The sequence below is a fragment of the Rossellomorea vietnamensis genome (assembly GCF_008180615.1).
Taxonomy (GTDB): Bacteria; Bacillota; Bacilli; order Bacillales; family Bacillaceae_B; genus Rossellomorea; species Rossellomorea vietnamensis_D.
Genome location: NZ_VTEH01000005.1, coordinates 1 through 57,671, shown reverse-complemented (window position 1 = coordinate 57,671; position 57,671 = coordinate 1). Strand labels below are relative to the sequence as shown.

At 43.9% G+C, this 57,671-nt stretch carries 56 protein-coding genes (1 of these 56 running past the window's edge); 18 read left to right on the top strand and 38 right to left on the bottom strand.

Annotation, left to right across the window (positions count from 1 at the left end):
* From pdhA to FZC79_RS08895, 20 genes are all read right to left on the bottom strand, one after another.
* Positions 1-1,009 carry the 5' portion of a pyruvate dehydrogenase (acetyl-transferring) E1 component subunit alpha gene (pdhA, locus tag FZC79_RS08990; protein WP_148946478.1) on the bottom strand. Its footprint begins 56 nt before the window's first position, so only the first 1,009 of its 1,065 coding nucleotides appear in the window; its start codon is at positions 1,007-1,009; its stop codon lies beyond the left edge, outside the window.
* A gap of 31 nt (positions 1,010-1,040) precedes the next feature.
* Positions 1,041-2,147: a Leu/Phe/Val dehydrogenase gene (locus FZC79_RS08985; RefSeq protein WP_148946477.1), complete on the bottom strand. Its 1,107-nt coding sequence runs from the start codon at positions 2,145-2,147 to the stop codon at positions 1,041-1,043.
* Between the two features lie 63 nt (positions 2,148-2,210).
* The gene (locus FZC79_RS08980; protein WP_148946476.1) at positions 2,211-2,603 is read right to left on the bottom strand and encodes a thioesterase family protein; all 393 of its coding nucleotides are present in this window, start codon (positions 2,601-2,603) and stop codon (positions 2,211-2,213) included.
* Positions 2,604-3,317: 714 nt separating this feature from the next.
* The gene (locus FZC79_RS08975) at positions 3,318-4,112 is read right to left on the bottom strand and encodes an ABC transporter ATP-binding protein (protein ID WP_148946475.1); all 795 of its coding nucleotides are present in this window, start codon (positions 4,110-4,112) and stop codon (positions 3,318-3,320) included.
* Positions 4,096-5,118 carry an ABC transporter permease gene (locus tag FZC79_RS08970; protein WP_148946474.1) on the bottom strand — a complete coding sequence of 341 codons (1,023 nt, stop codon included), beginning with the start codon at positions 5,116-5,118 and terminating at the stop codon, positions 4,096-4,098. Before FZC79_RS08970 ends, FZC79_RS08975 begins: the two co-directional genes overlap by 17 nt.
* Before the next feature lie 16 nt (positions 5,119-5,134).
* Positions 5,135-6,130, bottom strand: a complete 996-nt coding sequence (locus FZC79_RS08965) for an ABC transporter substrate-binding protein (protein ID WP_148946473.1) — start codon at positions 6,128-6,130, stop codon at positions 5,135-5,137.
* 1,013 nt (positions 6,131-7,143) lie between these two features.
* The gene (locus FZC79_RS08960; protein WP_148946472.1) at positions 7,144-8,094 is read right to left on the bottom strand and encodes an NAD(P)H-dependent flavin oxidoreductase; all 951 of its coding nucleotides are present in this window, start codon (positions 8,092-8,094) and stop codon (positions 7,144-7,146) included.
* 16 nt (positions 8,095-8,110) lie between these two features.
* Positions 8,111-8,986, bottom strand: a complete 876-nt coding sequence (gene paaX / locus FZC79_RS08955; RefSeq protein WP_148946471.1) for a phenylacetic acid degradation operon negative regulatory protein PaaX — start codon at positions 8,984-8,986, stop codon at positions 8,111-8,113.
* 271 nt (positions 8,987-9,257) lie between these two features.
* Positions 9,258-10,460 carry an acetyl-CoA C-acyltransferase gene (locus FZC79_RS08950; protein ID WP_148946470.1) on the bottom strand — a complete coding sequence of 401 codons (1,203 nt, stop codon included), beginning with the start codon at positions 10,458-10,460 and terminating at the stop codon, positions 9,258-9,260.
* Between the two features lie 13 nt (positions 10,461-10,473).
* Positions 10,474-11,325, bottom strand: coding sequence for a 3-hydroxyacyl-CoA dehydrogenase (locus FZC79_RS08945; RefSeq protein ID WP_148946469.1), 852 nt, complete (start codon positions 11,323-11,325; stop codon positions 10,474-10,476).
* 108 nt (positions 11,326-11,433) lie between these two features.
* Positions 11,434-12,948: an aldehyde dehydrogenase family protein gene (locus tag FZC79_RS08940; RefSeq protein WP_148946468.1), complete on the bottom strand. Its 1,515-nt coding sequence runs from the start codon at positions 12,946-12,948 to the stop codon at positions 11,434-11,436.
* 18 nt (positions 12,949-12,966) lie between these two features.
* Positions 12,967-13,740: an enoyl-CoA hydratase-related protein gene (locus tag FZC79_RS08935; protein ID WP_148946467.1), complete on the bottom strand. Its 774-nt coding sequence runs from the start codon at positions 13,738-13,740 to the stop codon at positions 12,967-12,969.
* A 13-nt stretch (positions 13,741-13,753) separates the two neighbouring features.
* Positions 13,754-14,533 (bottom strand): enoyl-CoA hydratase/isomerase family protein, encoded by a 780-nt coding sequence (locus tag FZC79_RS08930; protein WP_148946466.1) that lies wholly within the window; start codon positions 14,531-14,533, stop codon positions 13,754-13,756.
* The gene (locus FZC79_RS08925; protein WP_113930332.1) at positions 14,526-14,834 is read right to left on the bottom strand and encodes an EthD family reductase; all 309 of its coding nucleotides are present in this window, start codon (positions 14,832-14,834) and stop codon (positions 14,526-14,528) included. Before FZC79_RS08925 ends, FZC79_RS08930 begins: the two co-directional genes overlap by 8 nt.
* Positions 14,835-15,317: 483 nt before the next feature.
* On the bottom strand, positions 15,318-15,815 hold the full coding sequence (paaD, locus tag FZC79_RS08920) for a 1,2-phenylacetyl-CoA epoxidase subunit PaaD (protein WP_148946465.1): 498 nt from the start codon (positions 15,813-15,815) through the stop codon (positions 15,318-15,320).
* Between the two features lie 6 nt (positions 15,816-15,821).
* Complete coding sequence (paaC, locus tag FZC79_RS08915; RefSeq protein WP_148946464.1) at positions 15,822-16,637, bottom strand: 1,2-phenylacetyl-CoA epoxidase subunit PaaC; 816 nt, start codon at positions 16,635-16,637, stop codon at positions 15,822-15,824.
* Positions 16,634-16,990, bottom strand: coding sequence for a 1,2-phenylacetyl-CoA epoxidase subunit PaaB (paaB, locus tag FZC79_RS08910; RefSeq protein ID WP_148946463.1), 357 nt, complete (start codon positions 16,988-16,990; stop codon positions 16,634-16,636). Before paaB ends, paaC begins: the two co-directional genes overlap by 4 nt.
* 12 nt (positions 16,991-17,002) lie before the next feature.
* Entirely contained in the window at positions 17,003-17,971 is a 969-nt protein-coding gene (gene paaA, locus FZC79_RS08905; RefSeq protein WP_148946462.1) for a 1,2-phenylacetyl-CoA epoxidase subunit PaaA, read from the bottom strand.
* 75 nt (positions 17,972-18,046) lie between these two features.
* Positions 18,047-19,372 (bottom strand): phenylacetate--CoA ligase family protein, encoded by a 1,326-nt coding sequence (locus FZC79_RS08900; RefSeq protein WP_148946461.1) that lies wholly within the window; start codon positions 19,370-19,372, stop codon positions 18,047-18,049.
* Between the two features lie 725 nt (positions 19,373-20,097).
* A complete protein-coding gene (locus FZC79_RS08895; RefSeq protein ID WP_148946460.1) occupies positions 20,098-21,864 on the bottom strand; it encodes an SgrR family transcriptional regulator in 1,767 nt (588 codons plus the stop codon).
* A gap of 108 nt (positions 21,865-21,972) precedes the next feature.
* Here FZC79_RS08895 and FZC79_RS08890 point away from each other — a divergent pair, with 108 nt between their 5' ends.
* The gene (locus FZC79_RS08890; protein ID WP_148946611.1) at positions 21,973-23,193 is read left to right on the top strand and encodes an MDR family MFS transporter; all 1,221 of its coding nucleotides are present in this window, start codon (positions 21,973-21,975) and stop codon (positions 23,191-23,193) included.
* Between the two features lie 110 nt (positions 23,194-23,303).
* On the opposite strand, the gene FZC79_RS08885 is transcribed toward FZC79_RS08890, so the two are convergent.
* Positions 23,304-23,495 carry a hypothetical protein gene (locus FZC79_RS08885; protein ID WP_148941623.1) on the bottom strand — a complete coding sequence of 64 codons (192 nt, stop codon included), beginning with the start codon at positions 23,493-23,495 and terminating at the stop codon, positions 23,304-23,306.
* A 159-nt stretch (positions 23,496-23,654) separates the two neighbouring features.
* Between FZC79_RS08885 and FZC79_RS08880 the strand changes: the two genes are divergently transcribed.
* Positions 23,655-24,698 carry a hypothetical protein gene (locus tag FZC79_RS08880; protein ID WP_148946459.1) on the top strand — a complete coding sequence of 348 codons (1,044 nt, stop codon included), beginning with the start codon at positions 23,655-23,657 and terminating at the stop codon, positions 24,696-24,698.
* Between the two features lie 268 nt (positions 24,699-24,966).
* Here FZC79_RS08880 and FZC79_RS08875 read toward each other — a convergent pair whose 3' ends face one another.
* A complete protein-coding gene (locus FZC79_RS08875; RefSeq protein WP_286365362.1) occupies positions 24,967-27,174 on the bottom strand; it encodes a DNA topoisomerase III in 2,208 nt (735 codons plus the stop codon).
* A gap of 161 nt (positions 27,175-27,335) precedes the next feature.
* On the opposite strand from FZC79_RS08875, the gene FZC79_RS08870 reads away from it, so the two are divergent.
* From FZC79_RS08870 to FZC79_RS08850, 5 genes are all read left to right on the top strand, one after another.
* On the top strand, positions 27,336-28,124 hold the full coding sequence (locus tag FZC79_RS08870) for an ABC transporter ATP-binding protein (RefSeq protein WP_148946457.1): 789 nt from the start codon (positions 27,336-27,338) through the stop codon (positions 28,122-28,124).
* On the top strand, positions 28,108-28,863 hold the full coding sequence (locus FZC79_RS08865; protein WP_148946456.1) for an ABC transporter permease: 756 nt from the start codon (positions 28,108-28,110) through the stop codon (positions 28,861-28,863). Before FZC79_RS08870 ends, FZC79_RS08865 begins: the two co-directional genes overlap by 17 nt.
* Before the next feature lie 42 nt (positions 28,864-28,905).
* Positions 28,906-29,907: an aliphatic sulfonate ABC transporter substrate-binding protein gene (locus tag FZC79_RS08860; protein WP_148946455.1), complete on the top strand. Its 1,002-nt coding sequence runs from the start codon at positions 28,906-28,908 to the stop codon at positions 29,905-29,907.
* A 54-nt stretch (positions 29,908-29,961) separates the two neighbouring features.
* Positions 29,962-30,552 carry an SCO family protein gene (locus tag FZC79_RS08855; protein WP_148946454.1) on the top strand — a complete coding sequence of 197 codons (591 nt, stop codon included), beginning with the start codon at positions 29,962-29,964 and terminating at the stop codon, positions 30,550-30,552.
* Between the two features lie 78 nt (positions 30,553-30,630).
* Positions 30,631-31,647, top strand: coding sequence for a YeiH family protein (locus tag FZC79_RS08850; RefSeq protein ID WP_148946453.1), 1,017 nt, complete (start codon positions 30,631-30,633; stop codon positions 31,645-31,647).
* 649 nt (positions 31,648-32,296) lie between these two features.
* Here FZC79_RS08850 and FZC79_RS08845 read toward each other — a convergent pair.
* The 3 genes from FZC79_RS08845 to FZC79_RS08835 form a co-directional block, all read right to left on the bottom strand.
* Complete coding sequence (locus tag FZC79_RS08845; RefSeq protein WP_148946452.1) at positions 32,297-32,539, bottom strand: hypothetical protein; 243 nt, start codon at positions 32,537-32,539, stop codon at positions 32,297-32,299.
* A gap of 117 nt (positions 32,540-32,656) precedes the next feature.
* Positions 32,657-32,848, bottom strand: coding sequence for a hypothetical protein (locus FZC79_RS08840; RefSeq protein WP_148946451.1), 192 nt, complete (start codon positions 32,846-32,848; stop codon positions 32,657-32,659).
* Positions 32,849-32,952: 104 nt separating this feature from the next.
* Complete coding sequence (locus FZC79_RS08835) at positions 32,953-33,480, bottom strand: superoxide dismutase family protein (RefSeq protein ID WP_148946450.1); 528 nt, start codon at positions 33,478-33,480, stop codon at positions 32,953-32,955.
* Between the two features lie 130 nt (positions 33,481-33,610).
* On the opposite strand from FZC79_RS08835, the gene FZC79_RS23060 reads away from it, so the two are divergent.
* The 4 genes from FZC79_RS23060 to FZC79_RS08820 all read left to right on the top strand — a co-directional run bounded on the left by FZC79_RS23060 (position 33,611) and on the right by FZC79_RS08820 (position 35,378).
* On the top strand, positions 33,611-33,784 hold the full coding sequence (locus FZC79_RS23060; RefSeq protein ID WP_187442707.1) for a hypothetical protein: 174 nt from the start codon (positions 33,611-33,613) through the stop codon (positions 33,782-33,784).
* Position 33,785: 1 nt separating this feature from the next.
* Complete coding sequence (locus FZC79_RS08830) at positions 33,786-33,980, top strand: YwbE family protein (RefSeq protein WP_148946449.1); 195 nt, start codon at positions 33,786-33,788, stop codon at positions 33,978-33,980.
* A gap of 134 nt (positions 33,981-34,114) precedes the next feature.
* Positions 34,115-34,537 carry a pyridoxamine 5'-phosphate oxidase family protein gene (locus tag FZC79_RS08825; protein WP_148946448.1) on the top strand — a complete coding sequence of 141 codons (423 nt, stop codon included), beginning with the start codon at positions 34,115-34,117 and terminating at the stop codon, positions 34,535-34,537.
* A gap of 337 nt (positions 34,538-34,874) precedes the next feature.
* The gene (locus FZC79_RS08820; protein WP_148946447.1) at positions 34,875-35,378 is read left to right on the top strand and encodes a GNAT family N-acetyltransferase; all 504 of its coding nucleotides are present in this window, start codon (positions 34,875-34,877) and stop codon (positions 35,376-35,378) included.
* A 38-nt stretch (positions 35,379-35,416) separates the two neighbouring features.
* Here FZC79_RS08820 and FZC79_RS08815 read toward each other — a convergent pair whose 3' ends face one another.
* A complete protein-coding gene (locus FZC79_RS08815) occupies positions 35,417-36,136 on the bottom strand; it encodes a YebC/PmpR family DNA-binding transcriptional regulator (RefSeq protein WP_148946446.1) in 720 nt (239 codons plus the stop codon).
* 294 nt (positions 36,137-36,430) lie between these two features.
* Between FZC79_RS08815 and FZC79_RS08810 the strand changes: the two genes are divergently transcribed.
* The gene (locus FZC79_RS08810; RefSeq protein ID WP_148946445.1) at positions 36,431-37,390 is read left to right on the top strand and encodes a S8 family peptidase; all 960 of its coding nucleotides are present in this window, start codon (positions 36,431-36,433) and stop codon (positions 37,388-37,390) included.
* Between the two features lie 98 nt (positions 37,391-37,488).
* Here FZC79_RS08810 and FZC79_RS08805 read toward each other — a convergent pair whose 3' ends face one another.
* Entirely contained in the window at positions 37,489-37,734 is a 246-nt protein-coding gene (locus FZC79_RS08805; protein ID WP_113930316.1) for a YkuS family protein, read from the bottom strand.
* Positions 37,735-37,793: 59 nt separating this feature from the next.
* Positions 37,794-37,952: a hypothetical protein gene (locus FZC79_RS23055; RefSeq protein ID WP_187442706.1), complete on the bottom strand. Its 159-nt coding sequence runs from the start codon at positions 37,950-37,952 to the stop codon at positions 37,794-37,796.
* 177 nt (positions 37,953-38,129) lie between these two features.
* Between FZC79_RS23055 and FZC79_RS08800 the strand changes: the two genes are divergently transcribed.
* A complete protein-coding gene (locus tag FZC79_RS08800; protein ID WP_148946444.1) occupies positions 38,130-38,564 on the top strand; it encodes a ferritin-like domain-containing protein in 435 nt (144 codons plus the stop codon).
* Positions 38,565-38,666: 102 nt separating this feature from the next.
* Here the strand turns inward: FZC79_RS08800 and FZC79_RS08795 are convergent, their stop codons facing one another.
* Positions 38,667-40,943, bottom strand: coding sequence for an ATP-dependent DNA helicase (locus FZC79_RS08795; RefSeq protein ID WP_252183290.1), 2,277 nt, complete (start codon positions 40,941-40,943; stop codon positions 38,667-38,669).
* A gap of 131 nt (positions 40,944-41,074) precedes the next feature.
* The gene (locus FZC79_RS08790; RefSeq protein WP_435873936.1) at positions 41,075-42,268 is read right to left on the bottom strand and encodes a class I SAM-dependent rRNA methyltransferase; all 1,194 of its coding nucleotides are present in this window, start codon (positions 42,266-42,268) and stop codon (positions 41,075-41,077) included.
* A gap of 245 nt (positions 42,269-42,513) precedes the next feature.
* On the opposite strand from FZC79_RS08790, the gene FZC79_RS08785 reads away from it, so the two are divergent.
* Together FZC79_RS08785 and FZC79_RS08780 are read left to right on the top strand one after the other, a co-directional pair.
* A complete protein-coding gene (locus FZC79_RS08785) occupies positions 42,514-43,131 on the top strand; it encodes a YczE/YyaS/YitT family protein (RefSeq protein WP_148946442.1) in 618 nt (205 codons plus the stop codon).
* A 123-nt stretch (positions 43,132-43,254) separates the two neighbouring features.
* Positions 43,255-44,118 (top strand): DMT family transporter, encoded by an 864-nt coding sequence (locus FZC79_RS08780; protein ID WP_148946441.1) that lies wholly within the window; start codon positions 43,255-43,257, stop codon positions 44,116-44,118.
* A gap of 286 nt (positions 44,119-44,404) precedes the next feature.
* On the opposite strand, the gene FZC79_RS08775 is transcribed toward FZC79_RS08780, so the two are convergent.
* The 5 genes from FZC79_RS08775 to FZC79_RS08755 all read right to left on the bottom strand — a co-directional run bounded on the left by FZC79_RS08775 (position 44,405) and on the right by FZC79_RS08755 (position 51,931).
* Positions 44,405-45,739 (bottom strand): ATP-binding protein, encoded by a 1,335-nt coding sequence (locus FZC79_RS08775; RefSeq protein WP_148946440.1) that lies wholly within the window; start codon positions 45,737-45,739, stop codon positions 44,405-44,407.
* Between the two features lie 844 nt (positions 45,740-46,583).
* On the bottom strand, positions 46,584-48,038 hold the full coding sequence (locus FZC79_RS08770) for an alanine/glycine:cation symporter family protein (RefSeq protein WP_252183289.1): 1,455 nt from the start codon (positions 48,036-48,038) through the stop codon (positions 46,584-46,586).
* Between the two features lie 225 nt (positions 48,039-48,263).
* The gene (locus FZC79_RS08765; protein ID WP_148946438.1) at positions 48,264-49,568 is read right to left on the bottom strand and encodes a globin-coupled sensor protein; all 1,305 of its coding nucleotides are present in this window, start codon (positions 49,566-49,568) and stop codon (positions 48,264-48,266) included.
* Between the two features lie 347 nt (positions 49,569-49,915).
* Positions 49,916-50,923 (bottom strand): YsnF/AvaK domain-containing protein, encoded by a 1,008-nt coding sequence (locus FZC79_RS08760; RefSeq protein ID WP_148946437.1) that lies wholly within the window; start codon positions 50,921-50,923, stop codon positions 49,916-49,918.
* A gap of 237 nt (positions 50,924-51,160) precedes the next feature.
* Positions 51,161-51,931 carry a general stress protein gene (locus FZC79_RS08755; RefSeq protein ID WP_148946436.1) on the bottom strand — a complete coding sequence of 257 codons (771 nt, stop codon included), beginning with the start codon at positions 51,929-51,931 and terminating at the stop codon, positions 51,161-51,163.
* A 191-nt stretch (positions 51,932-52,122) separates the two neighbouring features.
* Between FZC79_RS08755 and FZC79_RS08750 the strand changes: the two genes are divergently transcribed.
* Together FZC79_RS08750 and FZC79_RS08745 are read left to right on the top strand one after the other, a co-directional pair.
* On the top strand, positions 52,123-52,851 hold the full coding sequence (locus tag FZC79_RS08750) for a YqcI/YcgG family protein (RefSeq protein WP_148946435.1): 729 nt from the start codon (positions 52,123-52,125) through the stop codon (positions 52,849-52,851).
* A 338-nt stretch (positions 52,852-53,189) separates the two neighbouring features.
* Positions 53,190-53,654 carry a hypothetical protein gene (locus FZC79_RS08745; RefSeq protein WP_148946434.1) on the top strand — a complete coding sequence of 155 codons (465 nt, stop codon included), beginning with the start codon at positions 53,190-53,192 and terminating at the stop codon, positions 53,652-53,654.
* Positions 53,655-53,772: 118 nt separating this feature from the next.
* Here FZC79_RS08745 and FZC79_RS08740 read toward each other — a convergent pair whose 3' ends face one another.
* The 3 genes from FZC79_RS08740 to FZC79_RS08730 all read right to left on the bottom strand — a co-directional run bounded on the left by FZC79_RS08740 (position 53,773) and on the right by FZC79_RS08730 (position 55,705).
* Positions 53,773-54,339 (bottom strand): TetR/AcrR family transcriptional regulator, encoded by a 567-nt coding sequence (locus FZC79_RS08740; protein ID WP_148946433.1) that lies wholly within the window; start codon positions 54,337-54,339, stop codon positions 53,773-53,775.
* Positions 54,340-54,355: 16 nt separating this feature from the next.
* Entirely contained in the window at positions 54,356-55,072 is a 717-nt protein-coding gene (locus FZC79_RS08735; RefSeq protein WP_148946432.1) for an MBL fold metallo-hydrolase, read from the bottom strand.
* 87 nt (positions 55,073-55,159) lie between these two features.
* The gene (locus tag FZC79_RS08730) at positions 55,160-55,705 is read right to left on the bottom strand and encodes a GNAT family N-acetyltransferase (RefSeq protein ID WP_187442705.1); all 546 of its coding nucleotides are present in this window, start codon (positions 55,703-55,705) and stop codon (positions 55,160-55,162) included.
* A gap of 237 nt (positions 55,706-55,942) precedes the next feature.
* Here FZC79_RS08730 and FZC79_RS08725 point away from each other — a divergent pair, with 237 nt between their 5' ends.
* Positions 55,943-57,274 carry an MFS transporter gene (locus FZC79_RS08725; protein ID WP_148946430.1) on the top strand — a complete coding sequence of 444 codons (1,332 nt, stop codon included), beginning with the start codon at positions 55,943-55,945 and terminating at the stop codon, positions 57,272-57,274.
* Positions 57,275-57,671: the final 397 nt, after the last annotated feature.

Genomic DNA, 57,671 nt, shown 5'->3' with positions numbered 1-57,671 from the left:
ATGTCGGCTTTTCAAATACATAATCAAAGATGACAGCAGGATCCGCTTCCGGATAGCTCTCTAATTCTTCCACAGCTTGATTGACTTCAGCTGTACTTTCTTTTTGCAGGGAATCAGCCCACTCCTGGTCCCACCAGCCCTGTTGCTCCATGAATCTTTTAAGCCTGTCGAGCGGGTCGCCAAGTTTTCTTCGTTCATCGCTTTCCTCTTGGTTTCTATATTTCGTCGGATCGTCAGCCGTTGTATGTGCTCCATACCTCCAAGTCACCGCTTCGATCAGTGTCGGCCCTTCTCCATTTCTTGCCCGCTCTAATGCTTTTAACGTCTGGAAGTAAACCGCAAAGATATCATTTCCATCGATACGGACACCTGGGATATCATAAGCAAGAGCTTTTTGGGCGATCGTTTTGGTTTTCATCTGCTTTGCCATGGGTACAGAGATAGCATATCCGTTATTTTGGTTAAAAAAGACAACGGGCGCATTCAAGACGCTGGCAACATTCAGGCCTTCATGAAAATCACCTTCTGAAGTAGCGCCGTCTCCAAAGTAGACAATCGCAGCATTTTTAGTGCCTTTCCGCATTTCAGCATAAGCTGCTCCGGCTGCATGGGGAAGCTGGGTCGCAATCGGAATACCAGGCGGAAAGATTTTTTTCCCTTCCGGAGGGACGCATCCTTCATTTCTTCCTTTCCAGAACAGAAGGATATTTCTCAATGAATGCCCAAAAGTCATCGCCGCCCCGTGATCACGGTAGGAAGGAAACATCCAATCTTCATTCCCAAGGGCTATTGAACTTCCAACCTGTGAAGCTTCCTGTCCCTCAAAGGGGGCATAAGTTCCAATACGTCCCTGCCTCTGCAAGCTGATGGATTTTTTGTCAAATGTCCTGATCCTCACCATATGCCGGTAAAAATTCCTGGCCAGTTCTTCTGTAATACGCTCATCTCTTTCTCCCACAAACTTGCCGTCGTTATCTATTACTCTATAAATCGGGAATTGTTCTTCCATCTCTTCACCTCTAGTCTTTTAATGGAATTTCTTACGTACGTACGGACCACTTTGGTCTCTTCATATGAGAGAAAAAGCTGTTTCGGCGGGAGCGTGTATGGATAAGATTTTCACAGTACCGGTCAGCCGCTTCCACAGATGTGATGCCTTCTCTTTCCGCCTGTGCATAGATTCTTTGCAGGGAATTATAAATAGTTCTCGTCTTCTGCAGCACCCGCTCCTTATTCGGTTCATATAATTCATCCGCTACCTGAATCAGGCCTCCTGCGTTCACAATATAATCCGGGGCGTACAGGATCCCTCTTTCATGCAGTCTTTTGCCATGTTTCATCTGAAGCAGCTGGTTGTTGGCCGACCCCACTACAGCTTTCCCTTTCAGCTTTTCAACCGTCTCGTCATTGATGATGCCGCCGATTGCGCAAGGCACGAACACATCCGCATCAACAGAATAAATTTCATCACCTGAAACGACCTTGATGGCCACTCCTTTTTCTTTCGCTCTGGATACCAGGTCATCGATCGCATGCTGATTGATATCCGCGATATAGAGCTCTGCTCCTTCATCCATAAGGCGTTCAGCGACCTTAATGCCGACTTTTCCAAGTCCTTGGATGGCGTAGCTTCTTGCTCCCAAGTCCTCTTCGCCCCAAATGGTTTTGTTGGTAATCTGCAGTCCGTAGATGACCCCCATGGCTGTCGGGATGGAAGAATCACCGCTGCCCCCGTATTCTTCATTGACTCCGACAATACAATTCGTCTCTTTCAACGCATAAATGAAATCTTCTGGTGTTGTCCCCATGTCTGTACCTGTATAGAATCTCCCATTCAATGATTCTACGAATTGTCCGAAAGCACGGAACAATTCCGGGTTCTTATCTTTTTGAGGATCGCCGATTATGACTGCTTTCCCTCCGCCGAAATCCACGTCTGCTGCGGCACATTTATAGGTCATTCCCCTTGATAATCTCAAAACATCTTCCAAAGCTTCATCCACTGATTTATATGGTCTCATCCGGCAGCCGCCTAATGCGGGCCCGAGTGTCGTATTATGTATGGCAATGATCGCCTTCAAACCGGTCTCTTCATCATTGCAGAACACCACTTGTTCATGCTCACGAATCTTTTCAAACATATCCATGAAATCATCTCCTATACCCTTTTGTTTGAAACCGCTTACAAATTCCGACACAATGCATCGGAATCATTCTCCCTTATTCCCCATCATCTCTATCTTTTGTTTCGGAAGGATAACCTGTTTCACTTCGCCAATCCCTATCAGGCCATTCTCATTTCTAGCCTCTACTTTTGTTATTACGACATTGGCACAGAGGTCGGTCAGCGTTGCCGTAACGGTTACCGTTGTCCCTTCCTGGCTGGGAGCGATATGCTTCATGGAAACCGCGCCTCCCATCCCCTCTTCATCTTCTTCCAGGAAAGGAAGGATGATCTTCCTTGACGCCCACTCCATGTGATAAACCATGGTAACAGTAGAGTAAACAGGATGAACAATTTCCCCTTCGAATTGGGCAAACATTTCAGGAGTCACTGTGGCAGTAACAGAAGCTGTCTGTCCCACCATCATGCCGTTCTTCATATTGCCCCCTCCTTTTTAACCCTTTTCTGCATAAAACATATAACGTTTATTCAACGATATAATAACATTTTGTATAATAAATAGTCAATAAATTGTAAAGATTTAAATTAGTTTGATAAAGGTAAGCGTGAGAGAGCTTTATCACGGGTTGTGACATTCTTGCCCAGGAAAGCGGATGCCAGGCAAATACCGATACTTTTGGAAGATCCATTTTGTTGTGTGATATTGCTTTCAATAGAGCGGAGAGGTTCTTTAGGATTCTATGCATTTATTTAGCTGCATTCTGTGGAGTAGTGGAAACGGTCGGGCATGACCATGCTGTCGCGTCCGCCGCTCCACAATAAGCAAATATTCTTCTTATGAAGATTAGTGGACGAAAAGTGGACGCACCTCAGGCAGCCCCGGCAGGCAAATATTCTCTTGAGGTTACTTGACCGCGAGGGCCAGGCGCTGGAACTTGGCGGCACCTAGTCCACAGAAACTCGTCCTTCTTCCGCTCAAAAGAACAAAAGCGGAGCGCCTTGTCCAGCCCCGACAGGCAAACGTTCCTCAGAGAAAAAAGGCGCACTTTCCTTAATTCTTTGAGGGTTACTTGACCCCGAGGGGCCAGGTGCTGAAGCTGGACGTGAATAATATAGCTATAAGTTATCCACTGAGGGTGATTTTTTAATTCATAAACAACAAAAAAGGATGGGGTCTCCATCCTTTTTTCTGTCAGGCAAGTATCGCTTTGTCGCTTGCCATTTGTGTTCCTCTGATTCTTTGAAACTCTTTTAACAATCCTTGAACAGTCAATTCCTTCTTTTGTTCTTCACTGACTTCAAGGATGATTTCCCCTTTATCCATCATGATCAGCCTGTTTCCAAGGTCAATCGCCTGCTGCATATTATGAGTGACCATCAATGTTGTCAATTGATACTTATCAACAATTTCCTTGGTTAAATTGGTGATCAGCTCTGCACGAGATGGATCCAGTGCGGCGGTATGCTCATCCAGAAGGAGAATCGACGGTTCAGTGAATGTCGCCATCAGCAGAGACAAGGCCTGCCGCTCACCGCCTGAAAGCAGCCCGACTTTTGCATTCAAGCGATTTTCCAAATTAAGGTGAAGAGACTCCAGAACCTCCTTGAAGTACTCTCTTCTTCTTTTGGTGACTCCGCTTTTAAGTGTCCTTCGTTTATTCCTTGAATAAGCCATGGCGAGATTTTCTTCAATCGTCATGGTTGGTGCGGTACCAGCCATAGGATCCTGGAAAACCCGTCCAATCAGATTGGAACGTTTGTATTCCGATACTTTTGTGACATCCTTGTCATCAATGATGACTTCTCCTGTATCCGGGGTCAGTACTCCAGAGATCATGTTCATCAGGGTTGATTTTCCCGCCCCATTACTTCCGATGACTGTGACGAAATCACCGGGATTCATCGTCAGGCTGACATCTCCAAGTGCCACTTTCTCATCAGGTGTTCCTTCATTGAAAATTTTATGGATTCTATTTAATTGTAACACCGCTCTCATCCTTCCCCTCTGGAGTTAAAGCGAGCTCCTGAAGCCGCTGGGCATGTTTCGCAGCCTTACGTTTTCTTTCTTTATAGCGGTCCATGAATCTTGGCATCACCAGTGCCAGAATGACGATGGTTGCCGTAATCAGTTTCATATCGCCCGTTTCAAGGAATTCAACACGCAATGCCATGCTGACAACGATACGGTAAATGATTGCCCCTCCAATAACAGCAAGTGTCGTTCTGACAATAGTCTTAGTACCAAAAAGAGCCTCACCGATAATAACGGATGCCAAACCGATGATGATCATCCCGATCCCCATACCTACATCGGCAAAACCTCCATATTGAGCAATCAATGCCCCTGAAAGCGCCACCATGGCATTAGAGATTCCAAGTCCTAAAATAATCAAAAGGTTTGTATTTGCAGAGAAACTTCTAATCATCCTCTGATTATCACCAGTCGCCCTTAAAGCTAATCCAATCTCAGTACGAAGAAATCTATCTGTTAAAAATTTAATCAGGAAAGTGACAATAATCATAAAGAAAAGTATGCCCCAAGTGTTAGGAAGAAACTCTCCAAGTCCGATAGCAGACAGCATATTATTCAGCGCTGAATCTATCCCCAGCTTTGACCAGATGCTTTCCACTGTTGTAAATGATGTTTCCTGATTCAACAGTGGCACATTAGATCTGCCCATGATTCTCAAGTTTATTGAATACAAGGCAATCATCATTAAAATACCAGATAATAAGGCATTAATTTTTCCGAAGGTATGAAGTACACCTGTAATACAACCTGCTGCAAAACCAGCTGCCACAGCCAGTATTGTTGCTATGAAAGGATTCATACCACTTACAACAAGGGTGGCAGCAACTGCCGCCCCTGTCACAAAACTTCCATCTACAGTCAAGTCTGGAAAATCCAATATTCGGAAAGAGAGGTATACTCCCAGCGCCATTATCGCGTAGATGATCCCTGATTCAAAGGAACCAAAAATTGCAGTAAACACGATGCATCACCCCTTCTTATTCTCCTTCAAAAAACTCTCCAAGCTCGCTCCATTCTTTTTTTACTTCAACGCCTTGTTCTTCTGCAGCTTCCTTATTTATCATCAGTTGGAAGCTTTGCGGATATTCAATATTGATTTCAGATGGTTCGTTCTCTCCTTTGAGAATTTTAACGGCCATAAGTCCAGTCTCGTAACCTAAATCACTATAACTAAACCCACTGGCTGCAACTGCTCCACGCTTCATTGAATCCAATTCACCCACGAAAAGAGGAATGTCCTTATCATTTGCTACTGAGATAACAGATTCCAACGCTGACACTACTGTATTATCAGTAGGGACATAAATGGCATCGACTCGGCCGACCAAAGACTCTGCAGCTTGTTTAACTTCAGCAGAGGTAGAAACTGAAACTTCTGTAATTTCTGCTCCATTTTCTTTTGCAAGTTTCTCTACTTCCTTGACCTGAACCTCTGAATTTTGTTCACCTGAATTATAAATGACTCCAATATTCTTTGCCCCAATTTCTTCGGTTATGAAATTGATGGTTTTAGAAATTGCTTCCGGATGTGTATCTGATGTACCAGTAATGTTATCACCCGGCTTGTCAAAGGCTTCAACCAGCCCTGCCCCCACTGGATCAGTTACTGAGGTGAATACGATGGGAATATCCTTTGTCGCATTCAAAGCACTTAAAGCACTTGGTGTTGAGTTAGCAAAAATCAAATCGACTTTGTCTCCAACAAAGTTATTAGCAATAGACTGCGCATTGCTTTGTTCCCCTTGCGCAATCTGCAAATCAAACTCAACATTATCCCCTTCTTTATACCCATTCTCTTCAAGTGCTTTTTTGAACCCTTCATAAGCTGCATCCAGCGAAGGATGTTCAACAATTTGACTTACCCCGATCTTGTACATTTTATCCCCTGATGCCGCATCCTTATCACTGCCGCACCCTGCTAGCATCAGTGACCCTGCCAAAACAGAACTTAATAACAGCAAACTCTTTCTCAACTGAAATCCCCCTTTGTTCTATCAAGAATATTTATATACAGGGGCATGTACCCCTCCATATCAAAAAAGGTTCCTAAAGGCGAATGGTTGATAGTCGTTTTGCATTCTTCTATCGCCAGGATCTTTCACTTTATCGCTTTAGTGTGATGAAATTCATTGTCTTCGTAATTACAACGTTATAGTATCACCGAAGTAAAGATAAAGTCAATAATATTCCGAAAATTTAAAAATTAGTATCATTATATATTGTTTCAATCTTTAAAGCTATATTCTATTTTTAATTACTGCTTTTCCTTATAAAATAATGACAGGCATAGAAGGTTTATTCGGTTTCGTGAAAATATAATGATTCAGCTTTTTGATTATAGGAGCTTTCCTGAGCCTGGACTCATTTCTTGGGAACATCATCTCTTGGTGGCCGACGCTTTCTTGTACCCAAGCCAGACTCTTGGGAACATCATCTCTTGATGGATGACGGTTTCATGTATCCGAGCCAGACTCTTGGGAACATCATCTCTTGGTGGTCGACGCTTTCTTGTACCCAAGCCAGCCTCTTGGGGACATCATCTCTTGATAGAAGACCACTTCATGTACCCAAGCCTGCCTCTTGAGGACATCATCTCTTGGTAGGTGACGGTTTCATGTATCCAAACCAGCCTCTTGGGGACATCATTTCCTGGTGGTCGACGCTTTCTTGTACCCAAGCCAGCCTCTTGGGGACATCATCTCTTGGTGGGTGACGGTTTCATGTATCCAAACCAGCCTCTTGGGGACATCATCTCCTGGTGGCCAACGCTTTCTTGTATCCAAGCTAGGTACTTGAGAACATGATCTCTTGGTGGCCGACGCTTTCATGTACCCAAGCCAGCCTCTTGAGGACATCATCTCTTGATAACAGCAGCGATTACGGTGCCCATACCAGCACTTGCAGGCTGCGTCCTGTGCAACGCCCCTTTCAGAGAAGCTTCACGCCTACAACACACAAAAAAAAAGACGAACATAATTGTCCGTCTTCACACCAGTTTTTCCGCTCCAGCAGTTAAGCATTCTCTCGCTTCTATGATCATTCTTTCAAACAATTCTGCAACGGTCGGGATATCGGCAATCAAGCTGCTCACCTGTCCGCCATTGATGAAACCTTCATCCAGCCTGCCTTCCAATGCACCTTTTATGTGATAATCCTCGGAAGTGATCCTCGCAAAGCCGGCTGAATCCATGCCTTCTTTTTCATGAGCCAAAAGCTTATCCGCATAGGGTGTTTTCATGATCCTGCGGACACGGCCGACGCTTCTTCCGACAATCACTGTTCCCTTATCATCTGCTTCCAGCAAGGTATTTTTATAGTTTTCATGGAAAGGAGCCTCGACAGTAGCAATCAACCGTGTACCCATTTGAACCCCCGATGCGCCGAGGGCAAGCATGGCAGCAAGCCCTTTCCCGCTTCCAATTCCGCCGGCAGCTATAACGGGGATGTTCACTGCTTCTAAAATCTGTGGAATCAAGGTGAGTGTCGTCGTTTCGAGGCTCGAATTGATTCCGGCCGCTTCATAGCCTTCCGCCACAATGATATCTGCCCCTGCCTGCTGGGCTTTCACGGCTTGCTTTGCCGAAGCGACCACGCAGATGACCTTAATCCCTCTCTCTTTAAAAACAGGGATGAGAAGTGCAGGGTTTCCTGCAGAAAGAGAGACAGCTGCAAGATCATGTTTCAAAACAAGGCCTGCTATTTCTTTTAAATGTTCCGTGACAGAGATGGGGATGTTGAGGGCAAAAGGTTTCTCTGTCAGCTTCTTTGTTTCAAGAATGATTTCTTCCACTTCTTCGGGGGGCATCGTTCCAGCCCCGATGGTTCCGAGTCCTCCGGCTTCCGAGACGGCTGAAGTCAGCTGGGCATTGCTGATATTCCCCATTCCTCCTTGCAGAATGGGATAGGAGATTCCAAGAATTTCAGTTACTTTGTCCACTGCACTTTCCCCCTTTTCAATCCAGGATCAATGGGTGATCAAACATGTTGTAGGACTGATCTTTATTCGTCATTTCATTTCCCTCTTGGTATACTTCTTCGAAAAATTGCGATGCCGGTTTTGCCAGCACTTTGTAATAATTACTGAATAGAGAGGCCGCATGAGCTCCCAGCCATTTATCAGGCAGGAGTTCTTCAGGAAGTCCCGGGTCCACGAACAGGAACTTCCTGTATTCATGGACAAGTTTCGTCCTTTCCACAAAGCATTGTGCTTCTGTCATTTCGCCTTTTTCAATTTTGTTTTTGTCTATGATAAATTTCTGGCTGTATTCGGAAATGAATTCAGCATATCGGTCATTGATTTCCTGCAGGTCCCAGCTCTTGCCGATGATCCGTTGATCTTCATTCGGGCCATCGTACCTGGCAATGAAGAAATCCACATATTGCTTGATATCATACTTGTCAATAAGATCATAGACCTGCTTGTCCAGGTTATTCGGTGAAATCCAGCAGCTGTTGGAAAGGGTGCCAAAACCGCTCCATACCAGCTCTTTTCGCAGTTCGTCCCTTACATTGCGGATCTCTTCGGGAATGGTATACATAAGAATGCGCCATTGTCCGTCCCATTTTTCCGTCTGCAGTTTAAAAATACGCTGTGCAGCCTCTTCCATACGTTTCAGTCCGCGCTCTGTCAAAGAATAGTAACTCTTGTTGCCCTGCTTTTCAGATTGGACCCAGCCCTGTTTGTTCATCCTTGAAATGGCGGCCCTTACTGCCTGGTCATTATGTCCGAACTCCCTCAGCAGTTTAATCAAGCTCCCAATCCAGATTTTATTTCCATAGTGCCTTATGTAATCTCCATATAAAGTGAAAATCATTGATCTTGTATTCAACCTGCTCGCCTCTTTCTACCTTTCACACACGATATTTTATCAGCATAATATATCTGTGACGTCCAAATTACGTTAAAGATTATTCTATCATAGAAAATGAATCTTTTTAAGCAAAAAGTATGATTTTTAGCACTTTTATGAAAATATCAACCTGCAAAAACACCTATTAATATTATATTAAAAAAACTCCATGAAGACATACGTCTCCATGGAATGTCCTTTCTATATGGACGTGACTACTTTCTAAAAAAAAACAACTCTGCTTCAGAACCTATTCCACCCGCTCGACAATCGTGGCGATTCCCTGCCCGACTCCAATACACATAGTCGCCAGCCCATGCCTGACGTCTCTGCGCCTCATTTCGTAAAGAAGGGTCGTCAGTATCCTCGCGCCGCTTGCCCCCAAAGGATGTCCAAAAGCAATTGCTCCTCCATTGACATTAACGCGTGCTGAATCAAGCCCCAGCTCTCTGATACAAGCCAGTGACTGCGAGGCGAATGCTTCATTCAATTCTATCAAGCCAAGATCTTGCTCCTCCAAGTCAGCTCTCTTTAATGCCTTTCGAGTTGCATGGATTGGTCCGAGACCCATGACAGAAGGTTCCAGGCCAGCTGTTGCGGAAACGACATACTTAGCCAGGGGCTTTAATCCCAGTTCTGCCGCTTTTTCTGCGGTCATCAACAGCAGCGCAGAAGCACCGTCATTCACTCCGGAAGCGTTGCCTGCTGTCACGGTTCCATTCTCAAAAAGCGGTCTCAGCTTAGAGAGCTTTTCCATGCTGGAGTCCGGCCGCGGATGCTCATCCTTATCAATTACAATCTCATTGCCTTTCCGGTCCTTGTAGATGACAGGAACGATTTCTTCTTGAAAGACTCCTGATTCCATCGCTTCTTTCGCCTTCAATTGGCTGTGTAGAGCGAACTTATCCTGTTCCTCTCTTGAAATAGCAAATTGCTTTGCAACATTTTCAGCAGTTTCCGGCATGCTGTCTGTTCCATATCTCTGGGCTAGACGGCTGTTGATAAATCTCCAGCCAATGGTTGTGTCAAACATCTCCATATTTCCCCGCGGAAATTCTTTTTCAGGTTTAGCCATGACAAAAGGTGCCCTCGTCATGCTCTCTGTTCCGCCGGCTATAAAGACATCTCCCTCTCCAGCAAGAATGGCCCTGGCTGCATAGTTAACTGCATCGAGACCAGAACCGCATAACCGGTTGATTGTCGTTCCCCCTGTTTCAACCGGCATGCCTGCCAATAGGGCGGACATTCTAGCCACATTGCGGTTGTCTTCTCCTGCGCCATTGGCGTTCCCCAGGACGACTTCTTCCACCAGCTCCGGTGGCATCTCCGGATTTCTTTCCATCAGAGCTTTGATGACGATTGCTCCTAAATCATCCGGGCGTATGTTTTTCAAAGCGCCTTTGTATTTTCCGATAGGTGTGCGGACAGCATCAACAATGACAACTTCTCTCATTGCAGTCCCTCCTTTATTTGTTTGTGTAGTCGTATACTCCTCGTCCTGATTTTCTTCCCAGTCTTCCTGCTTTCACATACTTCTCAAGCAGAGGTGCAGGGCGGTACTTCTCCCCAAGCTTTTCATGGAGATACTTCAGATTATTGAGCCTGGCATCTAAACCGACAAGGTCTCCAAGCTCAAAAGGACCCATCGGATAATTCAAGCCAAGTTTGATAGCCTTATCGATTTCTTCAGGAGTCCCCAGACCTTCCTGCAGCATATAGAAAGCCTCGTTGCCGACAAGGGCAGATATGCGGCTCGTGACAAAACCCGGAAACTCATTGATTACAACTGTTTCTTTGCCCATCTTTTTGGCGGCAGCTTCAACAAATTGTGCCGTTTCATCGCTTGTTTCCAGTCCGCGGACAATTTCCACAAGCGGCATTTTATGTACAGGATTAAAAAAGTGCATGGCAATCACTTTTTCAGGTCGTTTGGTAAATGAAGCTATTTCAGTAGGACTCATAGTTGATGTGTTTGTGGCAAAATAACAAGACGGGTTGGCATGCTCATCAATTTTTTCAAATACTGCTCGTTTTATTTCTGTCTTTTCAGGAACCGCTTCAATGACAAGATCTGCATCTTTCACAGCTTCAGCCATATCCGTTGAAAATGTTAATCTTTCCTGTGCAGCACCGCTGTCTTCTTGGGACAGCTTTCCGCGGTCGACTCCTTTTTGAAAAATAGAAGAGAGCTCTCCCTGTGCACTGTCCAGCTGTCTTTGTTCAATATCGACGAGTGTTGTCTGGAATCCGCCGACCGCACTTACGTATGCAATCCCCCTGCCCATGACACCGGAACCAATCACTATTAATTTATTCATCGTCCAGCCTCCTCATAAGTCGAGTTTCTTCATTAATATAAGCATCAAGGGACTGGTGCCTATCCAGGTGAACTGGAAGACCCGCAGTCCCGAGCATGCTGATTCATTTTACAAGCCGAATGGATTTAATGGACGGCTGCCAAAGTAAGAAATGATACTCTTCGTTTCTGTATACAGATCGAGGGTTTCGATACAAAGCTCTCTTCCGAAACCGGATTGCTTATAGCCACCGAACGGAGTCCCAGGGAATGCTGAGAATGGACAGTTGATCATGACAATTCCAGCCTGGATTGCTTTCGAGACTCTTGTCGCTTTTGCATAATCAGTTGTCCAAAGAGCAGAACCAAGTCCATAGAGAGTATCATTGGCAAGCTTGATTGCTTCTTTTTCGTCACTGAATTTCATGACCACCACAACCGGTCCAAAAATTTCTTCTCTTACTGCTTTCATTTCATGGTTTACGTCTGTAATGATGGTCGGCTCATACCAGTGGCCGTTTTCGAACCCTTCTACAGTTCCGCGTTTACCACCGGCAAGAATTGTCGCTCCTTCTTCTTTCGCTGACTGCACATAACCATCAATCGTTTTCACTTGATTGTCATCAATGATGGCACCGATATGTGTTCCTTTATCAAACGGATCACCAAGGGAAAGCTGTTTTGTTTTAGCAACGAACTTCTCCATGAACTCATCATAAATATCTTCATGAACATATAATCTTGAACGCGCCTCACAAGACTGCCCAGTATTATAGAAGATTCCGAACAGGGAACCGTCAACAGCTGCGTCCACATCTGCATCTTCGAATACGATGTTCGGGGATTTCCCGCCAAGCTCCAATGTTACACGCTTCAGTGTCTGAGATGCTCTTTCCATAATATTTTTACCGATTGGCGTGGAACCTGTGAATGCTACTTTATCCACTTGATCATGCTCGACAAGGTAATTTCCGATTGTGGAACCTGATCCAGGAATAACGTTGACTACTCCCTGCGGCACTCCCGCTTCGATACAGATTTCACCCAGTACAATGGCTGTAAGCGGAGTAAGAGATGCAGGTTTAACGACTACAGAACATCCAACTGCAATAGCCGGTGCAACTTTCCATGCTGCCATCATGAGAGGATAATTCCAAGGAATGATTTGAGCGCAGACCCCTACAGGCTCTTTTTCAGCTACGTTCTGGAACTGGCCAGGCACATTGTTGACAGTTCCGCGGTGTCCTACAATGGCACCTGCGTAGAATTCAAAATCTTCGATGGCCTGCATGACCTGGCCTTGTGCTGCTGATAAGGATTTGCCGCTGTCCATAATTTCCAGAGCCACCAGCTCATTGAAGCGTGATCTCATGATACCGGCAATTTTCATCATGATTCGTTGACGCTTATTAACCGGGAACTTCTTCCACTTTCCTTTATCGAAGGCATCTCTTGCCGCTTGGACAGCGCGCTCTGCATCTTCCGTCGTTGCTTTTGCAACAGTGGCAATGGCTTCTCCTGTTGCCGGGTTGTATGTAGTGAATGTTTCTCCGGAGCCGTCCGTTCTTTCTCCATTGATAATCATTCCATAATGTTCACGCTTTGTTTCAAGGACTTCGAAATTTTGCTCTTTTACAGTTGCCATTTTCTCATCTCCTCAATATTATTTGCCTTGGAATACAGGCTTTCTCTTTTCCAGAAATGCACCGACACCTTCGCGGTGGTCTTCACTTTGACCGGCAATCCTCTGCCCGTAAGCTTCTTTTTCCAAATACTCTTCCAGACTGCAATGATAGCTTTCATTCAGGTATCGTTTGATCAAACCGATTGCTTTTGTTGGCATATTGGCAAGCCTTTCTGCATACGCCGTCACTTCGGCCTCCCATTCATCGAGGCCTATCACTTTATTGGCAAGACCAAGCTCTTCTGCCTTGCCTGCAGAGATTTTTTCACCAAACACAGCCAGTTCCAAAGCTTTGGCATGGCCAACAAGCCTGGTCAGATAGTAGAGGTTGCCTGAATCCGGTACAAGGCCCACGTGAATGAAGGCTTCTACAAAACCTGCTTTCTCCGAGAGCAATCGGAAATCGCAGGCCAATGCCAGGCTCATTCCTGCTCCGGCCGCAACTCCATTTACCGCGGCGATGACCGGTTTTTCACAAGCGGCCAGTTCTTTGACCATTGGACCATAATGATTTCTCAGCACCTCACCGTGGTCCATATCTTCACTTACTTCACTTAAATCCTGTCCTGAGCAAAACGCCCTGCCTTCTCCTGTTATTACAATGGCGCGGACCGCTTCATCCCTTGAAGACTGCTTCAGTGCTTTGGCAATCTCCCTATTCATATTAGCTATGAAAGCATTAAGCTTATCCGGGCGGTTCATGGAGATCCAGGCCACTCCATTCCTGACTTCATAGAGGATCGTCTCAAACATGGTGATGCCTCCTTTACTTTCCTTTATACTGCGGTTTTCTTTTTTCGATGAATGCGTTCATTCCCTCTTTTTGATCCTCGGAAGCGAAGAGCAAACTGAAGTTTTTACGTTCATACTGCATGCCTTCATACAGAGAATAATCGACAGCTTTCAAGACGGACTCTTTTATCAAACGGATCGACAACGGAGGCTGTTTGGACAGCCTGCCTGCAAACTTCTTTGTTTCTTCAAATAAAAGTTCCCTGGCCACTACCCTGTTGATGATTCCAAGCCGATGAGCCTCTGAAGCCGTCATCCTGTCACCTGTCATCAGCCATTCCATTGCACGGGTTTTGCCGATCAGCTTCGTCAATCTCTGGGTTCCGCCTGCACCAGGCATCACCGCAAGGCTTACTTCAGGGAAGCCGAACTCTGTATCATCTGCAGCAAACAGCATGTCACAGCATAACGCCAGCTCGAAACCTCCGCCAAGTGCAAACCCTTGTACCGCCCCGATTATTGGCTTCTTCACTGCCGCTAACCGGTCCCAGTCGGCAAACTGGTTCATCAGTTCGAAATCGATGGCATTGTCATTGGCCATTTCAGCTATATCGGCTCCGGCAGCGAATGCCCTGCCTTTTCCGGAAAGAAGGATGACCTTTACTTCCTGATTTCTATCAAAGCTTTCAAAAGCCGATAGTATTTCGGATACCATTCCCCTGTTTATCGCATTCAGCACTTTTGGGCGGTTGAGCTCGACAAGGCCGATGCCGTCTTCCACACTCACATTGATATACTCATAGTTATTACTCATTCACTTCTTCACCGATCATCAATGTGACAAGGTCACCGGCAAAAGACATTAAATCCTTTCCGGAAGCTTTACCTTCGTCAGATTTCATGGCGGCTTTCAATGATTCATGGCTGTCATAGAACATTTCACACATCAGGTAGTACTTGCCTTCTCCGCCCATTGGAGAGCCGACGACTTTAGTGACCTTCATTTCTTTCAGTCCAGGAATTTTTGCTGTGATAGGTGCATGTGTATTGAAGTAATGCTCGTCGAATTGTTCCTTGTTTTCAGGATGTTTATAAAGTGCGATCAATTTTACCATTGTAATCTCTCCCTTTTCTTTTCTTTTAAATGGCCGTTGATTTCCGCTCCAGGTGAGTTACTCCGCGGGGCGGGCGTTGAGCCTCCTCGGCTTCATAAAAAGCGGAAGCGGCCGTTCAGCGACGTACAGATTTTATGGCTCTCGTATGAGATAAAGGAATCACGAAGAGCGTTAGCGATTCGATGATGACTTATCGCAAGGAGAGAGACTGAAATCTGCTAGTCGCTGGCCGCTGGAGCTGGATTCGCCTGTGGGGTCTCACCTGTCCCGCTAGTCCCGCAGGAGATAACTCACCTTCCGCTCCAATCAACTTCTACTCATAAATAAAACTCTTTAGACAACTCTGGAAGCACTATGGCCACAAGCTGTCTTATAATCAGTTCTATCTTGATAAAGGCATTCGAACTATTTAAGTAAGGACAACATAATTATGGAAAGACAAGACCCTTTCTCATCCATAAAGCTTTAAAGGCTACCGCTGTTCTACATAATTGTAGATATTGGTTTCATTGCTTCAAACGGGTTTTTGCATTGCTTGCAGTAAAGGATGCTCCTGCATGCTGTCGGCCCGAATATGTTTTCCATAGTTGTATATGGTGAATTACAGTACGGACAATCGACCTTCCATCCCCCGTCATCATCCAATCGTTCCGGCGGCGGCGCTATTCCGAATTCCTTGAGTTTTTCTCTTCCTGCCTCCGACACGCGGTCGGAAGTCCATGGAGGGCTGAATAGGAAATCCACATCTGTCATCGTAATTTCGGCGTCTGCCAGCAGGGCTTTTTCCACGTTTGCTTTGATGATTTCCAAGGCAGGGCACCCCATAAAGGTCGGCAGAAGCTTTATCACCGCTTTGCCTTCATTCATTTCAGCCTGCTCAACCATTCCCAGTTCAACGATGCTGACCGAATCAATTTCAGGGTCCTTTACCTGCTGAAGTATATTCAATATGCGCTCATCTTTTTCTATCAACTGTATCATTCCCTTTTACCAGGCTGCTGCCGGATCTGAGTTGTAGACCTCGCTCAGGACGTCAATGGCCTGCTGCAGGTCTGAAGTATGCACTTTGTTTCGGCCGTTTCCTCTCTTCATATCCAATTCCGGAAGTGAAAGATTGCAAGCTTCAAAGATTGGTTTGACAGCATTCTTCCAGCGCATGACCAGCATTTCTTCCCCTTCTATCAATCCAGCCTTGGCCATCTCCTCACCTAGCTCTCCCAAGGAAAGAACTCCAGCGAAGTCGGCAGCTGTCTTTTCCACTGCATTCATCATGCGCTTTCTCGCTTCACTGTTTGAGTTCATCAACTGAGAGAACCATGTCTTCCAATGCAGAAGGTGATAGTAGAGCTCCATGTTCACCTTGACAGCCGCATCCGCCAATGGCTGATAGGAAGAATTCTTTAGTGATTCGATTTTGATTTTTTTTGACTGAGCATAGAAATAGTTCCTGACGACAGCGAATGCCCAATCGTAGTCAGGTTCGACGAGATAGGTTCCGGGCCCGTTTACTTCTTCTAAGATGATGGCATTACGCCGCTCTTCTGCTCCTCTCGCATGGGCAAGACTGTTCATCTCTCCCTCACCAAGGTCTTCAAGGAGCCTGTAGAACATAGCGGCGTGCCCCATCGTGTCCTGGTTAATGGAAGAAAATGCGACATCTTCCTCGATATGGGGAGCAAGGCCAAGCCATTCGGATCCCCGGTAGGCGATAATGAAATCGTCATCTGCCAGCCCGTACAAAAGTTCGACCAATGCTGTTTTATAATTCTTATCCTTTACTTCAGCTGCACTGCTTACAGTCATGACTTTTTCGCCTTCCCTTCCCAAGAAAGAATCTCTTTCTCGTCCAGCATCTCCTGCTCATAGTGGCGCCATTTTTTCTTCAGGTATCCATAGCCTTTAGCATTTCTGTAATCCTTATTATCCAGGCGCTGAAGAGATTCTTTTTCCTCTTGATTCATCTTTCTGATGTCATTTCTTTTGACAACCCAAATATCCGTTGCTGGTTCTCTTCTCATGAAATTTTCCTGAGCCATCACCAATGCGATTTCCTGATTGGGTGCCAGCAGGCTGAACTGATGCTGCATCGGGGCATTATCTGTTCTTCTGCTGAATACTTCATATTCCTGATAAAAATTCCTGCTCTTATCCGACATGTCAACGCCCCCTTATCCTGCCGCTGTATCCCCGCTCAGTGCTTCACGGACCCAGGCATTATTTTCATAAGAAATCCTTCTTAGATTCAATCTCTCTTGCGATTTTGGACCGTTATTCTTAACGATCTCCTTAAACTTGCTCCAATCCGGCTGCTGATAGATCCATTCTTCTTTCTCTTGATCGAAGTACATGGTTTCATCCGGCAGCTTCAGTCCCAATGATAGGACTCTTGGAACATACTTTGTGAAGAAATCCTGCCTCAGCTGTTCATTGGTCTTAGTACGGATACCATACTTAATCGTGATATCCTGCTTAGATGAGCCGGTTGTAGAGGCGCTTCCGGGACCAAAGAACATGAGCAGCGATTCCCACCACCGGTCTACAGCATCCTGGACAAGCGCCTTCTGCTCAGGTGTGCCTTCTGCCAATGCCATGATGATGGCTTCTCCATGCTGGGCATGAAATACTTCCTCGGCACAAATTCGCTTTAGTGCTCTTGCATATGGACCATACGATGCACCGAGCATATTGGTTTGAGTGATGATGGCCGCACCATCAACCAACCAGCCAATCAGGCCTGCATCTCCCCAGGTAGGAGCTTCCATATGGAAGACATTATGAAACTTTAAATCTCCTGAAAACAAATCCTGCATGATTTCTTCACGAGTCTTTCCGTAGGGCTTCATGAGATCTTCAGCCACTCGCAGGAGGAGCTGCCCATGTCCCATTTCATCCTGCACTTTCGCCATGATGCCGAGTTTCCTGCCCAGAGTCGGAGCTTTCGGCACCCACTCTTTCTCTGGAAGCGCTCCCATTATTTCGCTGATTCCATGCATGGATATTAATTTGATCAATACCTTTCTGTACTCATCCGGCATCCAGTCATCGGCTTCAATCTTCTCCCCTGCCTCGATGCGCTTCATGAAGTGCTCCATTTTTTCCTCTTCTGTCAACGCCGCAAATGATGCTGTATCACTCATTGTAAGGACCTCCTAAAATAACGTATTTTATACGCCATCCTTTTATGTTGTTATACGATTAAATTTCAAAATTTTTTAAACTTTCAGCCCGCTTTCCCTCATATCCAGCACCCTGACCGCTTTTCCTTCAGAACGGGGAAGTGATTTCGGGCTCTTCACCTTAACATCCATAGAGACGAGACAGCTGTTTTTCATGATATGCTGAATCTTCTTTGCCAGAAGAAAAATGCTTTCATGTTCCAGGTTTTGTTCCAAGCCAGTAAATACTTCTTCCTTGATTTCCACATGAAGTTCCACTGAATCCAATGTTCCCTGTCTGGTTAGATGAATCTGATAGTGAGGTGATAATTCTTCTATCGTGAGCAGATAATGCTCTACCTCTGAGGGGAAAACATTGACTCCCCGGATAATCATCATGTCATCCACCCGCCCCTTGACCCGGGACATCTTCACTGTGTTACGGCCGCAAGAGCACTTTTCGTATGACAAGGATGCGATATCTCCTGTCCTGTACCGGATAATCGGAAAAGCTTCCTTCGTCAATGAAGTGAAAACCAGTTCCCCTTCTGCACCTGGAGGCAGTGATTCCAATGTGACAGGATCGATGATCTCAGGCAGGAAATGATCTTCCGCGATATGCAATCCCGATTGTGCCTCATGGCATTCCATCGCCACCCCGGGACCGACCACTTCACTCAATCCATAAATATCGCAGGCTTTTAAATTCCATTTTTCTTCGATCTTCTGCCTCATTTTTTCTGACCATGGCTCAGCGCCAAAGATTCCATATTTCACAGAGGTTTTGCCAGGATCCTTGCCCTGTTCTTCCATCTTCTCAGCTATATTTAATATATAAGAAGGCGTTCCGCAAATGACCGTTGGCTTAAAATCCTCAATCAGTGTAATCTGCCTCTCCGCATTTCCTCCTGATACCGGCACAGTCACTAATCCAAGCCTTTCACTTCCATAATGAAGGCCAAGTCCGCCTGTGAACAATCCATAACCGTAGGCATTGTGCAGGAAGTCCCCAGGCTTTCCGCCGCCTGCAGCTATTGCACGGGAAACGATTTCACTCCACATATCAATGTCGTTTTGCGTATAACCCACAACAGTCGGTTTCCCGCTCGTTCCGGAAGAGGCATGAACCCTGACCAGTTCTTCCTGCGGGACAGCAAACAATCCAAATGGATAATGGTTCCTCAAATCAGACTTCGTTGTGAAGGGAAGAAGTTGAATGTCCTGTAAAGATTTAATATCCTCAGGCTTTATCCCCCTAGCATCTAACTGCTCTCTGTAAAATGAGACATTAGCGTATACACTGGCTATCGTCTTCTGGAGGCGTCCGAGCTGAATCAATTCGGTGTCACTCCTGTCCCACGTTTCAATTTTATGCAAAATCACTCGACATTTCCCCCTTCATTCGACCCTACCCTCTCGATTTGGAAGATTCTCTATTTTTATATAACGCTTTTTATTCGTAATATATTAATTTTGTTATACATCACACTCAAAAGATAACGTGAAATTACTGAAAAGTCAATATATTTTCTGAAAATTTATATTTTTGTAGAAACTCTTTGGGAATTTGGTTAGTCAGGTATTTTTGATGGCAGTTCAGTAGAGGGGGAGGTATAAACCTGGCAAGCGGATTTGTAAAAAATAAATTATATTTGGTGGCAGGGTGAATGGCTGTGGTGCTGATTTGGATGGGCGAGGCTTTTCTTTGAAGGAGTTGTTGTTTTTTAGTAAATCTTTTGGCTTTTGAGCGGGGTCTGATTTCAGTTTGAACGAGGTTACTGCTTCGGAAGTAGTTTGTAAGAAGCTAATTGTACCGTTAACTTGTAGCAGACCTGTTTTATGGGTTTATTCTTTCGCTAATAATGCCATTTTCTCGGCCGGCTCCTCTTTTATTGGTACGTTTTCCCCTTAATCTTACCGTTTTCTCGCTTGGCCCGTCTTTTATTGGTACGTTTTTCAGTTAATCGTACCATGTTCTCGCTGAGCTCCTGTCTTGTTGGTAAGTTTATCTGCTAATCGTACCATTATGTTTGAAGAGGCTTTGATTAATGGTACGATTCTCCTCCCATACTAAGAAAACCGGACGACAACCTTCGCCCGGTCTAACATTAATTCCTTTTAAACCAAATACGATAGAAATCGATCCATCCTTGCGAGTTAATCAGCGCCTGCTGAATACCTTCTTCACTTTCAAGCTCTGATAAATTTTTGTAAAGCGGCAGAAGCTGCCACGTTTCCAGCAATTTTTCTTCTATTATAAAGAGTCTCTTCAACCGTTCATCCGGGCATGCAAGACTTTTCAACAAATCTATTTCAGCGAGAAGCCCCTCCCTGATTTCATCAGAAAGATGGTGCCAGATTGGGCTGTTTTCTGCTAGAATCAGCTGCAGGAAACTTAATTCTTCCTGCTCGGTGACCGTTGCACTGTCATGGATGATATCTGCCTCAGCCATTGTATCGCTTCTCAGCAGTTCTTCTGCCGGGAGATAAACTGTTTTTATAGAGACCCCATAGGCTATGCATCTTTGCTTCAACCATGTTGTATCCTCCACATGATCCCTGTCCTTGAAGGTATATAATAGAAGTTCTTCCCCTTTATAGGAGCTTCTTAAAAGGAGATCTGCAATGTCAACTTCACGGGAATTCTCTTCATCTCTCAAAAAGAAAGCAGCACTTTGCTGACGAAATTCTCCTAGTTCAGCAACAAGAAGGGACGGGTCTGCGATTGCTTTCATGGCACGTCGAAGCAGAGGATCTTTTAAAGGACCATTCCTTCTTCCATTTAATGAAAGGAATTGAACATTTTTTTCAATGCGGTTCACTCTTTTTCGGTTATCATCTTTCTTTTCTTTGTTTCTGTAGTATCCAAATTCCATTTCTGTTTTGACAGGAGTCCTGCCTTCACGATCCTCTGAAACGTTCCAGAACTCGACGCTGTCTAAAAACGGCCGCTCCCTGAAATAACTTTCATTAGCATCCATAATCAACATTGAACCGTCATTTCTTACCAGCCGGAAAGGACCAGTACCGATGAGTTTATCCCAATAGACTTCTTTTTGTTCGCTCTTCCTTACAATCGATAGATGCTCATCACTTAATAGGTGAAGAAGGAGGTGATTCGGTTTTTTCAGGTGAAGTTTAATTGAATGCTCACCCATGATAACTGCCTCCTGCAAATCCTGAAGCATCCATCGGTATGGATTTTCCTCAGCAAGCATAAAGCGCTGAAAAGTATACTGGATGTCGCGGGAGGTCAAGCGGCTACCGTCGTGAAACTTAATGCCTTTGCGGATATAAAAAATCCATTGATCTCCTGCCTCATTATGTTCCCAGTGGAAGGCAAGCCGAGATTCAAATTGTTTACTTTCTTCATTATAAAAAATCAATGTATCACACACATGTTTTAGGATATGACATTCGGAGCGAAGGCTGGCAAGCGTTGGGTCAAGAGGGGAAAAAGGCTGATTGCCGTATTTCAACCTCAGCACATCCCGATTTTCCGATTCTGCTCGGTAGCCAAATAAAGTTTCAATCCAGTCAGCAAAATCCTCTTTCAATCCGGGAAATTCTTTGCTGTATTCACTAATCAAATTCTGGGCCGCTTCAAGTTTTCCTTTTTTCACAAGCCTTCTGCTCTCATCCATTAAGAGATTCACAGGATTTTTCAAAAAAGTCAGTGTTGATTTATTTCCCCTTCCTCTGCCGGGCGACCATTTAACCCAGCCTTCCCTTTCCCACTTTTGGATGGTGAGCTTGCAGTTCCGGGTTGTGCAAAACAGCACCTCGGAAATCCCATGAAGAGAGACTTCGAGTTTCCTATGTATCCTCTTATCCAGTGACAAATATAAGCTCACATAGTGTTCTAATGTAATCATAATAAAATCCTTTCCTAAAAGGTGAAGTATATACTTATCTATTTCTACCCTTTTTCGCCTTTTTCCTTCTTTATAAAATAAAGACAGTAGAAAGGATGGATAAACATGATTCGAACTCTATTAAACCGCTATCCGGGGCTAGTCTGGATCCGCGTCTTCGGCGAGTTGCTGACGAGCGTCACCGGCTCCATGCTTGCCCCATTCTTGATTATTTATCTTTATGATAAGCTGGATGGCAATGTCCTGCTTCCCATGATCATCGTCGGCCTTCAGCCATTGACAGAAATCGTCATCACCCTCTTAGGCGGGAATCTTACAGACCGTCTCGGAAGAAAAAAGATCATTGTTGCGGGGCTTATCCTGCAGGCAGGAGCGATGGCGGGGTTTATATTTGCCGAATCCGTCTGGATGTTTGCCCTTCTCTATGTCATTAATGGTGCCGGCCGTTCCGTTTATATCCCTGCCCAGCGTGCCCAGATCGCTGACTCCATTGAAGACGGTTTGCGGTCCGAGGTATTCGCTCTGCTGAACACAGTGGGAGCTGCCGGATTAGCGCTAGGACCGGTCATTGGTTATTTTGTGTATACGCAAGATCCAGCTCTCATGTTTGGAATGCAGGCAGCAGCTTTAGCCATCTATTTAGCTGTCGTATATCTTAAGCTTCCTGAAACAATGCCTGAACAAATCGAGGATATTGAACAGGCTGCAAACAGCTTTCATCTGAAATCCTTTATCTCTAAGAATTCCTATGTATTGAGCTTGATGGCATTCAGTCTGCCGATCAGTTTTTTCTATGCTCAATCGGAAACGAACTACAGGCTTTATCTCGAGGATCTTTTCCCGAATTTTCTTGTTGTTCTGACTACACTTGCTTCTATTAAAGCAGTCATGTGCATTATGTTCGAAATCCCGCTCGTGAAATGGAGCAATAAGTACTCTTTAAGAAAAATCATTCTTTTTTCGTACAGCCTTTACTTTATCGCTGCCTTATCTTATGGCTTTTCAACTTCCATACTGCTGCTGATTCTCACCCAATTGATTGTGACTGTGGCAGAAAGCCTCGGGTTGAACCGGCTTCTTAATCATGTTTCCCAGATTGCACCGTCCAACAAGCGAGGGCTCTACTATTCTATATATGGAACTCATTGGGATATTTCACGGATGGCGGGCCCCTTTCTTGGAGGTTTAATCATGATTGAATGGGGAGGTGCCGTCTTGTTTCTTCTCTCGGCTCTCTTGTTGCTGCTCGGCGGGTTTGCTCAATTTTTATTAACACATGAGAAGTTCTCTTTCCGTTCTTCAATAAAACTATCGATGAATTCAAAATAAAGACGGTACTTCAATATGGTGATAATCCCGCCTCCTAAGGAGACCTTAAATCTATACCTGCTTATAAAACCATCAAAAAAGCTTGAGACTGTTTGATCTCAAGCTTTTTACTATGCCGACTGGCTGTTATGCTCTTTTTTTCTTTTAAAAACCGCTGTCCCTCTGTGCCAGAACCGTGCCAGTTTTTTAATCTTGGATTCTCTTTCCAAGCCAAGCTGCTTATTCAACACATAGTATATTACTTCTTCAAGAACCGCCAGCAGTACAAGGACACCAACAGCTATCCATATCCACATCGACATTATTAAGAGACCCCTTTCCAATTTCATACTCTTTTCATCTCTATTCTTTTAAGTACCACAAAATGTCAATTGGTTAAACTTCATATTTTTATTTTCTTTTTTGTGAAAAAGTGGTATCTCTTAACTATGGACTTATTTTACTAGAATGAGGTGACCTGCTTGACGAATGATGAGTTTTGGGAGAGCTACGAAACATTGGCCCATACAGAACATAGCTATGAAAAATATAATTCATTAATTGATCTCTTCTCTTGGACTATGGAAAATGAACAGCCTTATGAAGAATTTGCTGTAAGGTTTGAATTGCTGAATTGCGCAAATTTGCTGGGTGAGTTTGAAATCCTTTTTGAACATTTCTTCTGGTGCCTTGATTTTTTCCAACATAATGAGAAACACCTTCAAGAGTGGACTTCATCTATTCTCTGGGCATTCAAATGGACTTTGGAACGCATAGTGTTATTCCCTCACGTTGACAAAGAAACCATTGAAGAACTGTTTTCTGATTTCCAAGAGCTTCTGACAAAGCATCAATTCAGCTCACGCCCATTCTATCAATTTCGGCATAAAGCCTCTCTTTTGGAAGGCGATTTTCAAAGTGCTGAAGAATATTACGGATTGTGGGTTAACGCGCCCAGAGATGATCTGGCAGATTGCGCTGCCTGTGAACTGCAAGCTGAAATGGAGTATCTGTTTCAAATCAACCGAACAGATGAAGCCCTTCATATAGCGGAAAGATTATTGAACAGGGAAGTGACATGCGGAGAAATCCCCCATCTCACCTACTCCAAATTGCTGCTGCCCTACTTGCGTCTCGGAAAAACGGCAGAAGCCCAATACTTTCAAAGTGAAGGCTATTTCATGATTTACCAAAAACCAAATTTGCTTGTAGAAGCCTCTGAACATCTGCTCTTTTTCGCTTTAACCAATCCAAAGGGCGGAAAGAAAATATTTGAAAGACATATTGATTCAGCAGATGCCGATAAAAACCCATACGGCATGTTCTCCTTTTACCTCGCATCGCTTGTTTGGGGAAAAGCCCTGAAGAAGAACGGGCTGCGGGTGCCTTTCTCTTTGCAGGAGATGGAGTCGGCTGTCCTGGCCATTGCCGATGACTTTGATGAACGGAACGGCAATCAGCATTTTTACGAAAAGATGAGAGAAACAGTGGAGCTGCTGGAGACGGTTGCCGGAGCTAACCAGTGAGAGTGAATTGAATGTGAAATGCGGATTTGACGGCTTTACTGAGTATCGGTGGAGTTAGCAGGTTTATCGGCGGAAGCAGAGTGTTTATCGACGGAAGCGGCGTGCTTACCGGCGGTAGCGGCTGATTTATCGGCGGATACTACTAGTTTATCGGCGCTTTTTTCAATTTATCGGCGAAATCCCTACTTTTATCGGCAAAACGGCTTTATTTTTCTACATTCTCTTCACAAATAAAAACCCCAGGCAAAAGCCTGGGGCTGACAAACCATCACTTATCCAATTTCAGCTTTGCGAGCGCGTCGGCCAAGGCTGTATTAACCGGAGCGTCGTCCTGTTTCTTCATATACTTGTTAACGTCGCTTTTGGAAACTTTGCTGTTCTTCGCTTTCTTCCTTCTTTCGTTGAAGGTTGAGAGTTTTTCGCGGTGACCGCAGACACATGTGAACATCTGGCCATCACCTTCACCGCGCAAGTCCAGACGTTTGTGGCAGTTCGGGCAGCGCGCATTGGTTTTCTTGCTGACATTTTTGCGGTAGCCGCACTCGCGGTCTTTACAAACCAATTTTTTGCCGTGTTTGTTTTTGACTTCCAGCATGAGGTTTCCACAATCGGGACACTTTGTTCCGGTTAGGTTGTCATGTGCAAACTTCTTGGTGCTGTTTTTAATTTCATGTACAGACTGTTTGGCATACGCTTTGATTTCACTGATAAAGTTATTTTTGTTCAGCTTGCCTTTGGAAATCGCCTCGAGTTTCTGCTCCCACTCCGCCGTAAGAGCAGGTGATTTCAATTCATCGGGAGCAAGGTCAAGCAGCTGCTTCCCTTTGGATGTAATCATGATAGACTTTCCTTTATTTTCGATTACCCCAGAGTTAAAGAGCTTCTCAATAATATCCGCACGGGTGGCGACGGTTCCCAAGCCTCCTGCAGAACTGATCGTCTTAATCAGGTCCTGATTCTCCCCTGCCATGTATCTCTTTGGATTTTCCATTGCTGATAGAAGCGTACCCTCATTGAAACGTGCCGGCGGCTGCGTAACATCGGATGTCTGCTCAATCGAAGAGATAGAGATTACGTCACCTTTCTCGATCTTTGGCAGTGTTTGATCAGATAAGCCGTCTCCACTTTCCTCCGATGAACTCTGTCTGTCAAAAATCTCTTTCCAGCCTAATTCAATAATTCGTTTACCTTTGGCGACAAATGTCTCCCCTGCAATCTCTGCTGCAATAGTTGTCTGCTCATATTGAAAAGGAGGAAGGAACATGGCCAGGAAACGTTTTACAACAAGGTCATAAATTTTTCGTTCCTTATCGCTTAAAGAATTAAGAAACGCCGTCTGCTCTGTCGGGATGATGGCATGATGATCAGACACTTTGCTGTCATCCACAAATGCCTTCCCTAACTTACCTGAACTTTTCATGGCTTTTGCGGCAAGCAGATTATACGGCTTGATAGATACCGCCTGGATTCTGTCTTTCAATGTGTCGACAATATCACTTGAAAGATGGCGGGAATCGGTACGCGGATACGTTAAAAGCTTATGCTGTTCATAGAGCTTCTGCATGATGGACAGCGTTTCTTTTGCCGAATATCCGAAAATTTTATGAGCGTCACGCTGAAGTTCGGTTAAGTCATAAAGTCCAGGTGAAAAACTCTTCTTCAAGCTTTTGTCCACAGAGGTAACTTCTGCCTTCTTCTCACTTTTAAGCTTCCCTGACACCTTTTCAATGAAGTCTTTTGAAAATGTCCGATATTCATTGGTTTTACGATCCTGCCATGTCAGATTAAACTCACGGCTCTTTGCTTTCAGACCGTAGAAAGGCTTCGGCTTGAAGTTCTTGATCTCTTCTTCTCTTTGGGCAATGATACCGAGGGTCGGTGTCTGGACTCTGCCGCAGGACAACTGGGCATTGTGCTTAACAGTCAGAGCGCGGGTCGCATTCATTCCAACATACCAATCCGCTTCCGAACGGGCTTGGGCAGCAGCATACAGGTTTTCATACTCTTTACCGTTCTTCAGCTTCCTGAATCCTTCTTTGATTGCCTTATCGGTTACAGATGAGATCCATAAACGTTTAATCGGTTTGTTCACACGCGCTTTTTCAATGATCCAGCGGGCGACCAGCTCCCCTTCCCGGCCGGCATCCGTTGCGATGACAATTTCTTTTACATCATTACGGGCCATCTGGCTTTTGACCGCATTGAACTGCCTGCCTGTCTTTTTGATGACCACCAGCTTGAGTTCATTCGGCAGCATTGGCAGGTCTTCTATCCTCCACGTCTGGTATTTGCTATCGTAGGCATCCGGTTCGGCCAGCGTTACGAGATGGCCGAGCGCCCAAGTGACAATATAGTTGTCTCCTTCTATAAATCCGTTCCCTTTTTTATGGCAATTCAATACAGCAGCGATGTCCCTGCCGACTGATGGTTTTTCAGCGAGTACTAATGTTTTGCTCAATCGAAACAATCCTTTCATTTGCGAACGTACGCATAGTTCCTTCCATTATACAGGATTCACCGATTTAAATTAAGAATAAGCAAAAATAGGCTCCCCTTGACAACTGGGAAGAATAGAATATAATTAACTTTTGTATTCCCGACTTTTTTTATATGAATTATGAGAATAGGTGATTATTAATGTTTATAAATATAGAAAATCTAAATAAGCAATTCAACGACAAGGATGGCCAGCCCATAACCGTTTTGAAGGACATTGACCTCAGTGTTGAAAAGGGAGAATTCGTTTCGATCCTTGGACCTTCCGGCTGCGGAAAATCGACTCTCCTTTCCATTGTCGCAGGATTGACTTCCGCTTCCTCAGGTGTCATTGAGGCTGCAGGTAAATCCATTAAAAAGCCTGGAAAAGACAGAGGCATGGTCTTTCAACAGGCCGCTTTGTTCCCTTGGCTGAACGTTCTGGATAACGTAACATTTCCCTTAAAAAAGGAAATGTCCAAGAATGACGCTGCCGAACAAGCAAAGAAATACCTGAAAATGGTGCAGCTGAGCAACTATCTTCACCATTACCCTCATGAGCTGTCAGGAGGAATGCAGCAGCGTGTGGCCATTGCCCGTGCTCTTGCCATGAACCCAGAAATCCTTTTGATGGATGAACCATTCGGTGCTCTTGATGAGCAGACACGCTCCCGCCTTCATGAACAGCTTGAGCGGATTTGGATGGAGACGAAGAAGACGGTCCTGTTTGTTACCCACAGCATCTCTGAGTCTATCAAGCTGTCCGATCGAATCATTGTAATGGGAACGAGGCCTGGAACGATCATAGCCGATATCAAGGTGGATATCCCCCGCCCCCGAGAAGAGCATAAAGAAGAGAGAATTGCTCTGGAGGAAGAAATCATGGTTCATCTTAAGAAAGAAATAGACAAAGTCATCAGTGAGGAATTAGCTTATGAAGCCAATAGTTAAAAGAATAATATTTTTCGCTATCATCCTATCGCTTTGGGAAGCCGGCGCCTATTTTGAGTTGTGGGCAAAAATCATACTTCCGGCGCCTTCCGATGTTTTTCAAGCTTTGAAAACAGGTTTTTCAGATATGACGCTTGTATACGATTTGATTGCAAGCTTCAAGCGGCTGGTTATCGGTCTCGGCATCGCCCTGGCCATAGGAACCAGCATCGGCATCCTTCTTGCCAAGTCCAAAACTGCTGACGAGACACTAGGTTCTCTGCTTCTCGCTTTCCAGAGTGTCCCTAGTATTGTTTGGCTGCCGCTGGCCATCATGTGGTTCGGTTTGAATGAAACATCCGTCATTTTTGTCGTTGTACTTGGAGGAACGTTCGTAATGGCCCTTAATATCCGGACCGGGATCCAGAACGTGTCCCCTCTTTACATCAAAGCAGCACAAACAATGGGTTCGAAGGGAATTGATTTATTCATCAGAGTCATCTTCCCGGCTTCCATCCCTTACGCCGTAACAGGTGCAAGACTTGCCTGGGCATTTGCCTGGAGAGCCTTGATGGCAGGAGAACTGCTCAGTACAGGGCCGGGACTTGGATATACTCTCCGTTTCGCGTCAGACTTCGGGGATATGTCGCTTGTGATCGGCGTTATGGTGATCATCGGTGTCATAGGTGCCGTCGTCGACCAGCTGATCTTCTCCCGCATTGAGAAAAATGTATTGAAACGCTGGGGTCTTCAATCTTAGACCCAAACCATTTTTAAAAAAAATAAATTCAGGAGGACACTCATGAAAAAAATAATAATGTTATTCACTGTGTTACTAACGTTTGCCGGTCTTTTAGCAGGCTGCGGCACATCTTCTAACTCTTCTGGTGAAGGCGGGACTAAAGAAAAAGTCATCTACGGTTACTTCCCTAACATTAATCATGTTCCCGCAATGGTTATGAAGGATCAAGGATACCTTGAAGCTGAGCTTGGGGACGGTACGGAAGTGGAATACAAAACATTTGCTGATGGAGCGGCTTTCATGACAGCCCTGAAAACAGGAGAAATCGATGCCGGTCTGGTTGGTCCCGGACCTGCAATGAATAATTACTCTACTGGAGCAGATGTTAAAATCATTGCCGGTGCTTCTACGGGCGGTACAGTCGTACTCGCTAGAAAAGACAGCGGAATTGAGTCTCCTGAAGATTTTGCAGGAAAAACATTCATTACTCCAGCTGTAGGATGTACTCATGATGTGCAAGTTGAGACGTTCATGAAAGACTTGGGTATCACTTCTGAACGGATAGGCGGTACAATGCGTCACATCACTGGTAATCCAGCGCAATATCAAGCAATGTTCGAAAGCGGAAAAATTGACATTGCCGTTGCACCTGAACCTTGGGCAGCAGTACTAGAGCAGGAAACAGGCGCTGAAGTCATCATCAACGCGGATGAAGTTTCTTTCGGTGAAACCCTTCCTGCATCTGTTATGGCTGCATCCGGCAAAATGGTCGAAGAAAACCCGGAATTAATCCAAAAGATAGTGGATGCTCATAAAAAAGCGACACAATTCATTATGGATAACCCAGAAGAAGCAAAAGCAACCACCATTAATGATGTAAAAGACGTAACAGGCCAAGAGTTAGACGAGAAAGTTGTCGATGGTGCCTGGGAAAGAATAGGCTTCACGTATGAAGTTGATTCAGAAGCTGTTCAAGCATTCGCTGACTCTTCTTATGAACTGAAATTCCTTAAAGAAAAGCCGGATTTCACAGACCTTATCGATAAACAATTCATCCAATAATCATCCAGCGGCTGATCCTCAATGTGGATCAGCCGTTTTTAAGGGGGACAAATCATGAAATCGATTAAAACTGCCTTACTCCTCATTTTCGCAGGATTACTTTTCGCAGGGTGCTCCAGCTCGGAAAATATTGAAGAGACATTCCCTATGAGTATGGAAATAGAGGAATTTTCGGCCGTCAATCAGGACGGAGAGGCTGTAACGTTAAACGAGCTAAAAGGACGCATTACGATTGCCGATTTTATATTTACCAGCTGTGACACGGTCTGCCTTCCCATGACGGCAAATATGGCCCATTTGCAAAAAAATTTGAAGGAAGCAAATCTAGAGGAAGATGTTAAACTCATCTCCTTCAGCATTGATCCGGAGAACGACACACCAGAGGTTTTAACCGAATACAGCCAGCGTTATGAAGCAGATTTAGCTCACTGGGATTTCCTGACGGGGTATACGCAAGAAGAAATCGAACTGTTCGCCAACCGATCTTTTAACACACCGGCTGCTAAAGTGGAAGGATCCAATCAATTCGTTCACGGCACATCCTTTTACTTAATCAGTGAAAATGGCACTGTCTTAAAACAATATGAAGGTGTAAGTGACCCTCCTTTTGATGAAATGATCGATGACATTAAGAAATTGAACTAATTTCCTCTCACTTTTGATAAGATACTAATAGGAAACTCAGTATTGAATACAACAATTGCTTAGCAGCATAGAGGAGCAGTGGATGATTTGCAGGACGTTTTGAACAAAAGGATTGCTGCACGCCTCCCACAATGGAGCAGCGGCATCCTTTTATTATTGATCATAGCAGGGGCAGCTAAATATCTTGGCACCCTTTTCCCTCTCGTGGGAAGTATTTTATTTGCCATCATCCTTGGTATTGCCATTAATAATACCGTTGGAGTACATGCGGGTTTTCAGCCTGGGCTCTCACTCACCTTGAAAAAGCTATTGAAAGCGGCAGTGGTCATGCTCGGGGTCAGCCTCAGCTTCTCCGACATCCTCTTGATCGGAAGACAATCGCTTTGGATCATTTTGGTCTCTGTCATACTGGGAATTGTTATGACCGTGTGGGCAGGAAGCCTGCTGAAGATGGACCGCAAACTCTCTTTGCTGATTGGGGTCGGAACAAGCATTTGCGGGGCAACGGCCATTTCCGCAGTTAAAGGAGTCATAGACTCTGATGATAATGAAACGGCATATGCCATTTCCATCATCGTCTTTTTTAATCTTATTGCCTTTTTCTTATATCCGATGATCGGACATGTGCTGGATCTGAATTCCATGTCGTTTGGCATCTGGGCGGGCACAGCAGTCCATGATACTTCTTCGGCCATCGCAGTTGGATATGTATACGGAAATGAAGCCGGCCAAGTCGCAACTACCGTGAAGCTGGCAAGGACCCTGTTTCTGCTTCCGCTGATTCTGTTGCTCCCGCTGCTTTTGAAAACCGATAAACCAACCGGCACAAAAGCTGCAAGAAAAGCATTTCCCTGGTTTGTCCTTCTGTTCCTGGCTGTAAGTATCGTGAATTCGTTCGGCATCATTCCAGGAGCTGTTGAAGAAGCAGTGACAGACACCGCAAAATTCATCATCATTATGGTAATGGCCGCTGTCGGCTTGCAGGTGAACCTCAAGCAGTTCGCCAAACTTGGATGGAAACCGTTGATTGCCGGATTGGCAGCGTCCCTTACTGTATCTGTGGTCAGTTTGGTTATGATCTTGTTTTTATTGTAAAATGATTGGATCAGGAGAGCCTTAACTATTTGAGGGCAAAACCAATGCGGTTTTGCCCTCTTCTTTATTATGAGCTTGTCTATGAGCGTGGTGAGTGTTCGTAAGTTTGCAGCGTTTTTAAACTGCATCAGATCTTCAAAAACTAGAATTACATGCTGTATAAAGTCCTTTTATATGGCATCAACTCTACCTTAACTAGATTAACATGCTGTTCAAAGTTCTTTTATACGGCATCACATCCACCCAATCAGAATTACATGCTGTATAAAGTCCTTTTATATGGCATCAACTCTTCCTAAACTAGATTTACATGCTGTATAAGGTCCTTTTATACCGCATCAACTCTTCCTTAACTAGATGTGCATGCTGTATAAAGTCCTTTTATATGGCATCAACTCTTCCTTAACTAGAATTACATGCTGTATAAGGTCCTTTTATACGGCATCAACTCTACCTTTACTAGAATTACATGCTATATAAGGTCCTTTTATACGGCATCAACTTTCCCTAAACTAGATTTACATGCTGTATAAAGTCCTTTTATATGGCATCAACTCTACCTAAACTAGACTTACATGCTGTAAAAAGATCTCTTTGTACGATCCCTGTGTGTCTGTAAAATATGTAGTTCACCAGGGCTTCCTGCTCTTCAATACTTCTTCTGAAAAAATTTAGAAACAAAGGCTGCCAGCAAAGCGGCAGTTAGTAGAAAGATTAGACTGAAGTACGAAAAGCCTCCGCCGAAAGAAACCTCACTCGATAAAACGGTGCTTGTCTCCCAAACCTCTTCTATATCTGGTGTATACAACGCTGTAAGGATTAAACCAGATCCAATTTGCAAGACAGTATACAATACAAGAAAGCTGATCAAGAAGATCAAAACTTTTTTCAAAATAGCACCCTCCCATATTTTTATCCTCGGTAAAAACCTTTGTACTATTTTATACGACTCCAACCAATAAAAGTTTCAATATCCTAGTTTTCACCTTAACAATTCAACCTCAACTTCTTAAACATTCTTCATTCTTGAAATATTCCTTGAGACCATCAGACCAGTAAATCCGGCTAAAAAGGACGGCGGCAGGCTCCAGATAAGATAGCCCCACTCGCCGGTAATTAAGGAAATGAACAGAAAAAACACCGGCAAACCAATTAGAACTGCTAAAGATACAATCATGGGTAACCCAGCTTTTTTCAACATATTGCCCCCCCTATACATTTAGTTAATTCCAATTATTTCAAAATAAACCTTAACATTCAATCTTTATAAAAAAAATGAGTACAGAAAAGTCTGCACTCCAAAGATCATTGATATTTCAAAATCAAGCCGCAAGCCAGTCGCTTCCCGGCGTCGCCCGATGGCTGGGACCGGTAATCATCCGGACTCTGGTGAATGATGACAGCTTTCCCCACAATGTCCTCCGGCTTGAATCTGTTGGTAAAGAAAGTCATTCTCGCATAGCCGTTATTGGAAAAAAGGACCGGAAAATCACCTGCATGGTTTCCATGGGGTTCACCGTCAGGGTTCCAGTGGCCGCCGGCTGCTTTAAACGGCTCTTCTTTGTCACCGATTTCACAACTGCCATTTTCATGAAGGTGAAACCCGTGTGGTCCAATCGGATTCTGCTTCCCTTGTGCTGGCGAGAACTCCGGGAGCCCATTTACTTCTACATGAACCTCCGTCCCATTTGGCACTTCTCTGAAAAAGACATATCCTTTTAAGTTTGGAGCCAGAGGCCCCCCTTCAATTTGGGCATAGGAAATCGAAGGAACATTTCTATAAGGAAGATATCCGTTATAATATCCCTGCTGAATACCATAATAATAAGACATTTTACCACCACTCCTCCTGTTGGGCTTTTGTCAACTATCCTATGTAATTACGCCCAATTCCGTGAATGTCTTACTTTCGTGTTCAGTTTGATCTATAATAGATGAAAACAGATGAAGGAGAGACATCCAGATGTCATCAACAGAGAAAAAGAAAATCAGCCTTGCAGAAGCAATGAAAGAAAAGCTCGCACAAAAGAAACAACAATCCGGCAGCAACCCCAACAGACTTGTGAAATCGACCCAGCCGCTCAAAAGCCAGCTCACCAAAAAGCCTAATAATCAAAAGAAAAGAACGGGGGTTTAATTTGAACGGTCAACAGCGTGCCAATATTAAACCGGGGATCGAAGTTGATATCGTCCTGAAAAAAGACCAGAGAAGCGGAAATACCACGAGGGGTACTGTAAAAGATATCCTCACCAACTCGGCAACGCATCCCCACGGCATTAAAGTCCGCCTTGCAGATGGACAGGTTGGCAGGGTAAAAACTATAATCGGATAAACACTATCCCGGGTGCCCGGAAACCATACAGTCTGGTTTCCAGGCACCTTTTTTTATTGGGCACATCCGCATGTTTATAAATCCTCCTATAAAGGAATAAATACAAGTGAAATAAATCAAAAGGAGATGAGATTTTGTCACAAACCGATTTGAAGCAAGAAGTTCTGAATGTCCTTGAAAACAGCATGGTTGGAACGCTGGCTACCGTTGTTGAAAACAAACCTCATTCTCGATACATGACTTTTTTCAATGAGGACCTTACACTCTTAACACCTACCAGCAGCGAAACCCATAAAGCCGATGAAATTGAGCAGAACCCAAATGTCCATGTATTGCTTGGATATGAAGGAGAAGGCTACGGAGACGCTTATGTTGAGGTCGAAGGAAAAGTTCAGATCAGCAAAGATGAAAGCCTGAAAGAAAAGCTTTGGAGTGACGAAATGAAAAAATGGTTTAAAGGACCGGACGACCCGGACTTAATCATTTTGGAGATTCATCCAACTCAATACCGTTTGATGAATAAGAATGGTGAAGAGCCGAAAGTACTTGATTTGTAAGAGTCTAAAGGCAAGCACGCAGGATTGCGTGCTTGCCTCTTTTTATTCCTCTATGGATTTGCGAACTAAGAATAAAACCCCTGTAAATGCTTTGCCACTCCAACAATAGTTGCCTAATTATTTAACTGAGTGATGAACCTGGTTGTTTTCTAGGCAGCTAAATTCTTATCCTCCCTTCACTCCGCCCTTTTTTCCATGTTTAGAAGGAAAATTTCAAATGAAAGAAGAACCAAGAAGAGTAGAGAAAAGTATAGCAGCCGGACTGTCTTTCTCAGAAGCAGGACTACCCTGAATATATTTAATCGCTTGCTTAGTTAGATTTTAAAGGAGGATAAGTATGAAAATACGCTTATCAGAAGTTCATGAGATTCAACAGATTCAAATGCAGCGTATTGCGGCTTATGAAGAACATGCTCGAAAGCTTTCTGATGTTCATTGGGAAGGCTTAAAAAGTGCAATTTCTTCTGGTTCCGGCGAAGAAGGCGGTGCGGAAGTATTAGTTGCAGAAATAGAAGGGAAAATTGTCGGAAGTGTAGTGTTGTATCCAGGTAACACTGATGCCTATAAAGGGCTTTTCACCGTTTCTGCCCATCCTGAAATCAGGATGCTGGCTGTGGACACCCATGCAAGAAAACAAGGGGTTGCCAGGCAGTTGATTGAAGAATGCATCCGCCGTTCTGAAGAAAATGGCTGTGAATATATCGGGCTTCATACTGGTGAATTCATGGAAGATGCAATCCGCTTGTATGAAAAAATTGGCTTTCAACATCAACCTAAAAAAAATTTCGAACCAGTAAATGACGGGGTAATGGTTAAATCTTACATACTTAAAATACAATAAAAATGCCCTCCCCAAGGTGGGAAGGGCATTGATGGAAATCAATCTCCCAAATCTACGTTATGATAAACCTGCTGAACATCTTCCAAGTCTTCAATGGCATCGATCAATTTTTCAAAATCGGCTTGAGTTTCCTCTGGAAGGCTGATGTCATTCTGCGCAAGCATCGTTAATTCTGCCACAGTGAAATCTGTTACTCCGGCATCTCTGAAAGCTTGTTGAACTGCATGGAATTGATCAGGTTCCGCATAGATGATGACAGCTTCATCTTCTTCAATGATATCTCTGGCATCAACGTCGGCGTCCATCAGGATTTCGAGAGCTTCTTCGGCACTCCTTCCTTCCATTCCCACAACAGCCGTTGCATCGAACATATAAGCAACAGATCCGCTCACACCCATATTACCGCCATTTTTACCGAAAGCGGCGCGGACTTCAGAAGCCGTTCTATTTACATTGTTTGTTAAAGCATCAACAATGATCATCGATCCGTTTGGACCAAACCCCTCATAACGGAGCTGATCAAAGTTCTCTTCAGTGCCGCCTTTTGCTTTTTCCAGTGCGCGGTCAATGATATTTCTTGGTACATTATATGTTTTGGCGCGCTCAAGAACGAACTTCAAAGGCTGATTGGCTTCCGGATCCGGCTCTCCCTGCTTGGCGACAACATAGATTTCCTTGGCAAATTTAGAATAGATACGACTCGTATTTGCATCTTTTGAAGCTTTCTTTTCTTTGATATTATTCCACTTACGACCCATAGTTTCCACTCTCTTTCAAATTGTTACTAGACTTCCTTTCTATTATAACGCAATTGGCTGAGATGTTTCGAGATTAATTCCTGAGAAAGTAATACCCATGCCTTGTAAAGTGCATTCATTCTTCAGAAAAGTTTGCTGAATTGATTTCCGCTCCAGGTACGCTGACTGCATGGGGCGGGCCGTATAAGCTCACTCTACTATCGAACTATTACTTTTCACTCTTCCAAAATGATCCTATTTGTGTTATATTTTCTGAAAGTTCAGTTTTTATCTTGATTTTCAGGAGGAATGCTTATGAAGGGTTCAGTAAGATTAATTCCTTATGTTAAAGAAGAAATCATGGAAACTGCATCAGAAATGCCTGCGGGGGTGGATTTGGTACAAGCCCCGAAACTTTGGAAATCAGTCAAAGGCAAAGGAGTTACGGTCGCTGTTTTGGACACAGGTTGTGATATAGATCACGATGATCTTCAGGGACGGATTGTGGGTACCCGCAACTTTACGAATGATGATGATGGCAATGAAGAGAACGTAACAGACTACAACGGACATGGCACACATGTAGCCGGAACAATAGCAGCAAACGAAAATGGATCTGGAGTAGTGGGGGTAGCTCCGGAAGCCAGCCTGCTGATTATTAAAGTATTGGCGGGAGAACAAGGCAGCGGAAGATACGATTGGATCGTGGATGGAATTCAGTATGCTATTGATCAAGGGGTAGACATCATTTCCATGTCTCTCGGCGGACCATCTGATTATGAGCCTCTTCATGAGGTGATCAAGCAGGCGGTTGATCAAAATATCTCTGTTGTTTGTGCAGCGGGTAATGAAGGAGACGAAGACGCAGATACTGATGAGCTCTCTTATCCTGCTTGCTACAATGAGGTCATTTCAGTCGGGGCCATTGACTTTGAGCGAAATTCTTCCTATTTCACCAACTCTAATAATGAAGTTGATCTCGTAGCTCCGGGAGAAAAGATACTTTCCACCATTCCTGGAGGTAAATTTGCCAAATTCAGCGGCACATCAATGTCAGCACCCCATGTGTCAGGGGCAATAGCTCTGGTAAAGCTTCTTGAAGAGTCCAGTTTTGATAGAAAGTTGTCGGAATGTGAAATTTACGCCCAGCTTGTTAAACGGACAATCCCACTGGGCTATCCTAAATCACTCGAAGGGAACGGACTTCTCTACCTGACAGCACCTGACTTGCTCCGGGAGTATTTACAACAGAATCAAATGTCTTTATCAGTGTGAATGTCTCTGAAATAGCAAAGTGTTAATGATTATACAAAAAAAGCGAAATCAAAGGTTATGTATGGTACCCTTTTGATTTCGCTTTTTAAATTTCATTTTCAGCGCAGTTTGCTCTCCACCTGCTGACAAACCTCGTCAGCGCTTAAGCCGTTTGCTTCGATAACAGAACCTTGAGTGACCACGTTTGCAATCCCCATGACATTGGAATCCAGTCCAGTCAGGACACAGCAGTCACAGCCTTGTGCATCAGTCTCCTGCTTCAATTCCACGACATCATGACCTTTTTCACGAAGTGCTTGTACAACATTTTGAAGAGATTCTTCTACTCCAATTCTTCTTGACATGTCTCCACACCTCCTTAACATACTCATAGGATTTTCCATCAAAGGCAATGGTATTCATTTTATTTTTTGTTTTTTTGTCGTCCGCTCTTTTTTTGGCTTTGACTATGACTGTTCCCTGCCTGAAAATCATCAGTGCTGAATTCGACATCATTCTTCCCTTGCTGTTTAGCCAGTTGTTTTGAGGTTTGGTCTGGATTCATCTTGCCTTGTTTACTCATTTTGGTTCCCTCCACTATATTCTTTTCTGAAACCCAAAGCCGCAGCTTTGATATTCGACCATAGTCTTTGCAAAACCCTTGGAATTTATAAGCCGCACCTTTTTAAGAGCTAGTTTAATCTCGAATTAAAGGGGTATTAATAAAATATCAGCAATTAAATGGAGGATGATTTTTGAGATGGAACAAAATTTACAAGAATTAATTGATGGGTTAAATGAAGATTTAGCAAACGAATATACAGCACAGATCATGTACACAAACTATGCTGCAGTCGTTTCAGGTCTGCATCGCGCAGTGCTTAAGCCTTTCTTTGAAGGAGAAGTCGGTGATGAACAAGGCCACGCCCTATACTTGGCTGAAAAAATCAAAACACTAGGCGGTACTCCAACAACGACTCCGGCTCCTGTGAAGCAGACTGATAATGTGAAGGAAATGCTTCAGGCAGCACGTCAAGCTGAGAAAGAAACGATTGACCGCTACAAAGTGCGTAAAGAACAGGCAGAAGCATTAGGATTAACTGAGCTGGTTGTTAAATTAGACGATCTTATCTCTGATGAAACACACCACATGGAAGAGCTTGACCGCATGCTGATGGATCCTGCTTTTCAATAAATAATAGATAGAAAAAAGCTTTCTCCGATTTGGGGAAAGCTTTTTTCGTGATCAACTGAATTTATGTGTAAATAGCGAGCCAAAGGTCATTTTTTGATTAATTTATATCACCGTAAAATCCAGCCATTCCTCCGGAAGCAGCCCCTGGTATTTTGGGGTCAAATACCGGTCATCGACAAGCACGATCACACCTGTGTCTTCCTCTGTTCGAATCAGCCTGCCTCCAGCTTGAAGAACCTTGTTCACACCGGGAAGGATATAAGAATAGTCGTAACCATTTTTATGGAGCTTATTGAAATGATCTTTGATAATCTCTCTCTCCGGCCCCAGTTGAGGAAGCCCTACTCCGACAATGATCACCCCATTGAGCCGGTCTCCCTTCAAATCAATGCCTTCCGAAAAAATGCCTCCAAGAACAGCAAATCCAATGAGAGGAGATACTCTGTCAGCATGAAAAGCTTGCAAGAATGCTTCCCGCTCATCTTCTGTCATACCTGCTGATTGGATAAGCACATCAGCATCAGGATCACTTTTCATAAAAGCTTCATAAACCTCATTCATATAGCGGTAGGATGGAAAGAAATACAAATAGTTTCCGTGACGCTGCTTCATTAATTCCTGAGGGAGGGAAACTAAGGGCTGGATGCTCCTTTCCCTGTCCCTGTATCTTGTTGACAACGGCTTCAGGAAAACTTGTGAATTTTCCTTTGGAAATGGAGAAGGAATTCTGAAACGATAGTCCTCATTTTCACCGCCCAACAGCTCGAAATAGTAAGGAAATGGCGACAAGGTGGCTGAAAAGAATACGGCTGATGAGAAGCTTTTGCTTGTGCGGCTTAGAAGTTCAGATGGATTCAGACAGAAAAGCCTGATTATCGTCTCTCTTTTGCCACTATCAATATAGGTAACATAATCCTCATTAAATAAGGAGGAAATCTTAATAAAATTATGTGCTGCAAAGTAGGTCTCGAGCAAGGTGCTTTCCCCGCTCTGTCCCGCCAGCTCTGTTTCAGCACTGCCTATGAATCTCTCAAGCAGTTCCACCAGCTCAGGAAAAGCCTCTTTATAAACTGCCTTTCCTGTTTCCTCATACTGTTTTCTCAAACTGATAAAAAAACGATTGATTTCATGGCTGACCGTATATAGCTCTTTGTTCTTTTCCTTATAACTGCGTTTAAGTTCTAAGAATGAAGACTTCTCCAGCTCGGCTGAAAACATCGCCCTTCCCCTGTCTACAAGATTATGGGCTTCGTCTGTGAGGAGGACAGTCCGTTTTTTCTGTGAATCAGATAATCTTTTCAGGGAGACCCGCGGGTCAAAGATATAGTTGTAGTCACATATGACTGCGTCCGCTATATAGGAAAGATCAATGGAAAATTCGAATGGACAGACTCTGTGCTTTCTTCCATATTGCTCTATGATCTGCCTGGTCATCCTTGTTTCATTCCTGATTATATCCATTACGGCTTCATTGATTTTGTCGTAATAGCCTTCAGCAAATGGACAGGAGTCACTTTGGCAGAGGCCCTCTTCCTTTAAACACGCCTTATCTTTGGCTGTAATGGTAAGCGTTTTGGCCGCCAATCCTTTTTGCTCAAGCATTTCAAAAGCTTCTTCTGCCGTTGTCCTCGTAATCGTTTTTGCTGTTAAATAATAGAGTTTGTCTATTGATTCTTCCGCCAACGCCTTTACGCTTGGAAAGATCGTAGAGATGGTCTTCCCTGTACCGGTCGGCGCGTTGGCAAATAGGGTTTTCTTTTCCTTTATGGTCTTATAGACAGCTCCTGCAAGATGGCGCTGGCCTTTTCTATACTCTTTGAAGGGAAACTGAAGCTCCTTGGCTGATTCATTCCGTTTCTCCTTGTTGGTGGTCAGCAGTTCAGCGAAAGGATAGTAAACTTCAATTGTGTTTGACGCAAAGTCCTCAAGCTGCTTCAGCGTAAAGCGCTTCAGGTAATGAATCATTTCTTCTGTTTCCACGTGGATGTATGTAAGCCTGACCGAAATCTCTTGAAGATCATGATCCTTGGCGTAAATAAAAGCATAGAACTTCCCCTGCGCCCAGTGAACCGGGTATGAATCCTCTGCCATGTCATCCAAATTGGAACGAGTCGACTTTATCTCATCGATGATCACGTCTTCACCTTCAAAAATCAGTCCGTCACATCGGCCTTCCACTATGAAGGTCAAATCTTTAAAAGTGAGGACAGTGCTCAAGAACTCCTCTGCCCGGTCTCCCTCTTTGTAGTTTTTCTGGATTTTCTTATGGAGACGGGTTCCTTCAGTCATTGAGGAGGTGGTGTGGAATCTCTGATCGATACTGCCGCTTTTATAAACATACTCAACTAGATTCCTTACAGAAACTCTCACTTCCTTCAAGCCTGGTTCCTCCTCTCCATCTCACTGATGTCAAATCATTTTTTTCAAAGCTTATTGTTTTGCAGGACTAATGGCAGGACAGGATAACCGGCAGCTGCTTTTGGACAGTATTCGTTCATCACGTATGTTAATTACTTAATCTTTTGAATGAAAACCACTTTCAGGTAATCTCCCTGTTTGAACTGGCTGATAGTCCGGTAATCTTCAGGAAGGGAGAATTCCTCCATCAATTTATAGGCACTTCCTGATTCTTTGAACGCTTTGTCAATGAAGCTTTTGAATTTTTTCATATCAAAGCTGCTTGCATTTGTAGAGGCAACGATGATTCCATTTTTCTCCGTAATGGCTATGGTTTGTTTCAGCAGATCGGTGTAATCCTTTGCTGCTGAAAAAGTATGCTTTTTCGAACGCGCAAAGCTCGGCGGATCGAGGATGACCATATCGAATTTGAGCTGTTTTTTCACGGCATACTTGAAGTAGTTGAAGACATCCATAACAATGATATCCTGCTCCTCGTAGTCAATTCCATTTATGCTGAACTGCTCGATGGTCTTGGCTTCACTCCTGTTTGCCAGGTCAACACTAGTTGTCTTCACCGCTCCGCCGAGGGCAGCAAAGACGGAAAATGCACCTGTATAAGAAAAGGTGTTGAGAACCGTTTTTCCTTCCGCATACTTGTCCCGGATCAGTTTCCTTACATCCCGCTGATCGAGGAAAACACCCACCATGGCTCCATCGTTTAAATATACGGCAAAGTTAGCTCCATTTTCTTTCACTATAAGAGGAAATTCAGCTCGCTCACCCGTGACAAAATCATCATCATCTATATACTTTCCGCTTTGAGCAAACCGCTTCTTCTGGTAGATGCCTTTACTATCAACAAGCTGCTTCAGCGAAAGAATAATATCATTCTTGAATTGATAAATGCCTTCACTATACCAGTTGATCAGATAATAGCCGTTAAAATAGTCTATAGTGAGTCCGCCTATACCATCACCTTCTCCGTTAAATACACGAAAGGCATTTGTTTCGTCACTTTGGTAAAAACCAAGCCTTTGGCTGATCGCGTTGTTCAGCTTTCTTTCAAAAAAGCCCTGGTCGATCCGTTCTTGCTCCTTCCAGCTCAAAATCCATCCCAGCCCTTTATTCTGCTTGCCATAATAGCCTCTGGCGATGAATTGCTTGCGCCTGTCCACAAGCTTGATGATGCTTCCTTCTTCTTCGAGTCCTGCCGTGGAGGCAAGGGCATCTCCGCTGATAAGCGGAAAACCTTTTTTAAATTTATCTTCTAATTTTGGATTCACGGTCAATATGATTTCTTTCATGATTTCATCCTATCCTTTGTATAATTTAGGCGTTACTACATATATTTCACAGAGAGGGACAAGTATACTCTTCCCGGTTACTTTAGCCTTCTAAAGCACTGAAAGGGACTGTCCCTTTTAGCGGTTTAAAGCAGTAAAGCAACTCAATCTCTTTTCACATTGCTTTTCTAAAAAAGGGTATGTAATATATTCATTATCGCATTTTTTATGTGTTCGTAAAAATATTTGATAAAAGGAAGTTTTATATGAGAGAACGAACAGTCTTTTTCTTTGTTGGATTAATGATACTCACATTAGGGGTTGCCCTTATCATCAAAGCCAATTTGGGAGCCGCTTCATGGGATGCCCTTGCCGTCGGGGAATCCACCACATTCGGGATTACGGTCGGTACTTGCGTCTTCATTAATGGAATCATCCTTATATTTATTAATGCGTTTCTGCTAAAACGGAAACCGGAGGTCCTCGCCGCGCTTTCTATCTTCATTATTGGATTGATGATCGATTTCTGGCTTTTGATCGGTTTAAAAAACTTCGCCCCTGACCACCTCGGTGTTCAATCGGCAGCCCTCTTGACTGGAATTCTCGCGCTTGGTGTCGGGATTGCAGTGTATTTGCAGGCAAAGTTCCCCTCCAGCCCGATGGACACCGTCATGATCGCCATTTCTGAAAGGTTTGGATTGAGCCTGCGCAGCTCTCGGCTGATCAGCGAAGGATTGGCCCTTGCTCTTGCTGTTGCGTTTGGAGGTGCGGTAGGAATTGGTACGGTGATTGTGACTCTTTCCCTTGGATTCATCGTCCAGTTTTTCTTTCCTAAGTTTGAAGGCCTGCTAAAAGCCCGGAGCCAGAAGCTTTCTTTTAAGTAGCTCATTTGTTATAGTATTTTTGGAAAATAACTTCGTATTGAAACTGCCACCCTAGGCAGTTTCTTTTTTACCAATTTTTAAGAAGTACTGCATAGTAACGAATCTATCGTTTGGGAGGACAACATGACAAATAGAAATAAGGGAATCCTGCTCCTGCTGGTTTCTTCATTCGGCTTTGCCATGATGGCTGCTTTTGTTAAGCTTTCAGGCGACTTGCCCACCGTCCAAAAAACTCTGTTCAGGAACTTGATTTCTGCCATCATATCTTTCGGGTTTGTGATTTACTACAAGGAAAGGCTGTTTGGTAAGAGAGAGAATCAGAAATTCCTTCTTCTTCGTTCAGCACTGGGTACCCTGGGAATCGTGTTTTTCTTTTATGCGATTGATGAACTTGTCTTATCAGATGCGGACATGCTCAATAAATTAAGTCCGTTTCTGACGATCATCTTTTCAGCTGTTTTTCTGAAAGAGACGGCTCGCAGATTTCAAATTATTGCTATTATCATCGCATTTCTTGGAACTTTGCTTATTATCAAACCTGAATTTTCTGTTGATACGATTCCATACTTGGCAGGCATTTTGTCAGCCGTTTTTGCCGCTGGAGCCTATACCGTTCTTCGGGTATTGGGGCAAAAAGAAAAATTCTATACCGTGGTTTTCTATTTTTCCTTCTTTTCCACAGTCGTCCTGCTTCCATTTGTGATTATGTGGTATGAACCAATGGAAACCAGGCAGCTCATCTATCTGATACTTGCCGGTATCTTTGCGACCTTAGGACAGTTTGGAATTACGATTGCCTATAAGTATGCCCCAGCGAAGGAAATCTCGATTTTCTTCTATTCAACCGTCGTATATTCAGCACTGATCAGCATCGTCTTGTTCGGTCAGATCCCGGACATCCTGAGCATAGCTGGCTATATTATCATTTTCAGTGCCTCCTTCTATATGTTCATCAAAAATAAAGAAGGTGACAAAGCAGGAGCCTGAAGTAGTGACTTTAATACATTACAGCGCTAAAAGGGACTGTCCCTCTTAGCGCTTTAAAGCATTAAAAGGAGCGCGGAATCGTATGATTCCGCGCTCCTTTTTTAGCAGTTAGGAAAGGTTGAAGGCCATTGAACATAACTCGCTGGAAATACCCCGATAAGCAAGCGAAAAACAGGTCTTGGAATTTCTCCGTAAAACAGTATTTACACCAAAATAACCTTGGACGAAAAGCTGATGAAAGTCCCCGCGGACGATTTTTCCTTACCAACAGGCAAGGCGGTCCATTCTATTCAAATGATTTTAATTCCCCGGCTCCCTGCTCCTTATTTAATTTTTTATGAAGACGTATGTCTCCTCTTCCCTGGTAGTGTCTGTTCATAGGCAAGGCAACTCTGACTTCAGTCCCTTTGCCAAGTTCGCTTTTATAGGTGATTTTCCCCTCCATCGCCTCGATGATCCTCAGCGATACCATCGTCCCCAGTCCTGTTCCTTTGTCTTTAGTCGTATAAAATAAGGTGCCGATCCGGCTGAGCTGCTCTTTGGTCATTCCTTTTCCGTTATCTTTTACAGTAATCTTCACATCCTGACCATCAGACGATAGGATAACATTGATTCTTCCCCCAAGCGCAGTAGCTTCTATGGCATTTTTAATTATGTTGACAAGAGCCTGCTTGAATTGGTTGCGGTCTGTGTGAAGATATACTTCTTCTTCCAGTTGGCTGTCCAATCCAACGCCCTGCTTCATCGCCAAGGGCTGAAGAAGGGCAATGACATCAGACATGGTTGAAGAAAGTTCCAGCCTTTCAATTTTTTCAAACTGCGGTTTGGCAAAATTCAAGTAATCATTAATGATCGCTTCAGCCCGGGCGAGCTCACTCAACACCAGGCTGAGATATTGGTAATTATCATTCTTTTTTTCCTGGCTTTTCATCAGCTGAAGAAACCCTTTTACCACAGTAAGGGGATTCCTTACTTCATGGGCTATGGAAGCAGCCAGCTCTCCAAGGGTATTCAGCTTTTCAGCACGCTGCATTTCCTTCCTCATCATGCGCCTTTCGATAACAGCTTCGTGAAGCATGGAAGCAAAACCGATGCCTACAATCTGGATCACGCCAAACAGAAGGACATATAACATTAATTCCTGAAGATCATCGACAGGATTCCTGGAAAAAATCAGCCAGGAAATCAAGATTGAAAACATAATAAATGATGGCCAAATCCCCAGCCAGATAGCTGTTATAATTCTTTTCCTAGCCTGATACCTCCAAAACCGCTTTACAAACAAAAACGGAACGGATGCAGCAAGGCTGGCACTGATATAGCCAAACAACAGAGCATCTCCGCTCATAAAAGTCCTTGCTCCAATAATCGAAATAAAGGTGATCGCCCCTGCGACAGGACCTCCATATAAAACGGAAAGAACCAGAGGAACATAGCGAAGGTCCCAATATAGACCATAGCTGTAGTATGAAACAGTAAGACACAATACAGCTGAAACTCCATACATCATTCCTATAAAATATGGTGACTGTCCAATGCGCCGGTTTTCAAAAAAGGAGGTGTACACCAAAATAGGAGCCAGTATGACAAAAACGTGCAATAACAGCTTTTCAGCAAGCATCAGATCTTCCTCATCTCTTGTAGTATATTGTAAGAATACGACAAGTTCTGGAAATCCCCTGCATAAGTTATAATATTTTGTTGGATTATGGTATAAGCATATCTATTTAAAAGATCCGCGCGGCAGGATAATGGTGTGCCTAACAAAATTAATGTCCGCTGCTGTGGAATCGCGTGCATAAATCCATAAAGATGCTCTTTCTCAAAATCTTAAAGGCCAGTGAGATGACCTGGCTTGAGAGATATTGGACCGCAAACCTTCTTTACAGGCCAGTGAGATCGCCTGGTTTGAGAGATATTGGGCCGCAAACAGAACTTACGGGCCAACAAGATCGACTGCCTCAGTGGATATTGGTCCGCAAACCTTCTTCACGGGCCAGTGAGTCGGCCTGGCTTAAGGGATATTGGGCCGCAAACCTTCTTTACGGGCCAGTGAGACAGCCTGGCTTAAGAGATATTGGGCCGCAAACCTTCTTTACGGGCCAGTGAGATGGCCTGGCTTAAGAGATATTGGGCCGCAAACCTTCTTTACGGGCCAGTGAGATGGCCCAGCTTGAGAGATATTGGGCCGCAAACCTTCTTTACGGGCCAGTGAGATGGCCCAGCTTGAGAGATATTGGGCCGCAAACCTTCTTTACGGGCCAGTGAGACGGCTTGGCTTGAGAGATATTAGGATGTAAATAAAAATTACGGCCCAGTGACCTGCCCTAATTTAGTGAATAATGAACCGTATTAGTAAATAACCGGCCAGCGGACAAAAATCCATTGACATACGTCTGCCTCACTGACAACAGTCCAAGACACAAAACAAAAAACCTCCGAATATTCGGAGGTTTTCCTCTTTATTAAGAAACTTTTTCTTGATCTGGTTTTGCTTCTTTTTCCCAGAAGTCAGCATTTTTAATACCCAATTTAACCGGATCAAACACCGGGTCAATTCCTTGCTTTTTCTGCTCTTCATAGTCTTTTAATGCCTTCAGAGCAGGCTTGTAAAGGAGGACAATTGCAACCATGTTCAGCCATACCATAATGCCAAGACCCACATCACCCAATGCCCATGCAAGTTCAGCTGTTTTCACTGCGCCATACATGGTCGCACCGAGAAGGATAATTTTCAACGCAGCAATAGCCCATGTATTATTTTTCCCTCTGAAAATGTAAGCTACGTTTGTTTCAGCGATATAATAATAGGCCATGATTGTTGTGAAAGCGAAGAAGAATAGGGCAACGGCAACAAATCCTGCACCGAATCCCGGAAGCACACTTTCAATGGCTGCCTGTGTATAAGCAGGCCCAGCTTCCACTCCGTTAAGATTATTGACGAGCATTGTACCATCTTCTTTTTCGACATTGTACATCCCCGTAAAAAGGATCATAAATGCAGTGGCGGAACAAACAAGCAGGGTATCAATGTAAACCGAAGCCGCCTGTACCAGTCCCTGTTTGGCAGGATGAGATACTTCTGCTGCCGCAGCAGCATGCGGTCCGGTTCCCTGGCCAGCTTCGTTGGAATAGATTCCGCGCTTTACTCCCCATGCAATAGCCATACCGACAATCCCGCCAAATGCAGAATCCAAAGCGAATGCACTTTTAAAAATAAGAGCGAATACAGCAGGCAGTTCCGTGATATTCATGACCACGATGATCAAAGATAGAAAAATATATCCCAACGCCATGAAAGGTACCGCATATTGGGCAACCTTTGCTATACGTTTTACGCCGCCAAAAATGATGACACCAAGAAGAATAACCAGGCCGATAGCCGTGATCCATTTATTAAGTCCGAATGCGTTTTCCAGTCCCAAAGCGATTGAGTTGGATTGAATCCCAGGCATCAGCAATGCCATTGCTAAAATCGATGCAGCTGCAAAGATGACTCCATACCATCTCCAGCCCATTCCTTTTTCGATATAGTAGGCTGGCCCCCCGCGGTATTGTCCGTCTTGCTTTACTTTATAAATTTGAGCAAGCGTGGATTCAATGAACGCTGAACTTGCTCCTATAAAAGCGATGGTCCACATCCAGAAAACGGCTCCCGGGCCTCCAAAAGCAATAGCTGTTGCCGTACCGGCGATATTCCCTGTCCCTACACGCCCTGATAACGACAGCGCCAAAGCTTGGAATGATGATACTCCTGCATCTGAACTCTTGCCTTGGAACATGAGTTTAAACATTTCTTTGATATGTCTGACCTGTAGAAATCGAGTCATAATTGAAAATACAAGTCCTATTGCCAGAATTAAATAAATGACAGGCGAACTCCACAACACCCCATTAAGCCAACCTACAACTGCCTCCAAGAATATTCCTCCTTTAACTTTCAGAATTTTGTTTCTATTCGAATTATATTTCATGATTGGACATTTAGACAATCTTTTTTTAAAAAATTTCCTTTTTGGTTTTTACTCTCATTCGTATATGGAGATGGAAGAAACCTTCCTTTTGTCTGTATGTTATTGCCGAAATAATATTAAAAGACACAAAAAAAAGCAGGACACATTCTGCCTGCTTTCTCTTTTACTAATCTAACGCCCAGCCTCGGCTTTTTCCAGCAGCGTATTGGATAGATGCGCAAGTGCTTCAGTTGTAAGGTTTATTTCTTTGATAGACTGAACGATGCTGTCCAGGTCTGCCTTGTTTCGCTTGAACATATGGATATATTGCTCCATCTCCATTTTGACAGTAATAAGCCCGCCTTTTACATGCTGAACCTTGGATTGTGAATCCTGAGCAGATTGACTCATGGAACTCATTCGGCTGTCCAGGTCACTTACCTGTTTGTTGCTTTGGCCAATAAGCGCATTGATGCGGCTGCTCAATTCCTTGGAGCTTTCCGCAAGTTTTCGGACCTCTGTTGCTACAACGGCGAATCCTTTCCCGCCTTCGCCAGCTCGTGCCGCTTCAATTGAAGCATTCAATGCGAGCAGATTGGTTTGGTCCGCGATGGCTTCAATTCCCTTTGTCATTTCGGTAATGGAACCTGAAATATCTTTTAACAAGGAAATTCCTTCTAGAGAATGTTTTACATCATTTGCGACTTTTTCAAAGGCAGCAATTAGTTCAGTCATCTGAGTTTCATTTAAATCGGTTAAGTTAAGTAAGTTCTTGCTGCTTTTTTCGGTTTGCTCTGTCTCTTTTAGAATCTGCTCAGCCTTTCCAGTGGTTTCAGTCATGGAAGCTTCTGTCTGCTGAACGGAGGCTGCCACTTCCTGGCTGATGCCGGTAAGCTCTGTTTGGAGTATGCGGTTGTATTCATTCAGCTCATTCAATTCTGTTATTCTGGAGTTTATGTAATTCTCAACCACAAGCTGCGAATCAAGGTTGGTCACGTGGGTTACAGCCAGCAATGCTTCTGAGAGCTTCTCCGGACTTGTTTGAAGATGCGATACCAGCTGAGGAATCAACAAGGTATTGATTGCGGAATAAGTACTGATGAACCATTCAACCGGAAGTCCTGCGCCATTATGCGTTCTTCCGATTCTTTTTCTCATTTCAAAAAATTCTTCATCAAGCCTTCCGCTCAGCAAACTTTCAAAGTAGCGGATGAATACCGCACGCAGCCTGTCTCTATTGGATGATGCTTTCACAATTCCTGCAAGCGCCTGCACCTCGAACAATTGATCCAGCACTTTATTAAGAAGATCTTCCAGCAGCGGTGTAATGGTCGGACTCAACTCTTGTAAAATAGTTAGATGATTATTGGAAAATCCCATGTATTCGAGGCGTTCTGACAAGTGGGGATAAGGAGTGGAAACTTTATCTGATGAATCAGGAAACTTCATTTCCGGCTGAAATTGGACAACTTTTGCTTTGCGCTTAACAAACAACATTGTTGTTTCACCTCTGTATTTTATTTGTATAACTTTTGTACTACTATTATATACCTATTATGTACAACTATCGATTGAAATGCAATAGATTACTACAGTAGTATAAAAAGTATTTTACTATTGAGATAGGTTGTTTATGTAAAGATTGTGTGTGAAAGCAGCAGTTCTCACATACAAGTGCCCATTCTAGCGGGGTGGCTGAGCATCTCCACCTCTTATTTGCTTTGCTTTTTTTGTCCATTCTAAAAAAACATGCGCGCACCCGTTTATGAAAGGTACGCGCATGCTGCTTGGCTTATACGGCTTTACTGCCAGGATTGCCGAGGACGGCAAAGTGTTAATTAGGATTACATATCGCCGCGGTAGTCATTTCCTTTGAACTTATTATCGTTCAGATTTGAAGTATTCTTATGGTCTCTTCTCTCTTTTTCGGAACGGATGCCAGCCGTGTCTGTTATACCTTCCTGACCAGTCACGAAGGTATCATCGCTCGACGTTCCTGCAGGTGACCCGCTGCTGCTTGTTTCGTTCAGTCTCTCTTCTCCCTGAATTCGGGAAGAACCCTCTTTATCTAAGTGTACTTCTTCTTTTTTCACAGTATCATGAATATGCTCGGTTTCTTCCGTTGTGCGTTTTCCAATGACAACCTCATCTGTAACAACCGGCTTTTTCTTGACCTCTACTTTTTCTTCAACTACTGGTATTCTTATTTCCTCTTCATCTCCAAAGTCTGCAGTGGCATTCCTTGTTTCACCATCAGCCACATGTCTTTTCTCCACATAAACTTCCTCATGCCTTACTGGGACATCAACACTTCTTTCTTCTTCCACTACATCTTTTCCGACGGAGATCTCACCAGTTTTGACTTCCTCTTTGTCCACACTCAGGCGCTCTTCACGAAGTTCCATGGATTCTTCTTGATCGGCGGTATTAGTCGCTGCCGAGGTATACTGATTACTTTCAGTTCCGCGGCCGTCAGTTTCAGTCTTGAATTCATCCAAGTCAGTTGCAGAATTTGCTTCAACTGCAATGATTATTTTTCCGTCATTTAAGTCCGATTCATATCGTCTTGTATCTGTTTCCGAGAGATCATAATTGGAGAGGCGGTTATTGGAAGAAGTCTCTTCATCCATGGTAAAAGCTTCTCTGATTTTATCCCACATAGACTGGTCATGCTGTGCCGATTCACTCTGTTCTACCTGAAGCCCTGTCTTATTTTCTAAAGAACCGAGACGGTCTCTATTCGAAACAACCAGGATTTCTTCCGGGGAATAACCTTTTCTTGACAGCTGGTCCACTACTGCCGCTGCTTCATTAGTCGAATCATACGCTCCAATAATATGTTTTTCCATCATAATAACCTCCTTCGAATTTTGATCTTACATAAAGAAATTACCCGTTAGATATTTGCAAAAACCCATTGAATTTCAGTAATTTTAACCACTTATGCTATAAATTACATATTTAAATTCCTTCGAGTTACTTCTTCACCTCTTTAAAGCATTAAAAGGGACAGTCCCTCTTCGCGCTTTAAAGGACTAAAGTATTTTAGACACAAAAAAACCCGCTGTTGTCAGCGGGTTTTAAAGGCTTTAAAAGTCTCCTCGATAGTCGTTTGCTTTAAAGCGTTCTTTCTGATCTATATTTTCAGTGTTTTTTTCATCACGATGTTCTTTTTCAGTCTGGTCTGCCGGGCTGTCATCCAGCCCCTCTTGTCCAGTAGAATTCCTCTCAGAAGATTCTAGTTTTCCTCCAAGTGTGTTGCCGACATTTCCGCCAATGGTATCTTCTGTTGTATCCACATTGCCTGAACGAAGATCTTCTGGTTCTGCACCATGGTTGCCAATACTCTTGCCGGCTGTAGGCGAACTGCGGAAGTTCTCTGCCGAAGTTTGGTTCCTAGTGTGATTTACGTTCCTTACATCATCGTCTTTCAAGTTTTTCTCTTCACTGGAAACAGGTTCGATAGTCGATCCGGAATCAACCACCTCACCGCCATTGCTCAAAGCATATTTATCTTTTGCCGTTACGGCAACAAGGATTTTTCCATCCTCTAGTTTACTCTGGTAGGTCCCTACCTGATCTAGTGGAATGTTATATTGTGAAAGATCGCGATTTTCATTTTCTTGTTGTTCACTTACTCTGAAGGAATCCTTTATCTTTTCCCACATACTGCGGGACTCTTCATGATTACCAGAAGGGTGTTCGACATGAAGTCCGGCTGTATTATCCAGTGTATGAATGTCTCTTCTGTTTGAAATGACGAGGATGTCGTCCTCAGTGTATCCGTCTTTTGTCAGACTATTTATTACATCCATTACTTCAGCAGTGGAATCGTATGCACCAACGATACTCTTTTCCATTATTTCTTCCTCCTTGAAAGCTGCATGCTGTCTCAGCTTTGATTTAATTCTACAAGAAATTTACCCTCATTAAAAAAGGCTAAACCATTCTTGGTTTGCCAGACTCCTACATACTCAAAACAGAAAAGTTTCGATGTTTTAAGGTGCGGGTAAAGGAATGGAAAAACATTTTATGAAAAAGAGGAGATACTATGACGACTGCAATCCAACACCGCTTGCTGACAAAAGAAGATATGACAAATCCTGAAAAAGTGCCGCAATGGCTGATTGAAGAGTATAAAACCTTCAGGGATACTGTTACAGACAAAACATTTCCATGCTATTTCGGGATGGCAGGCGAAAAAAAAGGGGAACTGAGGTACTCTTACATAACTCATGAGGATTGGTCCACGCTGCCTCAGACATTAGAGCAGTTCAATTCTTTATTCAATAGTCCAAAGCTGATCCGCCATGGCCTGTTTTTATTCGTGGAACCTGAAAAAGAGGAAAAGGATATTCCCTATTACCGCGAATATTTCTGGAATATTCTGCAGTACCTGCATGACAATGACGAAAAGCCATGGCCAGAGGACTATCCGCAAGATCCTGACCACTATCTATGGGCTTTCTCTTTTGCGGAGGAACCTTACTTTGTTTTTGGCAATACACCTGCATATAAACAAAGAAAAACACGTGACCTCGGTAATTCCCTCATTCTGGGCTTTCAGCCAAGAAGGATATTCGAAGGGCTTGAAGGTACATCTAAAGGGGGAGTCATGTCACGAGAGAAAGTCAGGGAGAGGGTCGAAAAGTGGGATAACCTTCCGAAGCACCCCAATATCAGCCACTACGGAGACCCAGAACATCGTGAATGGAAGCAGTATTTTATCGGAGATGATGTAGAACCCATTAATGGAAAATGCCCGTTTCATCATAAATGATCAAATAACTTTGTGATGCTTGGAGAGAATAAAAGTTTGTTTATTATTTTCTCCAGGCTTTTGTATTCCTTGGACTTTTTTTGTTGAAAATGGGACAGCTCTTTCTCTTCTCCACACCCATAATTTTCCATTACTATATCCGCAAGTCTTTCCAAACTCCTGTTAATCAAAATGATACAGCCAAAGTATCTGCCTCAAAAAATCTTTCCTGCGATAGCAAATTTGCTTTATAGGCCCTTTTGGTGATGATATGTTCTTTTAATACCAGGAAATTCAAATCAACCCTCCATGTATATTCTTTCACTTAAAAGCCAAATTAAGTGAAAGGAGGCTGAATAATGAAGCTGTCGCGAATTTTGATATTACTCTTACTGGCATTTTCCTGGATAATGCTGCCGTTCGCAGGATGGCGCTCCATTAAAAGGTTTTCTCCGGCAGCCATGTTCATGGGTGTATTCCTATTAATCGAAGATCTCATTGCAGAAAAGCTGAAATGGTGGGTAATATACCCCAATCTTTCAAAAAAGCTAAGGGGCATGATACCCTTTGCAATAGGTCCGTTTTTCACCGGAAGTATCTTTATCCTTAAGCTTACATACGGGAGATTTTTCATGTTTTTCCTGCTTAACCTGGCTGTGGACACCTTTTTTGTTTATCCTTTTTACAGCTGGTTCAAGAAGCTTGGAGTTTGGAGACTTGTGCGAATGAATCAGCTGCAGCTGTTATCGCTTTTTCTGACAAAATCAGTATTGATGTACGGATTTCATCACTTCTTTATCAGCAGAAGAGAATCAGGTAAATAGAAGAACGTTAAGAAAGTCCTCTCAGATCTTCCTTAACGTTCTTTTTGCCGAGCCTCTTTATTCAAAGGAGGTGAGTAGTATTGCTGAACAAAACTACCGAAGCAATGTATTTTACTATTTATCCCCGGTTTTTTATCCCTTTCAGAAATACATCGATCATCCTCTGAAAACTCTCATCTATGCTCAAATTCATTCCAAATCCGCCTTTGTGCTCTAAAGACGCAAAGCCATGAAACACGCTTCTTAATCCCCGGACAGCATGCAGGGCATCCTGCTGGGAAAGCCCCAGGTAATTAAGTGTCCCGAGTGCCAATTCTACTATGCGGTTTCCTGCTGCTTGCACATCCGTATTTCCTGGTTCCGGAGCAAGCAAAGCTGATTCATATAACCCAGGATGGCTTCTTGAGAAAGCCAGATAAGAAGCCCCCAATGCATGGACAGCCTCATCTCCTTCCTTACCTCCCAAGGCCGATTTCATTTCGTCATGGAGCTTATTCAATCCTTGAATCGCCATAACCGTCTTAAGTTCATTCAAACCGTTAATATGATTATATAAAGAAGGGGGCTGGATTTTCAGCTGTTTCGCCAGATTGGCGATTGTCACAGATCCTATTCCATCACTATCTGCCATGTTTGCTGCTGTCTCCATTATTTTATCTTTAGTCAGTCCCATTCTTGGTGACATGAAATCCCGTCCTTCCTCACTTGATCACTTTCATCTTTTCTCTTGCAGACATCAGTGCCTTCTTGATTTCCTCTGCTGGGTTTTCAAGCATTTTACCATGTCCGGCAGCAAGCAGGGAAGGATTTTGGCTTTGGATTTTTTCAGCGCTGACCAGTGCCGTTTCCTTGCACCAGGTGGCCATCGCCGGGAATGGGAAAGAGAACACCATCTGTCCAGAAACCGCTGTACGCCCTCTTGTTTGAAAGGCATCCCCTGCAATTACAGACCGATCTCTGCTATCCAAGAATGACATCGATCCCGGAGTATGCCCCGGGGTTTCAAGAGCAATAAGAGAACCGATTCGATCTCCTTCTTTCATTAAGAAATCAGCTTTTATGTTCATATTCTTGGGCAGGCCCCCTCTAATTGGAGTTTGAGATTCACCTGGATCAATGCCCCTATCTCCTCTCAGCATCCGTTCTTCCCGCTCCGGGATCCATAACTCTGCATCCGGATTAATCGTTTTAAGTTTAATGAGTGCCCCAATGTGGTCATTATGTGTATGGGTCAATAGAATTCGCGTGATGGGTTTGCTAATCTTGCGGGCTGTCATCATAATGGCATTTGCGCAATGCGGCAAAGCTGTATCAATCAATGTTAAGCTGTCCTCCTCTTCGACCAGGTAGCAGTTCACTGGAAAAAAATCAGGCATAAATGCTAATTGATAAAGATTGTTTCGTTGGGTAATTTTCATAGATTCGCTCTCCCCTACATAAAACTAATAGTGTTAGTTTTATAATAACTAATACTATTAGTTATCGCAACTTCTTTTCATCAAGAACTAAGCCCAATCTTTTTTCAGCAGCGCAAACTGAAGATGACTTTCCCATGCACCCTTGATCATTATATTATCCCTCCTGAAGCCCTCCTTCTGAAAGCCGGCCTTCTCGAGCACTCTGATGGAAGGATAGTTCCTCGGCATAACCTCAGCGGATAATCTATTGAGCTCCAATGTGATGAAGGCAAAAGGCAGAATGAGTCTCAGGCTTTCTGTGCCCAGCCCTTTCCCGTTGAAGTTTTTATCAAGACAGTACCCAATCACTCCCGATTGAAAGGGTCCCCGTTTTACTTCATAAAGATTGATAATTCCTATAAGGTTATGCTCTCTCTTTGTAAAAATCCCAAATGTAAAAAACTGTCCCTGCCCCATCCCTGTTTGGAAGTAGCGGATGTTCTGGAGCTGGCCTTCGAATGTATAGTAACCTTCCTGCCAATCTGGTTCTGTTTCACCCCAAAAGGATTTATTCCGTATGATGAGCTTATACAAGATCTCTGCATCACTCTCTTCAAATGGCCGCAAATAGATTCTTTCACCTGTCAATACCATGCTGAGCACACTCCTCATTGTGTTTTGAAAAAATCACTGAGCTGCTGTGAATAGCCCGGGCAGTTTTTCTTCCCAGGCGGAAGAGAGGGGTTCTCGAGCTATTGAACGATCAATAACACCCCTAAGTTGCACAAACTTGTTCGACAAATTCCGGGTCGTGACTGTCACTGAGAGGCGGCTTTGTGATATAGTATTTCGAGTGACTAAATACTCGGACGGTGGGCTGGAGGTGTATCTATGAAAAAACCATCAGAAACGGAAAACGAAAGTTATTTTAAAACGGTTATGATTTTGAGCCTGGCGATTTGGCTGGTTGTTATGAACACTACAATGTTCAATGTAGCGCTGCCGAATATTTTACGTGATTTTTCTATAACAGCTTCTGAAGGTGCATGGGTTGTTTCCGGCTATTCTATCGTTCTCGCAATCTGTACCATTACATATACAAGACTCTCTGACTATCTGCCAATCCGCCGGCTGATTGCCGTCGGGATTTTACTGTTTGGCTTATCATCCATTCTTGGTTTCTTTGCAGAGAGCTACAGTTTGCTGCTATTGGCACGTCTGATGCAGGCTGCTGGTGCTGCAGCGATCCCTGGTTTGTCTATGGTATTCGCGAGCAGGTTCATCCCTATTTCCAACAGGGGGCGGGCCATGGCGCTGATTGCCTCAGCCTCGTCACTCGGTTTTGGACTGGGACCGGTTGTGGGCGGTATGATCACCGAACATCTCTCATGGAATTATCTGTTTGTTGTTACTCTTTTAGTGATCCTGCTGGTGCCGGTCCTGCTCCGTATTTTGCCTAAAGAAGAAGTACAGAAAGGCAGATTTGACGTTATCGGAGCTGTCCTGACAGGCTTTTCCGTCACAGCTTTCCTGTTGTTCCTATCTACCTTCAACTGGTTCTTTTTCACTGGTGGAATCCTGATGTTGTCCTTGCTCTGGCTGCGGATTAATAAGGCTGAGCTTCCATTCATACAGCCTGCTCTTGTAAAAGATAAGAGCTACCGCCTGCTCCTATATATAAGCTTTCTGGGATTCTTGACACACTTTGCGATCCTTCTGCTCATGCCTCTGATGCTGGGAGGCATTTTTTCGAAAAATCCTTCCGCAATCGGCTTTATAATATTTCCAGGAGCCATGTTCTCAGCGGTGGCCGCCATTTATGTCGGCAGGCTGATTGACCGTTATGGTAATTACACCGTATTGTTGGGCGCACATGGACTGCTTTTGATTTCAACCGTCATCTTCTTTTTCCTTTCTCCATTGAGTGAGTATTGGATAATGGCCGGCTATATGTTCACCAGTTTCGGGTTTTCGAGTCTTTCTTCCAGTTCGACGAATGAAACCTCCAGGATCCTCTCTAAAGAATATGTAGGTTCCGGCATCGGAATGAAGCAATTAACTCATTTTGTCGGAAGTGCTTCCGGCTCCGTGGCTGGCGCGATCCTGCTGGAGTGGAATGGAGATATTTTCACGACAGGAGATTTTCAGCGGGCATACCTTGCCTTGATTGCGGCTATGGCCGTTTCTCTGATCCTGCTGTTTGTTTATAAAAGACAGGTATGATGAGGAAACTTCTAATTAGTTAAGGAATGGTTTAGTTATTCGCACCAAAGAAAGTGTATATTGATTTCCACTCCAGGTGCGTGACTCCGCGGGGCGTGCGGTGAGCCTCCTCGGCTTCGCCTGTGGGGTCTCACCCACTGGTTTTGCAAAGATGTAAACAAATTTGCAAACAAGTAAAAATTTACCATCTTCATTAGATCAGGGAAGCAAAAAAGACAATACACAAATAAAAGTGCCGCCTGTTCCCATTTTTTGTAATATATATATTTACTTAATTACTCTCTTAACTTGCTTTTTTCTTTTCTCAACGATTAATGCGACATGACCATATTGGACTTTTTCCTTTGGTTTATCCGGTATCTTCTGCCTGCCTTTTGATGTTTTTTTGGGTTTATAT

Bases quoted from the DNA above. Each gene is read 5' to 3' on its own strand.
- FZC79_RS23060 (WP_187442707.1), top strand. From the start codon at position 33,611: ATGTCATCAACAGAGAAAAAGAAAATCAGCCTTGCAGAAGCAATGAAA.
- FZC79_RS08765 (WP_148946438.1), bottom strand. From the start codon at position 49,568: ATGTTGTTTGTTAAGCGCAAAGCAAAAGTTGTCCAATTTCAGCCGGAA.
- FZC79_RS08855 (WP_148946454.1), top strand. From the start codon at position 29,962: ATGAAATCGATTAAAACTGCCTTACTCCTCATTTTCGCAGGATTACTT.
- FZC79_RS08750 (WP_148946435.1), top strand. From the start codon at position 52,123: ATGACGACTGCAATCCAACACCGCTTGCTGACAAAAGAAGATATGACA.
- FZC79_RS08945 (WP_148946469.1), bottom strand. From the start codon at position 11,325: ATGAATAAATTAATAGTGATTGGTTCCGGTGTCATGGGCAGGGGGATT.
- paaB (WP_148946463.1), bottom strand. From the start codon at position 16,990: ATGTCGGATAAGAGCAGGAATTTTTATCAGGAATATGAAGTATTCAGC.
- FZC79_RS08725 (WP_148946430.1), top strand. From the start codon at position 55,943: ATGAAAAAACCATCAGAAACGGAAAACGAAAGTTATTTTAAAACGGTT.
- FZC79_RS23055 (WP_187442706.1), bottom strand. From the start codon at position 37,952: ATGAGTAAACAAGGCAAGATGAATCCAGACCAAACCTCAAAACAACTG.
- paaC (WP_148946464.1), bottom strand. From the start codon at position 16,637: ATGACTGTAAGCAGTGCAGCTGAAGTAAAGGATAAGAATTATAAAACA.
- FZC79_RS08835 (WP_148946450.1), bottom strand. From the start codon at position 33,480: ATGTCTTATTATTATGGTATTCAGCAGGGATATTATAACGGATATCTT.
- FZC79_RS08885 (WP_148941623.1), bottom strand. From the start codon at position 23,495: ATGTCGATGTGGATATGGATAGCTGTTGGTGTCCTTGTACTGCTGGCG.
- FZC79_RS08780 (WP_148946441.1), top strand. From the start codon at position 43,255: ATGACAAATAGAAATAAGGGAATCCTGCTCCTGCTGGTTTCTTCATTC.
- FZC79_RS08865 (WP_148946456.1), top strand. From the start codon at position 28,108: ATGAAGCCAATAGTTAAAAGAATAATATTTTTCGCTATCATCCTATCG.
- FZC79_RS08815 (WP_148946446.1), bottom strand. From the start codon at position 36,136: ATGGGTCGTAAGTGGAATAATATCAAAGAAAAGAAAGCTTCAAAAGAT.
- paaA (WP_148946462.1), bottom strand. From the start codon at position 17,971: ATGAGTGATACAGCATCATTTGCGGCGTTGACAGAAGAGGAAAAAATG.
- FZC79_RS08790 (WP_435873936.1), bottom strand. From the start codon at position 42,268: ATGAAAGAAATCATATTGACCGTGAATCCAAAATTAGAAGATAAATTT.
- FZC79_RS08785 (WP_148946442.1), top strand. From the start codon at position 42,514: ATGAGAGAACGAACAGTCTTTTTCTTTGTTGGATTAATGATACTCACA.
- FZC79_RS08895 (WP_148946460.1), bottom strand. From the start codon at position 21,864: ATGATTACATTAGAACACTATGTGAGCTTATATTTGTCACTGGATAAG.
- FZC79_RS08805 (WP_113930316.1), bottom strand. From the start codon at position 37,734: ATGTCAAGAAGAATTGGAGTAGAAGAATCTCTTCAAAATGTTGTACAA.
- FZC79_RS08800 (WP_148946444.1), top strand. From the start codon at position 38,130: ATGGAACAAAATTTACAAGAATTAATTGATGGGTTAAATGAAGATTTA.
- FZC79_RS08775 (WP_148946440.1), bottom strand. From the start codon at position 45,739: ATGCTTGCTGAAAAGCTGTTATTGCACGTTTTTGTCATACTGGCTCCT.
- FZC79_RS08985 (WP_148946477.1), bottom strand. From the start codon at position 2,147: ATGGATATGTTTGAAAAGATTCGTGAGCATGAACAAGTGGTGTTCTGC.
- FZC79_RS08740 (WP_148946433.1), bottom strand. From the start codon at position 54,339: ATGTCACCAAGAATGGGACTGACTAAAGATAAAATAATGGAGACAGCA.
- FZC79_RS08860 (WP_148946455.1), top strand. From the start codon at position 28,906: ATGAAAAAAATAATAATGTTATTCACTGTGTTACTAACGTTTGCCGGT.
- FZC79_RS08840 (WP_148946451.1), bottom strand. From the start codon at position 32,848: ATGTTGAAAAAAGCTGGGTTACCCATGATTGTATCTTTAGCAGTTCTA.
- FZC79_RS08940 (WP_148946468.1), bottom strand. From the start codon at position 12,948: ATGGCAACTGTAAAAGAGCAAAATTTCGAAGTCCTTGAAACAAAGCGT.
- FZC79_RS08930 (WP_148946466.1), bottom strand. From the start codon at position 14,533: ATGAGTAATAACTATGAGTATATCAATGTGAGTGTGGAAGACGGCATC.
- FZC79_RS08935 (WP_148946467.1), bottom strand. From the start codon at position 13,740: ATGTTTGAGACGATCCTCTATGAAGTCAGGAATGGAGTGGCCTGGATC.
- FZC79_RS08980 (WP_148946476.1), bottom strand. From the start codon at position 2,603: ATGAAGAACGGCATGATGGTGGGACAGACAGCTTCTGTTACTGCCACA.
- FZC79_RS08950 (WP_148946470.1), bottom strand. From the start codon at position 10,460: ATGAGAGAAGTTGTCATTGTTGATGCTGTCCGCACACCTATCGGAAAA.
- FZC79_RS08760 (WP_148946437.1), bottom strand. From the start codon at position 50,923: ATGATGGAAAAACATATTATTGGAGCGTATGATTCGACTAATGAAGCA.
- FZC79_RS08810 (WP_148946445.1), top strand. From the start codon at position 36,431: ATGAAGGGTTCAGTAAGATTAATTCCTTATGTTAAAGAAGAAATCATG.
- FZC79_RS08925 (WP_113930332.1), bottom strand. From the start codon at position 14,834: ATGGTAAAATTGATCGCACTTTATAAACATCCTGAAAACAAGGAACAA.
- FZC79_RS08745 (WP_148946434.1), top strand. From the start codon at position 53,190: ATGAAGCTGTCGCGAATTTTGATATTACTCTTACTGGCATTTTCCTGG.
- FZC79_RS08870 (WP_148946457.1), top strand. From the start codon at position 27,336: ATGTTTATAAATATAGAAAATCTAAATAAGCAATTCAACGACAAGGAT.
- FZC79_RS08875 (WP_286365362.1), bottom strand. From the start codon at position 27,174: ATGAAAGGATTGTTTCGATTGAGCAAAACATTAGTACTCGCTGAAAAA.
- FZC79_RS08820 (WP_148946447.1), top strand. From the start codon at position 34,875: ATGAAAATACGCTTATCAGAAGTTCATGAGATTCAACAGATTCAAATG.
- FZC79_RS08755 (WP_148946436.1), bottom strand. From the start codon at position 51,931: ATGGAAAAGAGTATCGTTGGTGCATACGATTCCACTGCTGAAGTAATG.
- FZC79_RS08730 (WP_187442705.1), bottom strand. From the start codon at position 55,705: ATGGTATTGACAGGTGAAAGAATCTATTTGCGGCCATTTGAAGAGAGT.
- FZC79_RS08735 (WP_148946432.1), bottom strand. From the start codon at position 55,072: ATGAAAATTACCCAACGAAACAATCTTTATCAATTAGCATTTATGCCT.
- paaD (WP_148946465.1), bottom strand. From the start codon at position 15,815: ATGATACAGTTGATAGAAAAAGATGAGCGCATATTGAATATACTTCAG.